This window comes from Thermatribacter velox, from assembly GCF_038396615.1.
GTDB lineage: Bacteria > Atribacterota > Atribacteria > Atribacterales > Thermatribacteraceae > Thermatribacter > Thermatribacter velox.
Genome location: NZ_CP121689.1, coordinates 1785190 through 1842262, shown reverse-complemented (window position 1 = coordinate 1842262; position 57073 = coordinate 1785190). Strand labels below are relative to the sequence as shown.

Genomic DNA, 57073 nt, shown 5'->3' with positions numbered 1-57073 from the left:
CAATGAAATCCTGGGCACAGCTTTGCACTTTATCCGCAATCGTGGGGAAGGAGTTCAGGGTTTGATACATCTTGTTTCTTTCGAGTGTGGTCCGGATTCGCTGGTTGGGGAGGTAATTGAACGTGTCCTGAAAAGAGAAAGAGAAGAGTTGCCCTATTTGCGCCTGGAAATTGACGAACATACTGGAGAAGCAGGCGTGGTAACTCGTTTGGAAGCTTTTGTAGACATGATTCGATGGAGGCGAAGAGAGGTTGAAAGCAACTTTTCCTCACCTTTTGCATCTTGATGTGGCGCTGGGTTTTCTGTATTCTTCGCTGGGTATCGATGTAGTGTATCCACCACCCATCACAAAAAAGACGATTGATATCGGTGTTAAGCTGGCTCCGCAAAATGCCTGTTTTCCTCTGAAAGTCACTCTGGGTAATTTTATAGAAAGCATTGAAAAGGGAGCAGATACCCTTTTTATGGCAGGGGGGGTAGGTCCTTGCCGTTTCGGCTACTATGCCCAGATTCAAAGAATAATCCTTGAAGACCTGGGTTATCAAGTGCGCTTTGTGCTTCTGGACCACCCTCGTTATGGCTGGATACCCTTTCTGCAAGCTCTGAGAGCGATGAGTGGCAGAGTACTCTCGCCCCTGAGGCTTAAACGAACTGTGTCGCTGGCCTGGAAGATACTCCGTTTCACAGAAGATCTTGAAGCTCAGCGTAGGGCTCTCCGTTGCCGGGTGGTCGATAAAGACCTTCTGGATAATGTTATTGATGGCGCCATTGACCGCCTGCGTTCTGTGAGCAGCGAAGCTGAATTTGAACGCATCAAAAGGGAAGCTGAGGAGGCAATCAATGCCCTGGAATTACATGAAGCACAAAAACTTCTCCGAGTAGGCATTGTAGGGGAAGTGTATGTAGCTCAGGAAAAAAGAATTAATTTCAACGTTGAAAAGTTGCTGGGAGATCTGGGCGTTTATGTTCACAATTCGGTTTCCACGGTGGAATACGTTCTGCATACGTTGCCCTTTACCAAATCTAAAGAGAAGCTTGAAGCCTGGCAGATGGCCAAACCTTATCTGCGACGATTTGTGGGAGGAGAGGGCATAGATAGTGTGGGAAGTACCATTCGATATGCAAAACAGGGTTTTGACGGAGTGGTGCATCTCTACCCTTTTACCTGCATGCCAGAGATTGTTGCCAAAAGCGTTCTTACCAGAGTGAAAGAAGATTTTAATCTCCCTATTCTGCACCTGGCTATAGATGAGCATTCTGGAGAAGCAGGTTTGATTACCCGTGTAGAAGCCTTTGTAGATGTTCTGGAACGAAGGAAAATGAATAGCAAGGAAAAAGTGGAGGTCTGGTGAAAGTGGAACTTTATCTGGGTGTGGATGTTGGTTCGGTAACCACTAAGTTTGTACTTATGGATGCCAGAAAAAATATTGTAGCCAGCTGTTATTTGAAGACCAGTGGTGACCCCATTGCGGCGCTTAAAGAGGGTTTGAAGTACATTAAAGCGCATTTTCCTCCTCAGGGAGAGATAAAAGCGGTAGGTACGACGGGCAGTGCTCGTCACCTGGCTGGTGTGGTGGTGGGAGCGGATATCATCAAAAATGAAATAACGGCTCATGCAGTTGCCGCTTTGACCAGGGTTCCTGAAGTTAGAACTGTTTTTGAAATTGGGGGTCAGGATTCCAAGCTGATCATTATCAGAGATGGCGTGGTGGAAGACTTTGCAATGAACACCATATGTGCAGCGGGCACTGGGTCTTTCCTGGAGCACCAGGCAGTACGTCTGAATATACCAATTGAAGAGTTTGGGAAGCTTGCCTTACAGGCCAAGCAGGCGGTAAGAATTGCGGGAAGGTGTACAGTGTTTGCTGAATCGGACATGATTCATAAGCAGCAGTTAGGATTTGGAAAGGCAGAGATTATCAAAGGTTTGTGTGAGGCTCTGGTGCGCAACTTTATGAACAACTTAGCTACCGGTAAACGAATTGAAGACCCCATTGTCTTTCAGGGTGGTGTGGCTGCAAACCAGGGCATTGTGCAGGCATTTCGAGATTTCTTTGGAGGAAAGAAAAAAATCATCGTTCCTCCTGAACACGGAGTAATGGGGGCTTGGGGCGCGGCAATATTGGCTATGGAATATGCTCCAGCGCGGACTGCCTTTCAGGGGTTTGAGGTTATCGAAAAAAGCTTTAAGAACTTCAGCTTTAACTGTCTGGATTGTCCTAATTCCTGCGAAGTTGTGGTGCTGGAAGAAGAGGGTGAAGTTAAAGCCCTTTGGGGTTCACGGTGTGGTAAATGGACACCTCGGTCGGTGACTCAAAAATTTAAAGAAGACCTTTCTTTTGTCCTGGAGCGAGAAGTTGCCTTCTCAGATGAGACCCAAAGTTCTGGTCGTTGACGATTCGCAATCCATTCGCTGGATGATTAAGGACTTTCTGGAAGAGCGGGGCTTTGAAGTGCATACCCTGGAGCAGGGGGAGGATGTATTCAACGTTGAGGATCTTGCTTCGTATCACGTCTTAATCCTGGATATCGTTCTTCCCGGCATCGACGGGTTAACGGTGTGTCGGAAGTTGCGAGAAAAAAAAGAGTTTGCCAATCTTCCTATACTGTTCATTACCTCGCTGGATAACAAAGAAGAGCGCATCAGATTTTTCGAGGTTGGGGGCAATGATTACTTGCTCAAGCCACTTGATATGAGAGAATTACTTGCCCGAGTTGAGGTTCATGCTAAAGTAGCGCTTTATACCAGGGAGCTGGAAGAGAAAAACAAGGCGCTTGAGGAGCTCAACCAGAGGTTACAGAGAATTGCCCTGTTTGATACCTTGACTGGCCTTCCCAATCGTCGTTTTTTTGATCAAGAACTGGAAAAGTGGGAGAACAACTACCTTCGCTACGGTGTCTATTATGCGATTTTAATGGCAGATCTTGACCGCTTCAAGCAATATAATGATTCTTTTGGGCATCCAGAAGGAGACCGCTTGCTGCATCGGTTGGGGCAGGTATTAAGTGAGAAAGTGCGCAAGGGGGATTTTGTGGCTCGGTTTGGCGGAGAGGAATTTGTAGCTTTGTGTGCTTTTACCCAACATGAGGAAGTAGTGCTGGTAGCCGAAAGATTGCGTCAAGCAGTGGAAGAGCTACAAATCGAGCATCCCGGTAATTCCCCTTATGGGGTGGTTACAGTTTCCTGTGGGGTGTGTGGTAGGGAACGAGCCAAAAACCGTTTTGATGCTTTGCGTAAGGCAGACATGGCTCTTTACCGGGCTAAAGAAGCGGGTCGCAATCGGGTGATTTGCTGGCTGGATGAAGATTAGTCCAAAATACTCTATAATGGTGTATATTCTGTAAGCCTTTAATAAGGAGGGAAGAAGGATGGCTCTTTCTCAGTTTATGGAGGAAGATCGGGTAAGTACTGCCATGGCGATTCTTGCTGTTTTGTTTGTTATCCTTGCGGTGATTTTTGCTTTGAGTGCTGCAGCTTATGCGGTTTCTGGGGGAATAGGTGGGGCTTTCGCGTCAATGGGCATGGTGGCGTTATTCGGTATTCTGGGGGCAATATTCCAGTTAATAGTTCTCTACCAATGGTCAAAAGCCATCAACACCAACGTCAAGAATTCTCAGCAGTTTCTCTCCAACATCAAAGAACATGCTGAAGACCCGCTGCGGGGAGAGGTTGGTTTCATTCTGGGCAGGCTGGAAGAGCTCATGGTGCCTGTTTGGCCTTTCTGGGTATATATCGTTTTGTATCTGGTGGCTCTGTTTGTAGGATGGTTTGCGTTCCTTTTGAATTTAATCGGGTTCATTTTTCTGGCTGTATATCTTTCTCATATTTTCAAAACCACCAATCGCCTTTCCGACATCAAGGATAAATTCTACAACTACCTCCGTGGTAGGGGAAAAATTACTGCTCAGATAGAGATTTACCGTATTCCTCGACGCAACATTGTTTTGTTCATCGTGCTTAGTGTTATCACTTTCGCTGTCTACTGGCTCTACCTTCTGGTCAAGCTGAGCTTTGAAATCAACCATTATCTTGATAGCGATGCCCAGGCCAGGAAACAACTGGAGGAGGTTTTAGCGGCTTCGGGAAGCAATGGTTAATTACCTGATTCTCTTTAATTTTATCTTTTTTCTGGCCACGATTTTAAGTGGTGGTTTTACAGTTTCCAATCTTTTGCGATTGGGGGCCAAATACGGCCCCCTTATCGCTTATGGAGAATGGCAGCGGCTGGTTATTTGCATATTTTTGCATGGGAATTTGTGGCATTTGCTTTTCAATTCTTATGCCCTTTATCAATTGGGACACCTGGTGGAGGGAATTTTTGGGCAAAGGAAATTTTTGGGGATTTATTTTCTCTGTGGCTTGAGTGGAAGTGTTTTTTCTTATTTTCTGAATTATCAGCAAGTGGGTGTTGGTGCAAGTGGAGCGATATTTGGTCTGGCAGGTGCTCTTTTTGCAGGGGGGATGAAACACCGCAACACTCCTTTAAACCGCCTGGCCCTGAACATCTTGCCGTTCATAATTATTAACCTGGTGATTGGTTTGGCGGTGCCCACCATAGACAATGCTGCACACATAGGTGGCCTTCTGTGTGGCATGTTGCTTGGCTGGCTGCTTCCAGTAGGTGTTTCCTGGCGAAGGTGGCAGAAAACTGTAGAAGAGATTGCATACTGGTTGACTATCCTTTTTGTGGGCTTCAGCTTTCTTTCCTTTTTTACACCCTTTTTTGGTTGGCGGACTACTGCTTCTCTTGACGATGTGGTAGTTTTTCACAATGCTTTTCAGGGTTTTCTTTTGAGAATCGAAAACGGTCAGCAAGTCAGACCAGAGGAAGTTTCCCGTCTGGTTGCTCCGGATGGGAGGGCTCGCTCTTTGCAAGAGAAGCTACTCCGTTTCCTTTCAGGAAGTGGTGGTATTGCCCTGTGGCAGGAGATAAGGTCTGAATTTCTTGAATGGCGGGAGGATGTTCTAAAAAGATACCGGGGACTGATTTATGAGCGCTAAAACTTTTCTGTTGGTTTGAGGTTGCTGCACACTTCATCAAGTAAGGGGTGGCGGAAAGCCACCCCCTGAATGGTTAGCGTTCCACCCTTCGAAGCCTGGAGAGGGTAACCACTGCACCAATCACCAGAGGGAAAACAGCGATGGGATAAAGGTATACGTGATTTTCTTTTTTAAGCATGCGAATGGTTCTTTCGCTTTTGGGTAGTGGTTCTCCTTTTTCGGCATCAACCATTTGAATCGTGTAGTCGGTTTTGGCTAAATTTTCCGAAAGCGATATTTTGTAACCTTCGAAGGTGGGCTGGTAACCTTGTTTTTTGAGTTCTTCATCATAAGGGAGTATTTCATAACCGAGCTCGGGTCCAGGTACCTGCTTTACAAAGTAAGGCGCCCTTTCCACTTTTTGTATAATTTCTTCCCCTTTTCCGAATAGAAGATAGGCGTTTTTCACTTCTTCGGTGTGGACCCACTTGAAGCGTTCTATTCTACCAATGTTTTGTGGGTCCTGAAGTTTGTTGTGATAAAGCTCGTTGTATTCTTCCTGGTAAAAGGGCTTAAAGTAGAGGTTGTTTTTCCCTACCGCATGAATAATCCAGGAAGGATCATCACAATTTTCCTCTTTGGTCCAGCGATTACCAGGTATTATCTCGTAACCGATGCCTCCTTTACGCCGGCTTTCAAAGACTACCACTTTCTTTTCGCTGCCCTCAAAGATGGTTCCATCTTCGAGCACCAGGCGGATTTGGTAATGGCCTGGAGGAAGCTTGATTATGAAAGCTTCTTGGGGTTCTGTGGCGTAGAACTTAACAAATTCGGGAGGTTGAGGTTCTTTGGGAATGGGGATATCGAGTGGCCCAGTTTCGCCCTGTTCTCTTCTGCGACGCACTTCTTCGAAAAATTCGTTTAGCTTTTTGCGGTATTCAGTCATTTTCTGGTAATACTCTTTTAGCTTCTGATTGAATTCTTCTACGGCATCCTTGTATTTCTGGTAGTAGGTGTCCGCTTCGTCGTCGAGGCAAATAATCGTTTTTTCGGACCAGTATCCTTCAGGATAGTAGAAAGAGTACTTGCGCTTTTCCAAAGTTTGGATGACTTTGCCGTCTTTCAGAATTTCTATTTTTCCCGGCACATCTTCGTTCAAGGTACTGAAGCCCGCCATGTATCTGCGGGTTATCGGCCAATAATAGACAATGGTTTTTCGAGGATTTACGACGTTTTCCTGGTTGGCAATGAAGTAGAGTGTATCCTCACTCTGGGGGCAAAAGCTTTTGCTAAAGGTTGCACCGTTGAAAGAAGCAAGAGAGTAAACCAATTGCTCGCGGAAAGCCGGGGGCTGAGCAAAAGCGCTGCCTCCTAAGGCGATTGCCAGCAGTAAAACGAATGGGATCAGTTTTTGCCAGTTCATTAAGCTTTAACCCCCCTTTTCTTCATGGAGTAGATAGAGAGTATCAGGAAAATTATGGAGTAGATAACACAATAGATAATGTTCTGAAGGTACAGAGCCGTGCTTTCCAGAACAATGGAATCCAAACCCCGGCTCAAGAAAGCAAATGGCGATATCCAGTTAATGGCTCTAAAGACAAAGTGCAGTGTTTGTCGGAGGTAAAGCATGGGGACAGAGAGTGCTTCTTTCTCAAAACCAAGCAGTGTGTTATAGGCAAGCTGTACGGCCAGAAAGGCTCCCAAAATGGCAACCAGCGCCAGCACCGAGCTTCTGATACGGCCGGTGAGGGAGGAGATAAACAGGCCAAAACTTACTACACAGGCAATGAGAAATATGCCCATAATCAGGGCTTTAATGAGCCCTGTGGTAAAACCCAGGTTGGTGAAAGCACTGACCAGATAGAAGTAACAGGCGGTAAAACCCAGTGAAATGATTCCCAGGAACAGGTCTTTCAGAAATTTACTGGCCAGAAAGCTTCCTGCAGTAACCGGTCCGTAAAAAAGCACCTCAAGTGTTCCCTGTTCTCTTTCTCTGGAAATGGAAATAGCCGATACGATGACCAGGTACAGAGAAATAATGATTATGGTGATGTAGAGAGGATAGTTAAGAGGGTAAGCAGAAACCAGTATGTCTTCTTCGTTGATGCTGGTCAAGAAATTTTTGAGAATGAACGAAGAAGCAAAGAAGGAGACAAAGAGCATTGCATAGTAGCCGAAGCTATAGAGAGTATACAAAAGGTCTCTTTTGAAAAGGACTCTTACCACTTTTCCCCTTCGAGACATTATTTATTCCTCCTCCCTAAAGAGCTGCACGTCTTCGATGACGTCTTCAAAATCTCCCTGGGGTGTATGAAGAACCAGCTCCATGATGCCGTATTTTTCCTTTTCAGGGTCGATGGATAGTTTGTCCCAGGGGATAATACCTTTGTTTTTAGCCAAATATGCTTTAGAATCCCAGAAAAGCTCAACTGGGCCTTCGTAAATAAGTCTTCCCCGGCTGTAGTTATCTTCATCGCCTTCTCGCACATACAGCTTAACCTCAAGATTTATGGGCATACCAGGGAATTCGGATATGCCTATCCCCTTGGAATCTTTGTAACGCACTTCAATTTGAACACCTCGTTCCACCGGGTCTGAGAAACAAATAATTCCAGCCAGGTCGGGGATTTCTTTGCCCTTCATGACCAGGTCCAGCCGATTTTTACCCCGCTTAATCACTACTTCCTGAGAAATGGGGAAGTAGTACGGTGATTCAGCTTTTAGCACGTGTTTTCCGGGAGGAAGTTTGGTGAAGCTGTAATAGGTGTCTCGGAAGATGAGATTGGTTTTTCCGGCGATGGTGATTCGTAATCGGGGCACGTAATCTTTGGAGTACTCATCGATAACTGTACCTTCCAGTATGCCGTAGTTGACTCGGAGCGAGAAGTAGGAAGCAATCAGCAGGACAGCGACCAAGCCTCCAATGGTGGCTAAAAGAACAAGTCTTCTTTTTTTCCCTTTCATTGCTGTGCCTCCCCTCGGGTAAGGAGTGATATGTTGTGCTGAGTTATGGTGATGAAGGCTTCTTCGAGACTCATTTCTTTAAGAGTCATGGATAGGATGAAAAATCCTTTCTCAAAAATAGTTTTGGAAAGCTCAAGTCGGTAATCGCGGTCTGTGCTAAGCGCAATTTCTAAGCGATTGTTTTCTATGGATACCGAGCGTACCCAAGGGAAAGACTGAAGAACTGGTTGCAATTCGGTAGCTTCCCTGTCGAGTTCTACTTGAAGGTGCATGGCGTCAGAAAGTTTTCTTTTTATATTGTCCATGGTGTCTTCGGCAAGGAGTTTCCCCTTGTTGATGATAGCCACCTTTTTGCAGAGCTTCTCCACTTCAGAAAGAAGATGGGAAGAGATGAAAACAGTCCTTCCCGCCCGATTTTCTTCCTCAATAAGGTCTCGAATTTGCTTGATACTGGTGGGGTCCAGGTTGGCTACCGGTTCATCAAGGATTAAAAGTTCTGGATCGTGGAGCAGGGCTCTGACAAAGGCAAGCTTTTGCTGCATACCTTTGGAATACGCTCCCAGCTTTTTGTTTTTGTCACCCTGCAATCCCACCGCTTCCATGAGGGTGTCTATTCTTTTCTGGGCGTTGGGTACTTCGTAAAGCTCTGCAAAAAACTCAAGGTATTCCTGGGCAGTCATTTCCTTGTAAAAGTACTGGTTTTCAGAAACCACGCCGATGCGTCTTTTAACATCGATGTTGCCCTCTTTTAATTCTTCACCAAGAAGGTAAATTTTGCCGCTTGTGGGTGGAATAATGCCCAAAAGCATCATGATGGTGGTAGTCTTACCTGCTCCGTTGGGTCCTAAAAAACCATAGATGTCGCCTTTTTCTACCTGTAAGTTAAGATTATCCACCGCTTTGAAGCCGTCATATTCTTTACAGAGGTCAATGGTCTGGATCATGTGGTTTCACCCTTACCCCCCTTCTTTAAGATAGCCAAATAGAGAGAGACAGCAATACTCGAAGAATATTATTGCGGATTTTCTGAAAAAGTTCCAGAAGTAGCTGAAAAAGGGGTTTTTTCTTTTGAGGTAGGGGTACTTGATTTTTGGAAGGTTTCGTGTTATTTTTCCTTGAGTTTTACTCACCCGGGGAGCTCCCCAGGTGAAGAGAAAAATTTAGCGAGCTCCCCAGGCCCCCTCCTCAGGAGCTTGAAAAATTAAATTGACATCTATATTATAAGGTTTTTTTCAAGGATTGGACAAGCTTTGAAGGACTTTTTGATTTCCGTTTTTTGAAGAAAATTGGCAAGGGAACTGTCACACTGGTAAAGAAGTGGCGCGATGTGTTGCTTTTTTGAAGGGATTGTCTATGCCTGAGCTTCCTGAGGTTGAAGTTGTACGCAGAGAGCTTTTGCAATGGGTCAAAGGCAGGGAAATACTGGGTGTTGAGAGCCTGGATCCTAAGTTTGTTTTACCCTCGGAAAGAGTTGAAAAGAAAGTGATCCAGGATGTTTTGCGCAAGGGAAAATTTCTCTTTTTTCAGCTTGACGATGGTAACTGGATTCTTTCTCACCTGGGAATGACTGGTCGCTTTGTATTTTCTCAGCAAAAGATTACCTCACCCTATCTTAGGTTTGTTTTTTGCTTTCACGGGAACTGGCTTTTCTACCTGGATACCAGAAGATTTGGTCGCCTGCAATACTTGACTTCTCAGGAACAGAAAGTTTTCTGGGAAAAGATAGGTATAGACCCTCTTTCTTCCGAATTTACTCTGGAGAACTTCTTGAAGCTCTTTGAAGGCAAGAAGACTCAGGTCAAAAGTTTTCTTATGGACCAGCATTATGTGGCGGGTCTGGGCAATATATATGTGAACGAGATTCTTTTTCGGTCCGGGATTCACCCTCGAACTCCGGTGTCGACGCTTTCTACAAGTCAAAAAGAAAGACTTTTTGTAACCATCCTTGAGGTTCTAAAAAAGGCTATAGCACTTCAGGGTACCACCATTCGGGATTTCAGCCATGGTGAGGGTGAAGAGGGTGGATTTCAGGAGTTTCTACTGGTTTACGGGAAGGCCAACTGTCCTGTTTGTGGTCGGGAAATAAAACGGGAGAAAATCCAATCCCGAAGCACTTTTTTCTGTTCTTTTTGCCAGAGAACTCAGTGTGACTGACCGTTTTGGAGGAGTCAAACATAAAGCGCATTGATTTTGTAACCTGGAGACACCGAAAAAGCTCTCTTTGGGAAGGTTTGCTCGATTTTCTGTTTCCACAGCACTGCGTGGTCTGCGGGCATTATGTTCCCGAAGGAGGATTCCCACTCTGTAATTCCTGTTTAGAGAGAGTTAAGTTGCTTGGGGATTCCATATGCAGTGTTTGCGGGCGACCCCTGGATAGCACCCAGAGTCGAATATGCCGGTACTGCCGCCATAAAAGTTTTTCTTTTGCCTGCGCCCGTTCGGTGGCCCTATACGAAACTCCTCTCAAAGAGTGCATTCACGCTTTTAAGTATCGAGGCATTACCACCCTGCTTCCTTTTCTGGGAAACCTTATGCTGGAATATCTCGAGCGCAACCCTTTTTTACGGAAAGTAGATGGAATCGTGGCTGTTCCACTGCACAGAAGCCGTTTACGAGAGCGAGGCTTTAATCAGTCTCTGTTGCTTGCTCGCTACGTGGCAGAGGGGTTTAACCTACCAGTTCTCTCTGGCGTGCGGCGAGTGAAATCTACCCTGCCTCAGGTTGGCCTTTCCCACAAAGAGCGGGAGAAAAATCTCAAGAACGCCTTTTGCGTGGTGCGTCCCCACGACCTGGTTGATAAGGAGATTTTGATTGTCGATGATGTGTTTACATCAGGAGCCACGGTGGAGAGCCTGGCGAGAACTCTTTTGAAAGCGGGAAGCAAAAGAGTGATGGTTTTAACCTGTGCTACTTCTTCGCTCACCTGAAAGTTATCAACGTGACCCAACTTTTTATACTGCCTGGGTAGTCAACGCTACTTTTTGAGGGAGTTCGAATTGCCTCTGCCTGAGTTCGGGTTATTGGAATACTAATTCAGGCTATAAATAATTTGTCATTAGGAGAACCTGGACGAATTCTCTTAACGTGGTATAATTGAATTAAAATTCATTTTTTGAATATTCATTCCAATGAAAATCAGCGAGCTTTCTTTGGAAGAAGTGGAATTGATTACCCGAGTGGCCTGGTTGCATTATATGGAAGGCCTTACTCAACGTGAGATTGCTCAACAGCTAAGCCTTTCCCAGCCCAAGGTTGCTCGCTTGCTCGACAAAGCCCAGAAGATAGGCATTGTGCGCTTTGCCATCGAATCTCCTTTTGGGAATTGTTTGCGTGTGGAAAGGGAAATATGCAAGCGCTTCTCTTTGCAGGATGCAATGGTGGTTCCCTGTCTTCCTCAAAATGACGTCTTTGAAGTTCTGGGTAAGGCGGGAGCTTGGTACTTGGAGCGGGTGCTCCGTGATGGTGACCTGGTGGGCATTGCCTGGGGAAGAACCTTAAAGCAGGTTGCTCTTTCTGTGAAAAATGCCAAAGTGAAGAACCTTAAGTTTGTCACCCTGGTAGGTGGACTTACGGCTTCTGCTTCCCTCAATCCCTACACCATTGGTGAACGTCTGGCTTCCATTTTTGATGGAGAATGCTATTACCTCTATGCACCGGCAGTGGTGGAAAACAAGGAGATACGGGACTTTTACCTCAACGAGCGCATCAACCAAAAAACCCTGGAGCTTGCTCGAAAAGCGAAATGGTCTTTAGTAGGCATTGGGGCAGTGGATGCCCGCCATTCTATTTACGCCCTTACCGGGTTTATTGAGTATCAGGAATTGGAGCTTCTGCGTCAGCGAGGTGCAGTGGGCGATATCGTGGGTCAGTTCTACGACCGGAATGGCCAAATTCTGGACACTCCCTTGCATGATCGTACTGTAGCTTTGCCTCTTTCTGACCTCCGTTCCATGCAGAATGTGATTGGGATAGCTGGAGGACTGAACAAAGTGCCCGCCATTCTGGGGGCTTTAAGGGGGGGTTTCGTGAAAATATTGATTACTGATGAGCGCACTGCTTGGGAGATTTTGAACGCTTCCTGAAAGGGGGTATAGATGTGGCTCGAGTACTCTGTGTGGGAATTCTGGTTGCTGATTTGATTGGAAGACCTATTGAAAATTTTCCTGAAAAAGGAAAGCTCCTGCTTGTGGATGAAATGTCTCTCCATGTTGGAGGTTGCGCCCATAACACAGGGGTAGATCTTCATAAGCTGGGAGAGGAAGTCCAGATTATAGGTAAAGTAGGTCGGGATGGGTTAGGGGAATTCATCATCAATTCTCTGCGCAGGAGGGGTATGGATACTTCTGGGATACTTTTTACTGACCAGGCAAACACTTCGGCTACCATGGTGTTGCTTGATTCCTCAGGTGAGCGAACTTTTTTGCATTATCCTGGAGCTAATCGAACCCTGCGTTCTCAGGACATAAGTGACGAAATGCTTGCCGCTTCCCAATTGGTGCATGTTGCAGGGAGCTTTTTAATGCCCGGTTTTGATGGCGAAGAAACAGCTTTGCTTCTTAAAAGAGCAAAAGCTTTAGGAAAAACAACTTCGCTGGATACCGCCTGGGATGACACCGGTTCCTGGTTCTCTCTTCTGGAGCCGGTTGTGCCCCATTTAGATATCCTGATTTCCAATTATGATGAAGCATCCAGAATCTCTGGGAAAGAAGAGCTTCCTGACATTGGGGCTTTTTTCTTGAAGTTTGGGATTCAAGTGGTGGCTATAAAAATGGGCCCTCAGGGGAGTTTTATCATGACCCCTCAAGACAAGGTGCTGGTTCCACCTTTTACTGTAAGAGCTGTTGATGGCACCGGTGCTGGTGATGCCTTTGCAGCAGGATTTATCTTTGGATACCTCAGGGGCTGGGACTGGTATCAGGTGGGTCGCTTTGCCAATGCCTGTGGGGCTATGTGTGTTCAGATGATGGGTGCTACTGAAGGTGTGGGTAGCTTTGAAGAGGTTGCCGAGTTTATCAGGTCAAACGGTGCCTATTTAGGAGGGGAAGTCAATTGATTGGCGTACAGTTTGGGGCAGGCAACATTGGTCGGGGCTTTATGGCCCACCTTTTCCGGGAATCAGGCCTGGAAACGGTGTTTGTGGAAGCAAGAGAGGAACTGGTCAGAGCATTGAACAGTCGGGGATGGTATCCACTCAGGTTGCTAAAAAAAGACGGAAGCAGTGTCGATTTGAAGATAGATAAAGTCAGAGCTTTTTTGCCTTCTGAGAAAGAAAAAATTTCTCAGGCGATAAGTGCGGCAAAAATTATTGCTACTGCGGTAGGGGCTCACAATCTTCCTGCCATTGCGCCTTTTTTAGCTGCAGGCTTTGCCCAGCGATGTCGAGAAAGCGGAGAAGCGATTAACGTTCTTTGCTGTGAAAACCTGAAAGACGCACCTCAAGTGCTGCAAAATCTGGTGCTGGAGCATCTGGAAGGCGAAGAAGAGAGGAAGTTTGTTGCCGAGAAAGTTGGTTTTGTGGGTACGGTTATAGCACGTATGGTTCCTGTTGTGGATGCTCGCTTTGGTGTGGATGACCCTCTTTTTCTGGTTGCCGAGCACTATTACCGTTTACCCTATGATGCAAAGGCAGTGAGAGGTGAGATGCCTCGCATTGTGGGATTGGTTCCGGTTAAAAATTTTGTGGCAGAGATGGACCGCAAATTGTTTATTCATAACCTGGGCCACGCCGTTTTAGCTTATTGGGGTTATTTAAAAGGGTATCGCTATATTCATGAAGCAATTAATGATGAAGAAATTGCAAGCATCCTGGACGGTGCCTGGCAGGAAGTAAGCAAGGCCTTGCTCCAGAAATATCCAGATCTTGATCCTAAGGAGCACACAGAGCTGGTTAAAGACTTGAGAGAGCGTTTTGCCAATCCGCTTTTGATGGATACGGTGCAGAGGGTTGCCAGAGACCCTCTGCGCAAGCTAAAGCCTCAGGACAGGATAGTGGGGGCTGCCATGCTTTGTATGTCCCAGGGGATTTTTCCCAACTTTGTGGCACTTTGTCTTGCCGCTGCGTTGCTTTATGACTGGCCTGAGGACCAGGAAGCACAGAAATTGCAGGAGCTTATCGTAGCTAAGGGGGTAAAAGCTGTGTTGAAGGAGGTTTGTGAACTAGACCCTGAAAGCGATTTTGCTCGCAGGGTGCTCGAGGAATACCAGAAATTATGTGTGCGCAAAAAGGAGTGGAGAAAATGAAAGCAGCGGTTTTTTACGGTATAAAAGATATGCGGATTGAGGAACAACCAATTCCTCGGTTTGCAGATGATGAAATTCTCCTGAAGGTCGAAGCCTGCGCCATTTGCGGTACCGATGTGCGCATTTTCCACCATGGTCACCACAACGTGCATCCACCCCAGATTATTGGCCATGAGATAGCAGGAGTGGTTGCTGATAAAGGAAGTAGAGTAACTGGTTACCAGGTAGGCGATCGAGTGGCAGTTGCTCCTATCGTGCATTGTGGAGTTTGTTTTTTCTGCCGCAGGGGGCAGACCAACCTTTGCCAGAATTTCAAAGCTCTGGGGTACCACTATCCAGGAGGTTTTGCAGAGTATATGGTTATCCCGCGCCGGGTAGTGGAGGGTGGGAATTTGAACCGGATTCCTGACAACCTGAGCTTTGAAGAGGCAGCCATTGCCGAACCCCTGGCCTGCGCTTTGAACGGTCAGCTCCTTTCTCAGGTAGGAGTTGGTGATTATGTGCTGATTGTGGGAGCCGGTCCGGTGGGCTGTATGCACATCGCTTTAGCCAGGTCTTTGGGGGCTTCACGGGTTATCGTTTCTGAAATTAAGGAAGACCGTCTGGAGCTTGCTCGCCACTTTGGGGCTGATTATTACCTGAATCCTCAGAAGGAAGACCTTGGCAAGGTGCTTCAGGAAATCACAGAAGGCATAGGCCCCACCGTAATTATTATTGCTGCCCCTGCAAAGAAAGCTCAGGAAGAGGCACTGCTTTATGCTGCACCTCGGGCCAGAATCAATCTCTTTGGAGGACTGCCCGGGGATGACCGCCTGGTGCAACTGGATGCCAACCTGATCCATTACCGAGAGATTTTTGTGCATGGTACCTCAGGTTCTACACCTTTACATAACGCTCTGGCTCTTTCTTTGATGGCTTCGGGAAGAGTTGATGGAAAGCGTTTCATCAGCAAGGTAGTTTCCCTTGAAGAGTTGCCTGAAGCTTTGGAAGAAGCAAGTACAGGAAAATTCCTCAAAATCGTGGTTAAGCCTTAAGAAGGAGGTTTTCTCATGGAATCCAAAGAAAAGCTTCTCAAAATGTACCGGGATATGTTGCGTATTAGGCGTTTTGAGGAGACAGTGAGCGACCTTTTTGCGCAAGATCGGATAAGAGGGACAACCCATCTTTACATTGGTGAAGAAGCAGTAGCTGTGGGTGCCTGCAACGCCATTAACCCTGATGATTACATAACTTCCACTCATCGGGGTCACGGACACTGTATTGCTAAAGGAGCTACTCTGGACCGGATGATGGCCGAGCTCTATGGTAAGATAACCGGCTATTGTAAGGGTAAGGGTGGTTCACTGCATATTGCAGACCTGGATGCTGGCAATCTGGGTGCCAATGGCATTGTAGGCGGAGGCATCCCCATTGCAGTTGGCTCGGGGCTCACTGCTCGGTATAAAAATACGGGTAAGGTAACGGTTTGTTTCTTTGGTGATGGAGCAGCGAACACCGGGGCCTTTCACGAAGCAGTGAACCTGGCTTCGGTATGGAAACTACCAGTGGTTTTTGTCTGTGAGAACAACCTCTATGCTATGTCTACTCCTGTGGCTGAAGCTTTCCCAATTCAGGATATTGCCGAACGCGCTCAGGCTTACGGTATTCCTGGGGTGGTAGTGGATGGCATGGATGTTTTGGCTGTAAAAGAAGCTGTTGAGCAGGCTGCAGAACGTGCCCGGCGTGGTGAGGGGCCAACACTTATTGAGTGCAAGACGTATCGGTATCTGGGGCATTCTAAAAGTGACCCCCGTGCCTATCGTACCCGGGAAGAAGAAAAACAGTGGAAAGAGAGAGATCCTATAAAGAACTTTCGCAAGTACCTGCTTGAAAACGGCATTGCTACTGAGGAAGAAATTAAAGGTATCGATGCTGAAGTAGAGAAAGAAGTTGAAGAAGCAATTGAGTTTGCGGAAAAAAGCCCCTATCCACCTCTTGAGGAGATTACTCGGGATGTTTATGTTGAAGAGGACTTTGCAGAGATTGAGCGCAAGAAAGGTACCAAAGTGGTGCGTTCCATTTCAGAGTATGCTCCTCAGGAAAAGATGAGAGAATTGACCTATCGGGAAGCACTTAATGAGGCTTTGCGAGAGGAACTTCGTCGAGATGAAAACGTGGTGTTACTTGGTGAAGATATTGCGCTCTATGGGGGAGCTTATGGGGTTACTCGTGGGCTCTGGCAGGAGTTCGGAGGGGAACGAGTCCGCAACACTCCGATTTCTGAAGCGGCGATTGTGGGGTGCTGTGTTGGCGCTGCAGTAACTGGCTTGCGTCCAGTGGGTGAAATCATGTATGTGGACTTTATGACCCTGTGCATGGACCAGCTGGTCAATCAGGGAGCGAAAATTCGCTATATGTTTGGCGGTAAGGCTCGCGTTCCCATGGTTATTCGTACTGAAGGTGGATGTGGTCGCTCTTCAGGTGCCCAGCATGCCCAGAGCCTTGAATCCTGGTTTGTACATGTTCCCGGTCTTAAAGTGGTGATGCCAGCTACTCCCTTTGATGCCAAAGGCTTGCTCAAGGCAGCCATACGAGAAGACAATCCAGTGCTTTTTATCGAGCACAAGATGCTTTACAATACTAAAGGGCTGGTTCCTGAAGAGGAATACATCATTCCTCTGGGTCTTGCAGACGTAAAAAGAGAGGGTAAGGATGTTACTGTGGTCGCTTACTCCAGAATGGTTCTCAGGGCGCTTGAGGCAGCCGAGATTCTTGCTAAAGAGGGTATTGAAATTGAAGTTGTTGACCCGCGTACTTTACTGCCCCTGGACATAGAAACCATCTGTAATTCTATTCGCAAGACTGGTAGAGTGATTATTGTGCATGAGGGTTGTAAAACAGGTGGCGCTGGTGCTGAAATTGGCATGCAGATTGTGGAAAATGCCTTTGATTATCTGGATGCTCCCGTGGTCCGCTTGGGGGCCAAGGATGCGCCTGTGCCCTGTAGCCGGTACCTTGAGGATAATTCTATTCCCCTCACTGAAGACATTGTGGAGGCAGCGCGAAAACTTGTAAAGGGAGAGATATAGATGGCTGAAATACAGCTGGGCATCAACAATTGTTTCGCTATTGGCAGGTTCCCGGAGCCCGAAGAGTGGCTCCGGGTGGTTAAGGATGAACTGGGTCTTGAGCATGTGCAGTTTTCGGTAGATTTACTGGATCCAGTAATCATTGATGACGAGATAATAAAAGAGAAGTGTGCCTACATCCGGGAGTTAGCTCAGGCAAAGGGAGTCTCCATCGACACTGTTTCTACTGGAGAGGCTGCTCATAAATTTAATCTTCTTTTACAGCCAGACCCGGGCATGCGCAGGTGTTACCTTCGCTGGTACGAAAAGCTGGTACGCATGGGTACGCTCCTTGGTGCCGAGGCTTCCGGCATTTACGTGGGTAGTCTCAGTCAGCTTGATGAGCGCGACCCTCAGCGCAAGGGTTTCTTGATTGAAGTTTTGCTTGAGGAAATTGTCTATTTGACCTTTGTGGCCCGCCAGAGCGGTCAAAAATATTTTCTCTGGGAACCCATGTCTTTACCTCGAGAGCTTCCTTGCACTATTGATGAAACCAAGCGGATGCTGGACCTTGTGAACAAGAAGTCGTATCTTCCGGTTTTGCTTTGCTTGGATGTAGGACATGGCTATCTACGTTCTTCAGACCCTCGGGATCTGGACGCCTATGCTTGGTTGCGAGAGCTGGCACATCTTTCTCCTTCCATTCATATTCAGCAGACGGACCGCAAGGGTAGTCGTCACTGGCCTTTTACTGAAGAATATAATGCACAGGGAGTCATTGTTCCCGAGAAAGTCCTGGAAGCCATTGAAAAATCTGGTGCCAAAAAGACCATCCTGGTTTTCGAGTTTTTCTACTCGGCTCATGCACTCAGCGAGGAAAGCGTCATTCCCAGTATGAAGCAAAGTGTTGAGTATTGGAAGGAGGCTATAGCAAACTTTTATGGAAAGTAAGACCAAGCTCTTTGTTCTGGCAGGGGTTTCCTTTTTATTCCTGGCCATATCGATGATTATGCATGGTGCTGTTTTACCGGTCTGGCTTCAAGAGTTTAAGCTATCAGCCACTCTTGGGGGAAGGCTGTTTTTCATGTATTATCTGAGCTATGTAATTTTAACCTTCCTGAGTGGTTGGTCGGCTCAGTTTTTCGGTGGAGGGTGGGTGCTTTTTGTTTGCTATCTCTTCCTGATTGCTGGTTTTGCCATGTTGGGAGTGGCTGTCTCCTTTCTCTATCTTGCGTTGGGAATGCTTTTGCTTGGCGCTGGAGGGGGTTTGCTTGAGGCTCCTTTGACTACAGTGATTTCGCGCTTCTTTCCGGGTGACGAGGGGTATGCACTCAACCTGAGCCAGGTTTTCTTTGGAGTAGGCGCAAGCGCAGGGCCCTTTCTCACCGGTTTTCTGCTTTCGCGCGGAGTCCCCTGGCGTCTTCTCTATATTTTGCTTTTAGTTGTGGCAATGTTTCTGGCTACTCTGATTTTCAGATCCAGGGACCTTTTTGGGGTATCTGTGTCACAGAGAGAAAAAATCAGTAGGGAATTTCTTTCCAGGTGGAAAGGGTTTTTGGGTATTTTAGCCCTGGCAATGCTTTTATATGTGGGAGCAGAAATTGGTTCTTCTTCCTGGATGAGCACTTATCTGGTGCGGGAGTTGCAGGGCACGGTCTTCTGGGGAGGAGCAGCTATTGCAGTTTTCTGGGCAATGATTACCATGGGTCGTTTTCTGTTTGCTTTCCTTTCCCGGTTTTTGGATTATTCTCTTCTTTTACGAATAGGAAGCGGGATTAACATAATTTCGCTTTTGTTTTTGCTCTTTACAAGTCGTGTGGAACTTGCTCTGGTGGCTTTTGGCGGTTTAGGTCTGGGATGTTCGGGAATCTGGCCGTTAATTATCGCTCATTTGACCTCCCGCATTGAAGAGAACCACTTTGCCTGTGTGGGTTTTGTTGTGGGCTTTGGAGGTTTGGGGGCCTTGATTTTCCCTTACCTCTTTGGTTTTCTTGGTGACCATCTGGGTCTGCGCTCTATTTTCTTTTTTGTTCTTGTGCTCAGTGGGCTGTTGTTGGCAACCTTTAGTTCTCGATTTTTCCTGAAAAAGGAGGCATAGACCGTGGCAATAGGAGGCATCGATGTTGGGACCAGTGGTTGCAAAGTGGTCATTTTTAACCTCAAAGGTGAAATACTTGCTCAGGCCTATCGGGAATACCCTTTTGTTGTTCCCCAGCCGGGATGGTTGGAGATAAATCCTGAACTTATCTGGAAAGCAGTCGTTGAGGCCCTTAAAGAGGCAGTTGCTTCCTTGAGAGAACCGCTGGAAGCGATAGGTGTTACCTCGCACGGAGAATCGCTTTTGCCCCTCTCTAAGGAAGGAAAGGCACTGACCAATGTGATTTGTAACTTTGACACCCGCTCTCACCATTATGTCGAGTTCTGGAAGGAAAAACTGGGAAACTGGCCAATTTACCAAATAACTGGTATGCCACTTCACGGCATGTATTCGGCGAACAAAATCCTCTGGTTAAAAGATAACGCGCCCCGGGTATTTGAGGAAGCCTGGAAATTTGTATGCGTGGAAGATTATGTGCTCTTCAGATTAACTGGCGAGGGTCCTTTTATCGATTATTCACTGGCTGGGCGCACCATGATGTTTGATGTGCGGCGCAAGGAGTGGTCTCCAGAGATTCTCAAACTGATAGGAATTGATAAAAGTCGTCTTTCTGAGCCAGTCCCTTCAGGAAAAGTGGTGGGGAGGCTTTCCAAAAGTGTTGCCGAGGAAATTGGACTGGACAGGAGTCCTCTGGTGGCCAGCGGGGGCCATGACCAACCCTGCGGTGTACTGGGATGTGCGGCGAGCAAGGCTGGTGAAGCCATGTATGGGATTGGTACTTCAGAATGTGTGGCTCTTAATCTGGGGGAAAATCCCCCTTTTGATGAAGCTATGATGCGTAATAGTTTTTGCTGTTACCCCCATGTTGTGGAAGGTCACTATCTTACTCTGGCCTATATTGCTTCTGGTGGTTCTTTGCTGCGCTGGTTCCGGGATGAATTTGGGCAGGAGGAAAAACAAATTGCTCAAAAAGAGGGGAAAGACGTCTATCAGGTGCTTATCGAACGTATTCCTGCTCGGCCTTCTTCGCTCCTTATTTTGCCTCATTTTGCAGGTTCAGGAACGCCTTATCTTGATGAGCATTCCCGGGGGGCTATTCTGGGTCTTACTCTGGGAAGCTCCCGCTTTGAGATTTTGCGCGCTATCCTGGAGAGCCTTTCCTTTGAGATGCGCTTCAACGTGGAACTCCTCGAGCAGTTTGGGATGGCGGTTTCTGATTTCAGAGCTACAGGAGGCGGAGCTCGTTCAGCGGTATGGCTGCAGATGAAAGCCGACATTCTGAGAAAACCGGTTTTCACCCTGGAAACCGGTGAAGCGGTGGCACTGGGTACTGCTATACTTGCTGGTCTGGGAAGTGGTTTATTTAAGAGTTGTGAAGAAGGAGCGGCGAATATGGTCCGCATAAAAGAAAAAATCTTGCCCTGTCCAGAAGATGTTTATGAGAAGCGTTATCGTATTTACCAGAAAATATATGGTCAGTTGAAAGGAATTAATTGGGAACTTAGCACTCTTGAACATTTTTAAAACCAGGGAGGCGATTGGCATGAAATTTAAAGGATTTGCTACTGGAGTTTGGGTTTTTGGGTCCTGTCCAGATCGTTTTTGCACCGGGGGGTATAAGAAGGATTCTACTCTCGAAGAAGCTCTGGACCGCATCGCTGGAGTTGAGGATCTTACTGGAGTTATGATTCATTACCCTGCTCCCCTCAATTTTCAAAATGCAGACCATGTTCGCAAAGAACTCGAAAAGCGTGGTCTCAAGGTTGCTTCCTGTGAGGTGGACTTGTTTGGGAGTCCCTTCTTTGCTAAGGGAAGCCTGATTTCGGAAAACAAGGAGGTAAGAACAAAGGCCATCCAGCTTGCCAAAGATACCATGGATATAGCTGAGCAGATGGGGAGCGAAGTTATGAATCTCTGGCCGGGTCAAGATGGCTTCGACTACCCCTTTCAAATCGATTATCGAGCCCAGTGGGATTTACTGGTTGATGCTTTGCAGGAGATTGCTTCACATAACCCCCGAGTCAAGTTAAGCCTTGAATACAAGCTTCGCGAACCCCGGACTCACTCTACTATTTCCACTTCAGGCGTTGCTCTTGTTCTCTCTCTGGCAGTTGGCGCTCCTAACATTGGAGTGACCATAGACTTTGGGCATGCTCTGAACTGCAAGGAATCACCGGGTAATGTGGTAGCTATGCTTGATAAATACGGGAAGCTCTTTGCTCTACATTTAAACGACAATTTTCGCGATTGGGATGACGACATGGCCGTTGGTACGGTACACCTTATAGAAACGCTGGAATTTTTCTATTACCTGAACAAATCTCAGTATACGGGCTGGTTGGGCCTCGATATTTTTCCTTATCGAGAAGATCCGGCTTTAGCCTGTCAGGTGAGCATTGAAAACATAAAGTACCTGTTGCAGATTGTGGAGAAGATAGAAGTTGCCAAACTGAGAGAATGGCAAAAAGAGGCCAATGCTCTGGAGATCCTTCGCTATATAAGAGAACTCCTTTAAACAGGTGAGTTGGATGGTTTATCTTGGCTTGGATGTGGGAACAACGGGTTGCAAAGCGATTGCTTTTGGTGAAAACGGGGAGATTCTCGCACAGGCCTATCGGGAGTATCCTCTTTATGCTCCCCAAACAGGATGGTTAGAGCTGGATGCTGAGGAAGTTTTTTCGGCGATTGAGGAGTCCTTAAGGGAGGTGACTGCGAAACTTGGTGGCAGGTCGCCAGTGAGCATTGCTATTTCTTCCCAGGGCGAAGCAGTGGTACCAGTTGATGAACAGGGCAGGGCACTTGCAAGGAGCATCGTGACTTTTGATGCTCGGGGAGATGCTTTTGTGCCTTTTTTTCGGGAAAAAGTTGGAGAGAAGCGCTTTTTCGAGATTACTGGCATGCCGCTTTCAGGGATTGGGACTGCAAACAAAATACTCTGGTGGAGAGAAAACCTTCCGCAAATCTTTGAGCAAAGCCGTTATTTCCTGTGTTTTGAGGATTTCGTGCTCTTCAGAATGGGAGTAGAGCCGGCAATCAGCTATTCACTGGCTGGGCGCACCATGATGTTTGATGTGCGAAAGGAGAACTGGTCTTCAGAAATACTGGGTCTGATTGGCGTTGATCCCTCTCGCCTGGCTCGTCCCCTTCCTTCTGGGGAAATGGCTGGGGAAGTAAGCGCATCTTTCCGAGAGCGCATGGGATGGAAGGAGAAGGTGATAGCAGGGGTTGGCGCTCATGACCAGCCCTGCGGTGCCTTGGGGTCAGGAGTAGTAAAAGCAGCACTGGCCATGGATGCAACTGGAACTGTAGAATGCATAGCACCCGCCATGAACAGGCTTTTGCTTTCTGAGGAAATGCGAAGCAACAACCTGTGTTGCTATCATCATGCTCTGCCTGGTCTTTACACTACGCTGGTTTATAATTTCACTGGGGGTTCCATCCTACGCTGGTACCGAGATAACTTTGCCCGCTGGGAGAAAGAAGAAGCACAACGCAGGGGACAAGATGTATATGAGTTGATTCTTTCCGATTTGCCTGAACAGCCGACTTCGCTTTTGGTGCTTCCTCACTTTACAACTACTGGCACTCCTTACTTTGACAGTCACTCCTGTGGGGTGGTGGTGGGGCTCAAGCTGGAGACTTCTCAGAAAGAGTTTGTGAAAGCGTTGCTTGAGGGAGTTAGTCTGGAGATGAAGTTTAATTTGAAACTGTTACAGGATGCAGGAGTTGTTGTTGAACGCTTAAGGGCTATTGGTGGAGGTGCCAAAAGCAGAGCATGGTTGCAGCTTAAAGCTGATGTGTATGGTATGCCGGTTGAATCACTCAACGTTTCTGAGGCTGCCTGTTTGGGAGCAGCTCTTCTGGGGCGCAAGGCCAGAGAGAATATTCAAGGCTTAAGGGAGTTGGTCAACCGGCTGGTCCGGGTGAAGGAAACCTTTGTGCCCCGGCGGGAATTTCAGGAGCGTTACCAGGAAAAATTTGAAGTGTACCAGCGGATTTATCCTGCACTAAAGAATGTTATCTTGAAAGGAGAGGATAAACTATGAAGGCGGCGTTTTTCATGGGGCCGGGCAACATAGAAGTACGAGAGGTGGAGACGCCTCGACCTGGCCCTGGAGAAGTCTTGATTAAGGTGGCTGCCTGTGCTATTTGCGGTACTGATGTACGTATTTTTCAGCATGGACATCATCATGTAAAGCCTCCTCAGATAACCGGTCACGAAATAGCTGGTGAAATCGTAGAGCTGGGAGAGGGAGTCAGTGGCTATCAGATGGGAGATAAGGTAGTAGTGATTACCGTTATCTCCTGTGGCAGATGCCATTACTGTCGTCGAGGGCTTCAAAATCTCTGTCCGGAGCAGAAATATATTGGATATCACTATGCTGGTGGTTTTGCCGAGTACATGATCATGCCCCGGGAGGGGGTAGAGCGGGGCAATTTGCTGGTCCTTCCTGAAGATGCGGACTTACTGGAATTCAGCCTTGTGGAACCCCTTTCCTGCGTGATCAACGGCCAGTCCTATTTAAACATTGGCCTTGGGGAAAAGGTCCTGGTGGTTGGTGCCGGACCTATTGGCTGCATGCACGTTGTTATGGCTAAAAATCATGGAGCAGGGATGATCATTCTGGCCGATATCTCTGAAAGTCGCCTGGAACTTGCCCGGAGGGTTGAAGCCGACCTCTATGTTAACTCCAGCAAGGAAAATCTTAAGGATAAGGTGCTGGAGGTCACGTCGGGTCTTGGTGTGGATGTGGCTATTGTTGCTGCTTCTTCAAACCAGGCCCAGGAAGAAGTCCTGGAAATGGTCGCCCCCCGAGGTCGTATCAGCCTTTTCGGCGGTTTACCCAAAGACCGCCCCACTATTACCTTTAACAGCAACATTGTGCACTACAAGGAAATTGGTGTTTTTGGAGTTTTTGCATCGCATGCCTCTCAGTACGAAGAGGCTGCAGAGCTGATTTACCGCAAGCGGGTTAATGCTCGTAGTCTCATTACCCACGTGGTGAGTCTTGACGAAGTTGTTGAGGGTATCCAGCTGGTTCGCTCAGGCGAAGCCCTCAAGGCCGTGGTGGCCATGGATAGATAAAAAGTTTCGGGAGGTGAACGGAAAAATGGATCCTCTACCTCTGAAAGATAAGGTGGCCATTGTTACCGGCTCTGCTTCTGGTATAGGGAAAGGCATTGCTTTGCGCTTTGCTGACGAAGGAGCTCACGTTTCGTGTTTTGACCTTAACGAAGAGGGAGCCAAAAATACTGCTCAGGAAATTAAAGGTAAGAATCGCGAAGCGTTGTACTTTAAAGTCGACGTCACCAACAGCCAGGAAGTTGCGGAAGCGGTCAAAAAAACTTTTGAGCATTTCGGACATATAGATATACTCGTCAATTCTGCGGGCATTATTCGTGCTCATTTTATTACCGACGTTCCTGAAGAAATATGGGATGCTATAATAAACGTGAATCTAAAAGGAACTTTTCTCTGTATTCGGGAAGTGGCCAAATACATGATTCAGCAAAAAAGCGGCAAAATCATCAGCATAAGTTCTAAATCTGGAAAAACGGGAGGCTTGTGGCTGGGTGCCTACTGTGCTTCCAAGTTTGGTATCATTGGGCTTACCCAAAGCGTATCCAGAGACCTCGCCCCTTACAAAATCAACGTGAACGCGATATGTCCGGGAAATGTTTTTTCGACCCCCATGTGGGACCTCCTTGATAAGGAATATTCCCGTAAATTGGGAGTTCCTCCGGAGCAGGTTCGCAAACTGTATGTAGAGAAAGTGCCTTTGGGCCGGGAATGCACGGTTGAGGATGTTGCCAACGTAGCCGTTTTTTTGGCCTCTTCCTATTCTGATTACATGACTGGACAGGCGATAAACGTCACTGGAGGGCAAGAGGTCCATTGAAGCTGCAGAGCATCGGCCTGGTAGCCAATCCCCAGGCTGGTAAGGATATTCGCAGGTTGGTAGCCTATGGAAATGTGGTGGGCAATCGGGAAAAAACTACCCTGATTGCCCGTTTTCTTCTGGGTTTGCAAGCGACCGTACAAAAGGAAGTGAAAGTTGTGTTTATGCCTGATCCCTATCGCCTGGTGCAGTCTGCTCTTGATAGCCTGCCGAGGCGCGTGCCTTTGCTTTCTTTTGAAGAAGCTCCAATGCCCATTTTTGGCGATGCCACTGACACCGTTGCCTTTACCGATTTTGCAGTAAACGAAGCCCGAGTTGACGCACTGGTCACTTTTGGCGGGGATGGAACCAACCGATTGGTTGCCAAAAAGAGTGCGCTGGTACCTATTTTCCCCGTAGCGGTGGGCACCAACAACGTTTTCCCGGAAAATCTGGACCCTACTCTGATGGGCATGGCCCTGGGATTTTTTCTGGCAGGGAAAGTTGCTCCTGATCGGGTTCTTGAGCGTAGCAAGGTGCTCAGGATCAGGCGTAAAAATTGTTCAGATGTTTCCGATTTGGCTCTGGTAGATGTAGCTCTGGCCAGCGGGAATTTCATTGGGGCCAGAGCAGTGTGGGATCCTCGCTCTTTAAAAATGGTTGCTGTAACTCAGGCTGATCCTACCAGATTGGGTTTGAGTTCCATCATTGCTCGCCTATTGAGCATTTCCCCTCAAGAGAAAAGGGGTGCTTACGCTTTTCTGAGCTCCTGTGGCGAGAAGGTGCAAGCTGTTTTGGCTCCCGGCCTGGTAAGGGAAGTGGGCATTGAAAAATTTGGTATTATGGAACCGGGAGAGGCGCTGGTCATTGCTGGAGAAAGCGGTGTTTTGGCTCTGGATGGGGAGCGGGAAATTCTCGTTCGACCCTCTGAGGAGCTGGCGTTGGTGCTTGAGGATACAGGTCCCATGAAGGCAAACGCGCGCTTGATTCTGAATTTTGCACAGGAAGGGAGTGTAACACATGGCCAAGAAGGTAATCATGCCCAAACTGGGTCTTACCATGGAAGAGGGTGTAATTAATAAGTGGCTGGTCAAGGAAGGTGACCGGGTAGAGAAAGGAGACCCGCTTTTTGAAGTGGCAACTGATAAGGTAAATATGGAAGTGGAAGCCCCGGCTTCGGGAGTGGTGCTTAAAATTCTTTATCCAGAAGGTTCTACGGTACCTATAACCCAGACTGTGGCCTACATAGGTGAAGAAGGAGAAGTAATACCTTCTGAAGAAGAGGCTGTTCCAGAGGCTGTGGCGGAAGCACCGGAGAAAGAAAGCCAGGAAGAAGTTCGGGAAGAAGCCCCTGCTGAGCCAAAAGGTGCTTTTACCGTGGAGACAAAAAGTGGAGAAAGAATAAAGGTTTCTCCTCTTGCCAAACGCTTAGCTATGGAGCATGGTATTGATTTGACTATGGTTGTGGGTACTGGTCCGGGAGGACGGATTATAAAGCGAGATATAGAGAAATTTATTGCAGAGCAGAAATTAAAACCAAGGGAAGCTGCCAGCGGACCTGGGGTTTCAAAAACTGTGCCCCTTACCAGGATGCGGAAGATTATTGCGCAACGAATGCTTCAGAGTGTGCAGAGTAAGCCCCACTTTTTCCTTACCCGGGAAGTACGGGCCGATGAACTGGTTGCTCTTCGTGAGCGATTACTCCCCTTGGTGGAAAAACGCACCGGGTACCGGGTTTCCTATACCGACATCCTCATCAAGATAGTGGCCCGAGTTCTGGAAGAGTTCCCGGAGGTTAATGCCTATTTTCTGGATGAGGAAATACAATTCAATGAACAGATAAACATTGGCATAGCAGTAGCTCTGGATGAGGGTCTGGTGGTTCCTGTTTTGCGTGATGCCAACCGAAAAAGCATTGCTTCCATAGTGGAAGAAACCAATAGGCTGGTCCAGAAAGCACGGGAAGGAAAGCTGCTTCCTGAAGACCTGGAAGGTGGTACCTTTACCATATCCAACCTGGGCATGTTTGGGGTGGATTCTTTTACGGCGATTATCAACCCGCCTCAATCGGCAATTTTGGCCTGTGGAGCTATTCGGAAAAAACCCTATTTTGATGGCAAAGAGATTATTGCGGCTCATCTCTGGAATCTCACCCTTTCCTGCGACCATCGTATCATTGATGGTGCCACAGCCGCAAAGTTCATGAGTGCCCTGGTGAGCTTTATAGAAGATCCGCTCAATCTAATTCTTTAGAAAAAATGGGAGGGGTAGCTATGGAGTATTTTCTGGGTATCGATGTAGGCACCACTGGCTGTAAGGTAGTGCTTATTGATGAGGAGGGGCAGTTCATTGCTCGTTCCGTGGAGGAATACCCTTTGTTTACTCCCCGTCCCAACTGGGCAGAACAAAATCCACATGACTGGTGGCAAGCAACCCTTCAAGCTATGGAAAAAGTGGTCCGGGTTGGGGGCATTGATCCTGCACAGATTGCTGGTGTGGGTCTTACTGGTCAAATGCACGGTTCGGTATTTCTGGATACTCAGGGAGAAGTTCTGCGACCAGCCATTCTCTGGTGTGATCAGCGGACTGCCGAGGAATGCCGTGAAATTACGGAAATAGTGGGTTTGGAAAAAATAATGCAAATTAACTGTAACCCGGTATTGCCTGGTTTTACCGCTCCCAAAATTTACTGGCTTAAGAAACACGAGCCCGAGGTGTATCAAAAAGTATCCAAAGTGCTTCTGCCCAAAGATTACATCCGGTATTGTCTCACCGGTGGTTTCGCTACTGATGTTTCCGACGCTTCTGGTACTTCTCTTTTCGATGTTCCCAGACGCAAGTGGTCTTCGGAACTGATTGAGGCGCTGGGTTTTCGGATGGACTGGTTCCCTCCCAGCTTTGAGTCGCCAGAAGTTACCGGTTATCTCAAGTCGGAGATTGTGCGACGTTTTGGCTTTCGAGAGAAAGTCCCGGTGGTTGCTGGTGGTGGCGATAATGCTGCTGGTGCAGTGGGAACAGGGATAGTGGAAACGGGCCTGGTTTCGGCCAGCTTGGGGACCTCTGGCGTGGTATTTGCTTTCAGCGAAACCGTGAAGGTGGACGAGAAAGGTAGGGTACATACTTTCTGTCATGCCGTTCCAGGTAAATGGCATGTGATGGGTGTTATGCTTTCTGCTGGTGGTTCGTTGCGTTGGTTCCGGGATCGTTTGGGCTTTGAAGAGCAGGCTGTTTCGCAACTGCTCGGGAAAGACCCCTATGAAGTGCTTTCCGAAGAAGCAGCTCTGGCACCTCCTGGAGGCGAAGGACTTCTCTTTTTGCCCTATCTTACTGGAGAACGGACTCCCCATGCTGATCCTTTTGCAAGAGGCGTCTTTTTTGGTTTAACTCTTAAGCATCGCAAGAATGAGATGGTGCGGGCAGTTATGGAAGGAGTCACCTTTGGCATGAGAGACTCTTTTGAAATCATCAGGGAGATGGGTATACCCGTTCAGGAAGTACGTGCTATTGGAGGTGGTGCTCGCTCCGTGCTGTGGAGGAAGATTCAGGCCGCAGTTTATGGAGTTCCTCTTTATGGAGTGGAAGTTGACGAAGGACCTGCCTTTGGTGCAGCGCTACTTGCTTCCGTGGGTACCGGAAAGTTTGCTTCAGTCGAGGAAGCTTGCAAAAAAGCTGTGCGCACCACACATTGTGAAGAGCCAGATCCAGAATTGAGCAGAGTTTATGAAAAGCTGTACGCTATTTACAGGGATCTGTATCCCGCCTTACGTGATTTTTATCGTCGGATTGCTCAGGTTTAAATAGCTGAAAGGGTGGTTTCGTTGGACAAGAAAGCGATTTGTCTGGGAGAATTGCTAATTGACTTTGTTTCTACGGTAAACGGGGTGTCGCTTAAGGAGGCTCCTGCTTTCGAAAAGGCTCCTGGTGGGGCACCGGCAAATGTTGCAGTAGCTCTTTCCAGATTGGGGATTGAAACTTTTTTCGTAGGCAAAGTTGGTCAGGATGCTTTTGGAGAGTTTTTGAGAGACGTTTTGCAAAGTAACCAGGTGAATACCCGATTTTTGAAAATGACCGATAGGGCGAAGACCACCCTTGCTTTTGTTTCCCTAACCAGAGAAGGAGAAAGAGATTTTGTTTTCTATCGAGAACCAGGTGCAGACACTCTTTTAGACCAGCAAGACATTGAGGAGGAATGTTTCCAGGGCAAGGGAGTTTTCCATTTTGGTTCGCTTACCATGACACATGAGCCAGCTTACAGTGCTACCCTGAAAGCACTTTCTCTGGCTAAAAAACATGGCTATTTGATTTCTTTCGACCCCAACTTGCGACCTGCTCTCTGGAAAAACCTTGATACAGCGAGAGACAGAATGCGCCAGGCTATGAGTCGCAGTGATGTTGTGAAAGTGAACGAGGAGGAAGCCATGTTTGTGGCTTCCTGTAAGGATCTTCAAAAGGCAATAGAATTTATCCAGTTTCATTGTAAGCCTTCTTTACTCGCGGTCACTCTGGGTAAAGAAGGGTGTCTGCTTTGTCAGAATGAAAGACAAATCCGGGTACCTGGTTTCCAGGTTACTTCAGTGGATACCACTGGTGCCGGTGATGGGTTTGTAGCTGGACTTTTGAGTTCGCTCTACATGTTCTGGGAGGAGCTGAAGCAGGGACATGCTCTTCCGGAAGAGGCACTGCTACATGCTGGAAAAAGAGCGAATGCAGTGGGGGCGTTGACCACGCTTAAAAAAGGAGCGATTCCTGCTTTGCCAACTCAGGATGAGGTGGAGACTTTCCTCGAGGAGAACGTTTGATGATTTATGTTCTCTGTGCCAACCCTGCCTGGGACCGAATGCTGTTTTTTGAGGGCCAGCTTCTTCTCAATGCGGTAAACCGGGTGCAAAGGGTCATGGAGGTTGCAGGTGGAAAGGGAGTTAACGTTGCCCGGGCTATTAAGACAATTGGTGGTACTTCGGAGCTCCTGCTTTTTCTGGGGGGTTGGCAGGGCGAGCGGTTTGCTTCTTTTTTGAAGCAAGAAGGTTTGGCTTTTTGCTTTTTCCCCGTTGCAGGAGAAACCCGTGTTACTACTGTGTTGCACGAAGAGGGTTCAGGCAGACACACGGTAATTAATGAACCAGGACCCCTGGTCCCCCTGAGGTCGACTTTACAGGTTGAGCGGTATCTGGAGGAAAAACTATGTAGTGGAGATTATCTGGTGCTTTCGGGTTCGCTACCACGTGGAGTACAACGTTCCTGGTATGCAAAGTTACTGGCCCTGGCCCAACGCAAGAGTGCTTATGGTGTACTGGATACCTCAGGTGTTTCCTTGCGGAGCGCTTTTCAAAATCCTCCTTTTATGGTAAAACCTAATGTAGAAGAAGCTACAGAGCTTCTTGGTTGGACGATCGATTCGCAGGAAGATAAGCTGAAAGCGGTTTCGGAACTTAAGAAGCGGGGCGTGGAGATTGTAGTTCTTTCTGACGGCTCGCGGGGATTGACGGTTGCTTGGGGATTGAAGCGCTTCCTGGTAAGCGTAGAGGGCAGCCGTGTTGGAGCGTATGGCATAGGTTCTGGAGATACCCTGGTAGGCGCTATGGTTTTTGGTCTGGAGAGAAGGTGGCCTGTGGAAAGGATTTTACGTTTCGCTACTGCCTGCGGGCTTGCCAATACTTTGTGTCCCGGAGCTGGCTATTTCGATCTTCATCTTGCCCGGGTGTTGCAGGAAAAGGTCGTGGTTAGAGAGCTTGGAGAAAAGGGGTGAACAGTATGGAGGTTGTGGTAAGAGGCAAGAATCTGGAAGTTACTGACTTAGTACGGGATTATGTAACTCGCAAGCTCGCCAAGTTGGAGCGGTTTTTCCATAACATTCTTGATACAGTAGTTCATTTCTACTTGGAGCGAGGATTGGTCAAAGTTGAAGTGACTATGTCGGCAAGCGGCATCGTAATTCGGGGGGAAAGCAATGGCCCGGACTGGAGAACAGCTTTTGATGCAGTAATTGACAAGCTGGAACGCCAGATTAAAAGACATAAGGAAAAGCTGCAAAAGAAAGGCGCTTTGCGGAAGGAAGAAGTTGAAAACGTGGAAACCGGTGAGTTTGTTCTTGCGGAGCCTGGAAAAGAAACGAGTGAACCTGGTCCGGGAGAGATTGTTAAAACCAAAGAGTTTGTCCTGCGTCCCATGAGCCTTGAGGATGCCATTTTGCAGATGGAATTTCTGGGACATAATTTTTTTGTTTTCAAAGACCTTGATGAACAGCGGGTCAAAGTGGTATATAAAAGGAAAGACGGGAACTACGGTCTTATTGATCTTGTTTACTGAGTGACCATGGAAGAGCAAAAAGTTCCTTTGAGCGAAGTCGAGCGTGCCATTCAATGTATTGATGGGGTTTTAAAAGCCCGGGTTGTGGGGGATGAACGTTCGGTTGCTGAAGTCCATGTCCTTGCCAGACCTTCCAAGCCTCCCAAGCTTCTGGTCAGAGATATTGAAACGCTGCTTAAGGCAAAGTTTGGTCTTGAAGTAGACCATAAAAAAATCAGTGTTGTAGCTTTCGATGTGGGTGAAAATGACCGGGCAGAGTCTTCATACGCGGTACAGAGACCAGTTTTGTGGAGTGTAAGCTGGCGGAAGAGCATGAACCGAGCGCAATCCGAGGTAGAAATCCGGTTTATGGGTAAGATTTATCGCGCGAGTGCTGAAGAAGAGGGCTGGAGCGGTCGGGGGTGGAATCACCTCATAGCTGAGGCCACTCTGGATTGCCTGAACCAGATTGTGGGCGTTCCCTCTTTCTTTGCCCTGAGGGGGGTAGCGGTTCGGGATTTTGGCGATGTGGAAGTAGCGCTTTCCTTTGTGGATTGTCGCCCCGATAAAGGTCCAGGTAGCATGCTGGTGGGCACTGCGCTGGTAGGTGATGAAGTAGCTGAGGCAGTAGCCAGAGCTACCTTGGATGCTGTGAACCGTCGTTTGATCCTGTACGTTGAGAACCAACCTTGATCCGGAACGGGCCACCTTTGGAAGTAAGCGGAGCGGCCATTTCCCGTCTCTTAGCTTCAGCGGAGGGAGACGGAGAACGGGAAAAGGAGGCTGAAAAAAGTGGCCAGATTGGTAAGCATTCTTTTGGGCCTTTTGGCAATCGTCCTGGCAAGTGGCGCTGGCTTCTCTTGGAGGTAGCAACGAACATCGAAGAAGCTGGAATTAAGTTTCTGGTGGCTCGTTCCGGATGTGGGAAGTGAACGTGAGAAAAGAAGCATTCCTCAATTTGTATATAGTAGCAGTAGCGCTTGCTGGAATTTTGATTTGTGGTTGGGCACTTTGGAATTTCAAACTTTCCTCTGCCAATTTCTTCTTTTTGTTCTTTTTTTTGGCACTCACTTTGATTGCCGAGCTTTTGCCCGTGCCTCTTCCCAACCGGGCTGCAATATCGGTGAGCTTTGCCATTGTGTATGGAGTTATGCTGCTTTCTTCCCCTTTTGTGGCTGCTTTGGTTGCTTTTGGCGGCATGTTTTTGGGTACTGCAAAGTTTGGATTGCGCAAGGCGCTCTTTAACGGCTCCCAATATGCGCTCTCTGCTTATTTTTCGGGCCGAGTCTTTGAGCTTTTGGGAGGGTATGCTTTTGCTTGGACCAGCGTTCAGCTTTATATAGCGATAGTACTTTCCGTTTTGACCTTTTTTGCAGTCAACGCCTTTTTGGTGATGGGGGTTATCTCTTTGAGCGAAGGGGTGCCCCTGCGTTCTTTATGGAAGCAAGACATAAACGGAATTCTGGTTCAGTACTTTGCTTTGTTTCCACTTTCAGTGCTTCTCTATCTTATTCACTCCACAGTGGGGTATGCAGGAATTCTCCTTTTCTTTTTTCCACTTCTTGTGGCCCGTTACTCTTTCAAGCTCTATGTGGAAACCAAGAAGACGCATCTTGAGCTTTTGCGAGCGCTTACTGCAGCTCTGGATGCCAAAGACCCCTATACCCAGGGTCATTCTCTGCGGGTAGCTCAGGTTGCGCTTAAAATTGCCAGTAGGTTCAAATTACCCGACCGGCGTTTGGAGATGCTGGAGTACGCTGCACTTCTTCATGATGTGGGAAAGATTGGTATCAAAGATGCTATTTTGCTGAAGCCTCAAAAGCTTACCACTTCAGAGTATGAGGTTATTAAGACCCACCCCCTGGTAGGGTATGAAATTGTGGCCAACGTGGATTTTTTGCGGGAGGTTGCTGAAATCATACGCTCTCACCATGAGCGCTGCGATGGAAGCGGTTATCCTGATGGCAAACGGGCTGACCAACTTTCTCTTGAGGCAAGAATTCTTGCTGTGGCCGATGCCTTTGATGCTCTTACTTCGGACCGCCCTTATCGTCGGGCTTTTGCAGTTCAGGAAGCGTTGCAAATTATGAAAAATGATGAGCGGGGGCGTTATGACCAGGTGATTCTGGAAGTTCTCGAGGCCATTGTGAGGGGAGAAGGGAAGGACCAACGATGATGCTTGCCGATTTTCTTCTGCTGGGTATTCTGGTGGGCTGGTTGAGGAGAGGGAGTCTCTGGAGGCTTGCCGAGGCTCGGATTCCTGCTTTCTGGGTTATAGTTGGCGGCTTTCTGATCCGTTTTTCAAGCTTCTGGGTTCCTTTTACCTGGTCGCGGTGGTTGGGAATGATTGGAATGTTTTTGGTTTTTGGGGCTTCTCTTTCAGGTTTCAGAGTGCGGGGATTTAAGCTTATCTCGCTGGGTGCCCTTTTGAATTGTTTGGTAATGCTTTTTAATCAAGGAAGGATGCCCGTCTGGACGGATATGGCCCTGCGACTGGGGCTTTTTTCTCTGGTGGAGCGCTTGCGGCAGGGAGCATTTGCTGAATATGTTGCCCTGAGCAGTTCAGGAAGGCTTTTTTTTCTGGGTGATGTCCTGCCTTATTTCTCGCTTCTTTTTAGAAAGTTTTTTGTGGTAAGTGTGGGTGATTATCTTCTGGGGGTGGGTGTTCTGATCTTTATGGTGCATTTTATGAAATATGGAGGGACCACTTTTGCCACAAGGAATAACCAAGCGGTCCATTAAAAAAGCTGTGATTCCAGTTGCTGGCCTGGGAACCCGCTTGCTTCCAGCTACCAAAGCGCAACCCAAGGAGATGCTCCCCATAGTGGATAAGCCAGCAGTGCACTACGTGGTGGAAGAGGCTCTGCGTTCGGGGATTGAGAGCTTGCTCTTTGTAACTGGACGAGGGAAAAGAGCGCTTGAGGATTATTTTGACTATGCAGTCGAACTTGAACAGAAGCTGGCTGAGAGGGGAGATTGGGAGTCTCTGGAGCTGGTGCGGGAAGTGGCTGAATATGCACGGATCTTTTACGTCCGTCAGAAATTGCCTCGGGGGTTAGGCGATGCAGTGCTTTGTGCAGAGCACTTTGTAGGAGATGAGCCTTTTGCAGTTTTGCTTGCTGATGACTTAATCAGTGCAGAAACGCCTTGTTTGGCCCAACTCATGGAGGTTTATAGAGAGCGAGGGGGTGCAGTGATTGCGGTGCGGGAAGTAGCAACGGAAGAAGTTTCTTCCTGGGGCATAGTTGAGGCGGAGGAAGTAACTGCTGAGGTTTTTAGAGTGCGGGGTCTGGTTGAAAAGCCTGACCCGAAATGCGCTCCTTCCAATCTGGCCATTGTGGGAAGATATCTTCTTCCACCTTCAATTTTTGCGATTTTGAAAGATACGCCTCCCGGCAAAGGAGGCGAAGTCCAATTGACGGATGCTCTTGAAAGGCTTCTTGAGGAGGAAGAAATTTGGGCTTTGCGCTTTCGGGGGGAGCATTTTGAAGTGGGGAGTAAACTCGGGTATCTTAAAGCCAATATTGCTCTTGCCTTAAAAAGGCAGGAACTGGCACCAGATTTGTTCAAATTTTTAAAGGCATTTTTGAGTGATTTGCAAGAAGGAGGTTGATAGGGTATGGCTTTTGAAAAGGTAAGCTATGCTGGATGGGAACAGTGTGTGCGGTTGAGTAATCAGCATATAGAGCTTGTGGCAACCCAGGAGGTTGGTCCCCGCATCATCCGTTTTGGATTTCGAGGAGAAAAAAATGTTTTTGGAGAGATAGCGGCTGATTTGGGCAAAAAAGGGGGTGAAGAGTGGCGGCTTTATGGAGGACATCGCCTCTGGCATGCCCCGGAAGCCAAGCCTCGCACCTATTATCCTGATAATCAACCAGTAAATGTTTCAGGAGAAGAGAATTTGCTGGTTCTGGCGCAACCCGAGGAAAAGACTACTCACCTTGAAAAGAGAATAATCCTGGAGATGGATGAAGAGGAAAACCATGTTAAGGTAACTCACCAAATCTTTAACCGTGGTTTATGGGAAATTGAATTTGCAGCCTGGGCGCTCAGTGTAATGTGCCCTGGTGGATTTGCTATTGTGCCCCAAGAACCTTTTATCTCTCACCAGGAATTGCTTACCCCGGTAAGGCCGGTGGTCCTCTGGGGTTACACTGATATGAGTGATTCCCGCTTCAGGTGGGGGCAAAAGTACGTCACTCTCAAGCAGGATCCGCAGATTGCTTCACCTAACAAAGCTGGATTTGGCAATACTCAGGGATGGGCAGCGTACTGGGTGGAGAATTTTGTTTTTTTAAAGCTTTTTTCTTACCAGGAGGGGATGAAGTATCCTGATTTCGGTTCCACGGTAGAGGTGTTTACCAATGGTGACTTTCTGGAACTGGAGACCCTGAGCCCGCTCTGCAGAGTTTCCCCTGGAGAGGCGGTAGAACATATAGAACATTGGTTTCTTTTTAAGGTAGAAGAACCTTTCCAGGACGACGATTCTTTTATCGATGCGACTTTGCTTCCACTTGTAAACCGAGCCCGGAAAAAAATTAAAGCCTGAAATACAGGGAGGTGTTCTCTTTGCAGATTTCTTTTTGGGGAGCGGCTCGGGAGGTTACTGGTTCCTGTTATTTTCTGGAGGGTGAGAAGCAACGTTTTCTGGTGGACTGTGGTATGTTTCAGGGCCGAGGTGAACACCGTAATGAGCAACCCCTGCCTTTTCCGGCCCAGAGTCTGGATTTCGTCATTTTAACCCATGCTCACCTGGATCATTCAGGAAGGATACCGCTTCTTGTCAAGGAAGGTTTTCGGGGAAAAATCTATGCTACTGCTCCCACCATAGAGCTCTGTGAGATTTTATGGTTGGACACGGTAAAACTGATGCAGGAAGAAGCTGACCGCTTAAACCGCAAAAGGAAACGCGCTGGTCAGGAGCTGGTGGAGCCTCTTTTTGGGGAACAGGAGGTGCGAGAAGCCCTTTCCCTGTGCGAGCCGGTGGGTTATGACCAGCTGATGCGCCATGGAGAAACGGAGTTTGTTTTAAGGAACGCGGCTCATATCCTGGGTGCAGCGCTGGTAGAATTGTGGTGTTCTGGAATTAAGCTGGTTTTTTCTGGTGATCTGGGACCCTTTGATAACGTTATGGAGGGTTCCCCTCCGGTGATTGAAGAAGCCGATTATGTGATTGTGGAGTCTACTTACGGAAATCGCAGGCATCGTTCTTTGGAAGATACCCGATCTGAGTTCAAGGAGGCTGTCTTGAGTGCCCAGAGTGGAGGAGGGAAGGTTCTCATTCCCTCTTTTGTGGTGGACAGAGCACAGCGCATTGTTTATGAGTTGTCTCTCCTGAAAGACCAGGGCCTTTTGGACCTTCCCTGTTATTTTGATAGTCCCATGGGTGAGAAAGCGACGCGATTGTATGAGAAGTACCTCTCTTTGCTCTCCGGGGAGATTGAACGCTATGTTTTGCAGGGTCGTAACCCTTTTCATCTTTCTGGCTTAAAATATGTGAGTACGCCTGAAGACTCGAAAAGCATAAACGATATTGACCGGGCTCTGGTGATTGCGGGAAGTGGTATGTGCAATGGGGGACGTATTGTGCACCATCTCAAACATGCTCTGTGGAGAGAAAACACCAGTTTGATTTTTGTTGGATACCAGGCTCAGGGTACTCTGGGAAGAAGGATTGTGGACGGTGCCAGGCTGGTCAGAATCCTGGGTGAGGAGGTTGCGGTTCGAGCAAAGGTTTACACCATCAATGGTTTCTCAGCGCATGCTGACCAAAAGGACCTTTTGCGTTGGACAGACTATTTTAAAAATCAGCCTCTCTTTGTAGTGGTCCATGGTGAAGAGAGTGTTGCTGAACAATTTGCCCTTTTGCTGCGCGAAAAGGGTAGAGAAACCCTGGTGCCTCATTTTGGTGAACGTTTCGACCTGGTAGCCAGAGAAACAGTGGCTGTACCTTCTGAAAAAACCGTTTCTGTTTCTCAGCGCTTTCTTGAAGGAATAATGGAAGAGGTTACCAAGCTCCAAGAAGAAATTGCTGACCTGGATCAGGATACGGAAGCCCTGGTGCGCTCTGCCTATCTTCTCTTGCGGGAAGCCACACGTCGAAAAAACAAAGCTCTTTAACCAATGAATTCCCGCAATATGGAATTGGAAGGAACCAGTGAGGGGCTAAGGGGTATAAAGTGATTAAGAAAGCTATATAGCCGGTAGGCTTCGATGTATTCTTCCTCTTCAGGAGTAATACCTCGCAGCAGGCGTTCTGCAAAGGTTCGCAGGATGCTCAGCTCGTATATAAGCGAGGAGTTAAACATCAAATCGGCATCTTCCTGAAAAGGAAAGATGAATTCTTCTTCGCCCCTGCGGACCGCAGGCCACATTTTGAATACTTCCTGAGCGCTACTGTTTCTAAACTGATTGTCACGGACCAGCCTTCGTACCAGGCGACAGTCGGTGGTGGAGATGCGGTTGTGGTCGTCAAGGTTAATCTGGGTTATGGCACTTACGTATATTTTGAATTTCTGCTCTTCAGGTATTTCCTGACTGAGCAGGGGATTTAGAGCGTGCAGGCCTTCCACCACAATTATGCCTTCGGGCTCCAGCTTGGTTTTCTGGCCGGTTCGTTCTCGGCTTCCAGTTATGAAATTGTAGCGAGGTATTTCCACTTCCTGACCTTCAATTAGAGCTGCAATCTGGTTTTTAAAGAGTTCAAGGTCCAGGGCTTCGGGGCGTTCCCAGTCTGCAAGTTTTTTGTGTTTGAACTCTTGGTGAGAACGAAAATAGTCATCGAGAGAGATGGTAATAGGATTCCAGCCGTTGACCCTGAGCTGAGTGTATAGTCTGCGGGCAAAAGTTGTTTTTCCAGAAGAGGAAGGCCCAGCTATGAGTACCAGCTTGAGAGCCCCCCGGCGCTGAGTTATAAAATCTGCAATTTGGGCTATTTTTTTCTCATGGAGTGCTTCCGAGATGGAAACAATTTCTTTACCTTTGCCCTGGACTATGGCCTGATTTAACTCACCCACGTTTTCTATCTGGACAATCTCCGCCCATTGCGCTGATTCTTGAAAGATCTGGAAAAGTTTGGGTCGAAAAAGGTAAGGAGGCAAGGTATCCAGGTTGGAAGATGTGGGCAACTGAATAATAAAGCCGGGTGGTATCAACACGAAACCAAAGCTTTTCAGGTATCCTGTGGAAGGGCACAGGGGTCCATAATAGTAGTCCCGATAATTTTCAAGGCAATAGGTAGGTACGGTTTCTATGCGCCAGTATTTGAAAAGCAGAGTAAGGTCTTCTCGTTTCTGGGCACTGTAGGTTTGGAAGGCCTGTTCCCAGCTCATTATTTCCTTTTTGAAGGGGCGGTTCTCAGAGATTTTTTGCCGCATTTTTTGCTCGATGAGTGCCATTTCCTGCGCAGTCAGGGTCTTGCTTTCTCTCTCTATCTTACAGAAAAGCCCATCTCCGATGGAATGGAGGACCTTTAGACGGGCATCCGGAAAAACTTCTTTGGTAGCCCAGCCCAGAAGAAAGAGCAGACTTCGGGTGTAGGTTCTTTTTCCTTCAGGATGTGCAAAAGAAAAAAACTCTACCTTACACTCTTCTTTGTCGATTGTGGTGTGTAAATCAACCAGCTGTCCATCGAGCTGGGCTGACATTATCTGGTAAAATGTTTCAGGATAAAGATTCTGAGTAATCTTGAGAAGCGTTGTTCCAGTGGGAAACGTGAAATACTGGTTTTCGTTGACAACCAGAACCCGGGATTTTAAAGTTTCGTTGACCATTTGGTATTCCTCTTTTTTCGTGTTGGCATTATTTTAAAACAAAAACGGTAGAGGGTGAAGTCTTTTGGAAAAAAGAGTGTATCACCTTGCTCTGAAAAAAAATGACCTGGCAGGGGCCAGGATAGCTCTTATTCCTGGGGATCCCTGGCGCTGTGGTGTTCTGGCATCTGTGTTCCGGGTGCAGAAAGAGCTGGCCTTTCATCGTGAATTCAGGAGTTTCTGGGTTCAGGATGAGGGAGAGCCAGCACTAATTGTCTCTTCGGGCATAGGAGGTTCTTCTCTTTCCATAGCCGTTGAGGAACTGGCCCAGTTGGGGGTGCAGTTTTTTTTACGGTTGGGAACCTGTGGGGCTATTCAGGAGCATATTGCTCCTGGAGAACTGATTATTAGCGAAGGTGCGGTGCGTATGGACGGCGCTTCCCTGCATTACGCACCTCTTGCTTATCCTGCCTGTGCGAATTGGGGGATGGTTAAGCTACTTCGTGAGGCCTGCCTGAAGCTGGGTTATCGTTTTCATACCGGCATTACCTGTTCTTCAGCAACTTTTTATCCGGGTCAGGAACGTTATGATACTTATTCTGGTTATGTTATTCGTGCTCTTCAAGGTAGCCTTGAGGAATGGAAGCGTCTGGGTGTTTTGAATTATGAAATGGAAACCGCTACCCTTTTTACCATGTGTAGAGTTCTGGGTCTTCAAGCAGGAGCGGTATGTGGGGTCCTGGTGAATAGGAATAGCACTGAAGAAGTTGATTCCTCTTTGGTGGAGAAAGTGGAATTAAAGTTGGCCCTGGTAGGTAAGGAAGTAGTCAACGCACTTTCCGGCTGGCCCGATTGAGAGGGAAGGGACATGCCTGTACATTCTCTGGTTGTTTTTTTGTACGAGCGGAATATGTTTTTGTTTCTTCTGGTTTTTAGTCTGGTGCTGGGTGTTTTGCTGGGATTTTGTTTTGGAAGAATACGACGGTTGCTTTTTGCAGTAAGTACTTTTCTGGTGGTTTTCTTTTTGATAGGGTATGTGTGGAGCCGTTTTGTAGGGAGAACTATTACTCTGCAGGAGATGCTGTCTACATGGTATACTCTACGGCTTTTTCCCTGGCCAGTTCTGGTTTTCCAGTTTCTGGTAGCCGTTGCTTTGGGTCTTCTGGTGGTCTTGCGACGTGGTTTTTATCCCTTAGGACGATTTTGTACGGTGCTTTTTCTCTCTTTGCAACTTGTGTATCTTCTTGTCTGGTTGGGGCGTTGGGTGGATGTTTTGAGGCCTCTGGAAAGAGCTCCTTTGGAGTTCTTTTTGTGGGGTATTTTGTTGCTGAGCGTGTTGAGCTTGGCCTGGAAAAGAATGGTGGTTCTTGTAAGCAGTTTTCTGGCGAGCGCTCTTTTTATGGTTGCCTATTTACTGGTTTTGGAGTGGGGAAACTGGCTTAACCTTTTTTGGGGGAGTACACCTTTTCTGGCTTTTCTTTTTCTGGGACTGGCTGTGGTTATGTTCAGCGCCGAAGAAAGGGCGTGAATAGGGTATGGAAAATAGAGATTATGCAGTTCGCCTGATGGTTGAGGATACAGCGGTGGTGGGATATGTTGCTCGCACCACTTTTCTGGTGGATAAAGCGCGGAAACTGCATGCTACCTTCCCGATTGCCACTGCTGCTTTAGGTAGAGCGTTAACTTTGGCTTCCCTGATGGGAATAGGGCTTAAAGAGAATCAGCGGGTTACCCTTCAAATTCGCTGTCGGGGGCCTTTAGGTGGCCTTCTGGTGCAGGCTAACTGGAAAGGAGAAGTTAGGGGGTATGTGAGCAATCCTCAAATTATTCTGCCTCCTCGCGAGGAAGGGAAGCTCAACGTTGAGGATGCAGTCGGCGTGGGTTCACAACTTCTGGTGGTTAAAGACTTGGGATTGAGAGAACCATATGTGGGCAGTGTTGAAGTTCAGAAGGGAGGCATAGCCTATGACCTCGCCTATTACTTTGCACTCTCTGAGCAGCTTCCTTCAGCTTGCAGTGCAGGAGTGTACGTTGGAAAAAACGGCGAAGTTTTGGGAGCAGGAGGGTTTATCATTCATACTCCTCGGGGGACAGCTCAGGAAGTGATTTCGGTTCTTGAGAAAAATATTGCTTCTTTGGGTGAAGTAAGCAAAAGATTGTATCGAGGTGCAGAACCCGAAGAGCTGGCAGAAGAACTTTTTCGAGGTCTTCCTTATCGCTTGACGGGAAAGGAGAACCTCCGTTATCATTGCCACTGTTCCAGGTGGCGGGCAGAGCGAGCTTTGCTCCTTCTGGGTAAAGAGGAACTCGAAGATTTGCTTCGTAAAGAAGGATGGGGAGAAGTGAGCTGTCCCTTTTGTGGGAAAGTGTACACTTTTAGTGGAGAAAAACTGAAAGCAATGATTACTTACCTTAAAAACAGGGGCGGAAATCATGAAAGCAACCAGGATTGACTACGAACAGGAGTTGAATGAAGAACAGCGTAAAGTGGTTTTCGCGGGCGATGGCCCAACGCTGGTCATAGCTGGGGCGGGTTCGGGGAAAACCCGCACCATAACTTATCGAGTTGCCTACCTTGTAGAGCAGGGTGTCGATTTTCGCAAGATTCTGCTGGTTACCTTTACCAACAAGGCTGCTCGGGAGATGCTGCATCGGGTAGAAGGGCTTTTGGGCATTTCTCTGGAGGGTATCTGGGGTGGTACCTTCCACCATGTTGCCAATATTATTCTGCACCGGGAAGCCAGGAAAGTTGGGTATCAACCCGGATACACCATTCTGGACCGCGAGGACCAGAAGGTTTTACTTGAGGGATGTATTGCTGAGGCGGGGATTGATGTTCGGGCTCGACGTTTTCCAAAAGCAGACCTTCTGGGAAATGTTATTTCCTTGCACCGCAATACTTTTTTGAGCATTGAGGACATTCTGGAAAAGTATTACCCTCAATTTCTGGAGTTTGCGAATGCCATAGCTGGTATTTTCGCACTTTATCAGGAACGCAAACGAGAGATGAACATCATGGATTACGATGACTTACTCTGGTATCTATGGACTCTGCTCAAGGAAGATGAGAAGTTGCGTAGAAAGTACGGTGCACTTTTTGAGTACGTGCTGGTTGATGAGTATCAGGATACCAACCTCATTCAGGCTGAAATCGTTGACTTGCTTTCTGAGGAGCACCGCAACCTGCTGGTGGTGGGAGACGATTCTCAGAGCATTTACTCTTTCCGAGGAGCTAATTTTGCCAATATTCTGGATTTTCCGCGCAAATATCCTGATGCTGCGGTTTACAAACTGGAGACCAATTACCGGAGCACTCCCGAAATTCTCAACCTTGCCAATAAAATTATTCTCCACAACAGCCAGCAGTTTTACAAGACTCTGCGTCCGGTACGAAGAAGTGGTGAAAAGCCTCAGGTGGTAACTGCAAAAGATGTACTGGATCAGGCTCGTTTTGTGGCTACCCGGATTCTGGAGCTGCGTCAGGCAGGTTATCGCTTGAACGACATGGCAGTTCTCTACCGAGCTCATTATCAGAGCATGGAACTTCAGATGGAACTGACCCGTCGAGGTATTCCCTTTGAAGTGCGCTCTGGATTGAGATTCTTCGAGCAGGCTCACATCAAAGATGTGGTAGCTTATCTCAAGATTGTTTCCAATCCGCTGGATGAGATTGCCTGGAAAAGAGTACTCAAGATTTACCCGGGCATTGGTAAAGTTACTGCTTCTCGTATCTTTGAGCGGGTGAAGGAATCTCCCGATCCCTTCTCGGCCCTGGAACGCTTGGTTGAGGAAAAGGAGCTCCCAGCCAACGCTCAAAAGAGCATACAGAGCCTTGCTGCGCTTCTTTTGCGCTTGGAAGAGCTTGAAGCTTCTCCTTCTACTATGATTAAAGAGGTTGTTAGCTCTGGGTATCAGGAATATCTGGTAACCCGATATCCCGACCACCGGGAACGGTTGCTGGATCTTGAAGAACTGGCTAACTTTGCTTTCCAGTATCGTTCTTTGGATGCGTTTTTGAATGAACTGGCTCTCTTGGGGGAAATGGAGGCAGAAACCATAGTGCTGGGTGGTATTCCTGACGAGAAACTCACTCTCTCCAGTATTCACCAAGCTAAAGGCTTGGAGTGGGATGTGGTTTTTGTTATTTGGTTATGTGAGGGTGGGTTCCCTTCTTCGTACAGCTTGAAAAATAAAGAAGACGTTGAAGAAGAGCGAAGACTTTTTTATGTGGCCTGCACCCGGGCACGGGACCACCTCTTTCTATGTTATCCTCTCCTTGGTGAAAGCTCTTTTCGGGATGGCAAATTTATCCGCAAACCCTCTCGCTTTTTGAGAGAGCTGGACCCTGGATGTTATGAGAAAGTAAACCTTACCAAAGAACAACTGCTGTGAACCAGAGGTAAACGCTGCATGCTTTCTCGAAGGGATTATATCCGTAACTTTGTGGTTGACTCCCTGGATTATAGTTTTTTTGCTCTGGCCCTGACTTTGGGCTCCATTACCACCTTTCTACCCCTTTTTGCACGTAGACTTGGAGCAAGCAATTTTCAGGTTGGTCTGATACCTGCCATTGCCTATCTGGGCTGGTCGGTGCCGGCTCTATGGGGTGGACGTTACTCGAGTAAGCGGGATTTAAAATTACCCTTTGTATTGAAGTTTACTTTTCTGGAAAGACTCCCTTTTCTGGGTCTTTCCCTGGTGGCGTTCTGGTTGGTTCCTGGCTCCAATTCCCTGGCTCTTCTTTTAACCTACCTTCTTTTGGGTGTGGCTTGTTTTGCGATGGGCTTTCTGGGGCCTATCTGGATAGAAATGATTGGCAAAGTGATTCATCCCCGACGTCGAGGTCTTTACTTTGCGCTGGGTAACGGCATAGGGGCTCTGATGGGGATATGGGGTTCAAGGATAGCAGAAGACTTTTTAAAGCGATACCCTTTTGCTACCAATTTCGGATACTGCTTCGGTCTGGCTTTTCTGGCTCTGCTGGTTTCTTATCTCTTCCTGGCATTGACCAGAGAAGAAAAAGAGGTAATCCATCGTCCGGATGCCAGCATCTGGTCATCCATTCCGCGTATTCTTAAGGTGGACCGCAATTTTACGAACTTTTTGATTGCTCGCATCTTCCTGGCCCTGGGAATGATGGGAAGTTCTTTTTACACTGTATTCACGCTTTCCGCTTTTCAGGTTTCCGATGCGACCGTTGCGCGCTACAACGCCTTTTTGATGGGTGCTCAGGCTCTGAGCAACTTTCTGTGGGGACCCCTTGGTGACCGGATGGGGCATAAACTGGTGCTCATTTTGGGGGCGGTACTGGTGGTATTGAGTAATTTCATAGCCTTTGTTTCTTCAAACTATGCCGATTTCTTCCTGGCTTTTGCGCTTTTCGGTGCCTACTATAGTGCTCTGTCTGTTGCGGGGGTGGCTATATTGCTTGACTTTGCACCCCCACAGGGCAGAGGGGATTACTTGGGGATAGGAAGCTTTGTGGCAGGCTTTCCTTCTTTTCTGGCTCCGCTGCTCGGGGGCAAAATGGCTGACCTGGTTGGCTACAGAGCTCTATTTTTATGTTCCTTCCTGGTGAATCTGGTGGGATTTTTATGGTTATTTTTTGGAGTGAAGGAGCCCCGAGCTTTCAGGGAAGGAGAGTGAAGCGATGGCGAGATTTTTGATGTTTCAGGGTACAGCTTCTTCTGCTGGAAAAAGTGTAATCGCAGCAGGTATGATTCGCCTGCTGCGAAATAAGGGATTCAAGGTAGCTCCTTTTAAAGCTCAGAATATGTCTTTGAATTCAGGGGTAACCCCGAGGGGGGAAGAAATGGGTAGGGCTCAGATACTCCAGGCTCAAGCTGCGGGTGTTGAGCCCGATGCTCGCATGAACCCGATTTTGCTTAAACCTCAAGGTGGAAATGCCATCCAGGTGATTGTCAAGGGAAAGGTGTGGAAAACCTGTTCTTCTTTTGAGTATTATCAGTACGTTGAGGACCTCTGGCAAGTGGTCAAAGAGAGTCTGGATTCGCTGGCTCGAGAGTTCGACTTCGTAGTAATGGAGGGTGCGGGTAGCCCAGCAGAAATTAACCTGCGTCGTAAGGACCTCGTGAACATGCGGGTGGCAAAATATTGCAATGCTCCGGTTATCTTGATAGGCGACATTGACCGGGGAGGGGTTTTTGCATCGCTTTACGGTACCTGGGCACTTTTTGAGGAGGAGGAAAGAAAACTTTTACAGGGTTTTTTGATCAATAAATTTCGGGGTGAACGTAGAATTCTGGAACCCGCTTTGCAGGAGATAGAAAGATTGACCGGCGTTCCGGTGCTGGGAGTTCTTCCTTATCTCAAACTCCACCTTGACGAAGAAGACAGCCTTTCTGAGCACTTAAAGGGTAGCAAGCATCAGGTTGTTGGGGATGTTTTTCGAGTGGGAGTTATTCGACTGCCGCATATTGCAAACTATACCGATTTTCAGCCTCTGGAGAGAGAACTTTATGTAAAGCTTGGCTACATAAATTCGGCTAAGGAACTGGCGGGTCTGGACCTTCTGATTATTCCTGGTACCAAAAACACCTTTTCTGACCTTGCCTGGCTGGTGGAACAGGGGTTTGGCGAAGCTATAGAGGGCTTTCTGAAGGTGGGTGGGTTGGTAATGGGCATTTGCGGGGGGTTTCAGATGCTTGGGGAACGCCTGGTTGATCCCTGGGGTCTTGAGTCTCCAAAAGCTACAGTTCCTGGCTTGGGAGTGCTTGCCATGGAAACCTACTTTGCACAGGAAAAGGTTTTACGCCAGGTCGAAGGTTATCTTGCTGATGACCAGAGTGCAAGGTTTGCAGGTTATGAAATCCATATGGGCAGGACGCGTTTTAAGAAGGCGTATTCCCCCTTTTTAGTGATTGATAAGCTTCTGGGTCAGGGCGTGCAGCGTTTTGAGGGTGTGTGTGTGGATAAGCGGATTTTTGGAACTTATGTGCATGGCATTTTTGACCGTGCAAGCTTTAGAAAACGCTTTTTCGATTGTCTGAAGCAACAAAAAGGACTACCAGTTTTAGACATAGATATAAAAGCCACTGCTTCCTGGGAAGATATCCGGGAACAAGAGCTTGATAGACTGAGTGCAGTTCTGGAAGCAAATCTGGACCTAAATTTTCTGAGTCGTTTACTGGCTGGCCAGTAGCTCTTCCTGATTTCTCTGATCTGGTATTTCCTTTTTCACTAAAACCTTGTTTTCCCAGCGTCCGCTCCGATAGTAAGCGAGGGCTACTAAGAAACCAGCCACGGGACCCGTGGCCATGCCAATCCAGATGCCCCGGGCTCCGAGTCCAAAGTATATAGCCAGAAGCCAGGAAAGAGGCAACCTGATAAGCCACAGGGAAATCAGGGTGTTAATCATAGTTTGCAGGGTGTCTCCGGCTCCTCTCAAAAACCCGTTGACAGCAAACATTAGGGAAAAGGGAATGTAAGAAAACGACACAATCTGCAGGTATTCTTTGCCAATGGCGATGACCCCTTCTTCGGTGATGAATATGCGAATCAGGTTTTCAGCTCCAAAGAAAACCAGGGCTGCAATGGGCAGTGCGAAGCAGAAAGCAATGATTGTTCCCCAGCGGAACACCTCACGGGAACGTTGATAATCTCCAAAGCCCAGATTTTGCCCAGCTACCGAAGAAATGGCCACACTTATGGTCATGGCGGGAAGAAAAGAAAACTGGTCAATTCGGGTGGCTGCTCCGTAGGCGGCTACCACCTTTTCTCCGAAAAGATTGACCAGGGAAGTCATAGCCAGAATACCCAATGATACAATGCTTTGCTGTACCCCGGCTGGCATACCCAGTCGGAACATGGTGGTTATGGTCGGCCAGTCCCGCCAGCCACTTTTTCTTGAGAAAGAGACAATGTTGAGTTTGAAAAGGATAAAGAGCCCAATGAGTCCTGATACTCCCTGAGCGATGGTTGTGGCTAAGGCTGCCCCAGCTACCCCCAGAGGGGGAAAAGGCCCAATGCCCAGAATCATCAGGGGGTCAAGAACGATATTGATAATGGTAGCATAGATGAGAAGGTAAAGAGGGGTTTTAGCATCTCCCATACCTCGCAAAATGCTACTTATCGCATTGTAAAGGAAAAGGAAAGGCAAGCCCCAAAAGATTATGGTCAGGTACTGAGAGGCCAATTGTTTGATGGTTTCTGGGGTACGAATTGCATTCAGAATGGCCAGGTGTAAATTAATACCCACAAAGGCCAGGACTATTCCCAACAAGGTAAGTAAGACCAGGGCGTTGATGACTGTTTTCTGGACTTCGTCGTCTCTTCGGGCTCCCAGGTACTGGGCTACCATGATGTTAGCGCCCATTCCCAGTCCAAACACAAAGGAAATGAGTATGAAAAGCACAGGAAAACCTACTGATACCGCTCCCAGTGCTTCAGCACCCAGAAATCGCCCTACCCAGATGCTATCTACCGTGTTGTAGAAAGTTTGCAGGAGATTCCCCGCCAGCATGGGCAGTGAAAAAAGTATCAGATGTCGGGGGATGCTACCTTGTGTAAAATCCGTTATGTTTTTGGGTCGCATACACTCCCAGCCTTTCCGAATATTTCGGCAAAACGAACAAAATATTCTCTCACAAAGCTTTGGATTTTTCAATTTGAAGGTGCTGGCTGAATACTCATTTATTTCTCGGGTCTAACACACCACTTGATAGCTTTTCAACTTGTCGGTTGTGGGTATTGCCTGAGTGGTTATAATTAGATAGGGTTTTGTTTCAGGTTCAAGGTTTTGTGGAAAGGTTGATTCAGGTTTTCTACCTGGAGAATAGAGGTGACGTGTAAAATTGGAAGAACTTATTTTTTATGAACGACCTAAACTGGAAAATGCTTCCATGGTGATCGGTTTTACGGGGTGGATGGATGGTGGAGGAGTTTCTTCGGGGACCATTTCTCTTTTGCGGGATTCGATAAAAACCAGTCCTCTGGCTGAGATTGATTCGCGTAACTTTTATATTTTGAATTTTCCGGGTACCATGGAAGAGGTGGCCCAGTTTCGCCCCTATGTGGTCTTGAAAGACGGTTTGGTAAAGAGTTTTGAATACCCGGTTAATGAATTCTTGTATTCCCAGGAACACAATCTGGTACTCTTTTTCGGTAAAGAACCCAATTTCAGGTGGGAAGAATTTTGCAACCATCTTCTAACTGTAGCTGAAGAAGTGGGAGTGAAGCGCATTTTTTTTGTAGGCAGCTTTAGCGGCCTCACACCACACACCCGGGAACCAAGGTTATATTGCAGTCTTTCCCATGAACGGCTGAAGACAGAGCTTGCTCCTTACAGTGTGCGCTTTTCAGATTATGAAGGTCCGGCCAGTATTGCCACTCTTTTACTTCTCCGTTCTCGGGAAAGAGGTCTGGAAATGTTCAGCGTTGCAGTGGAAATACCCATGTATGTCAGGGCCACCAATCCCAAAGGCATTCGAGCAGCTTTGCGATTTATAGTGCCTTTTTTGGGAATTGAAGTTGACTGGGCTGAGCTTGACAAACTCTGTGAAGACTTTGAGCGTCATGTAGATGAGTTGGTAAAACAGTATCCCGATTTGGAACAGCAAATCAGAAAACTGGAGGAAAACTACGACCAGGAAATACTTGGTGATGACCAGAGTTTCAAGGATTGGCTACGCAGGCATGGCATTGACACTATTTAGTCAACAAAAAGGATGAAATTCATTGACAGCTAATGAATAACCATTTATAATTGCCCAGTAAATTTGTTGAACCTTACTGCGAATTTTTAATCGCTTTTACCTTTACGAAAAGGATGGGTGAAAGGATTTGTTCAGGTGGTTTCGTTCCTTAAGAAATTATTTCCGGGATGCTTGGGGAGAAATACGTAAAGTAAGCTGGCCAGGTCGTAAGGAACTGCTGGCAAGCACCATTACCGTACTGGCAGTTATTGCCATAATGGGTATTTTTCTTGGTGTCGTAGACCTGGTGCTCACTTCTTTAATGAGCCTTTATCTTAAGTAACTCTTATACGTTTTGGAGGTTAGGCGGAAAGAAATGGAGAAACGGTGGTATGTAGTGCATACCCTGGCGGGTAGTGAGCACAAAGTTAAAGCTAATCTGGAGCGTCGAATTGCTTCAATGGGCATGCAGGACCAGATTTTCAGAGTAGTAGTGCCCATGGAGGAAACCATCGAGGTGAAAAGGGGAAAGAAACGCTTCACCAAAAAGAAGGTGTTCCCGGGTTATGTGATGGTGGAAATGATCATGAACGATCGCTCCTGGTACGTGGTTCGCAATACCCCTGGGGTTACTGGCTTTGTAGGTTCAGGAATGAAGCCAGAGCCGCTTAATGAAGAAGAAGTAAAGGTTATTTTGCGCCAAACTGGAGTGGAGAAGGGTAAACCCCGTTTGGACATCGAAAAGGGAGAGGCAGTTAAAGTCATTGCCGGACCCTTCCTCAACTATACCGGCGTGGTGGAAAGTGTGGACCACGAAAAGGGTAAAGTAGTAGTCCTGTTGTCAGTTTTTGGGCGTGAGACGCCTGTGGAGCTCGACTTCTCGGATATAGAGAAACTTTAGCGAGGTGGATTTTTATGGCAAAAAAGGTTGTTGCAGTGGTTAAGCTGCAGATACCCGGTGGTATGGCAACACCGGCTCCACCGGTAGGTCCTGCTTTGGGTCAGCACGGTGTGAACATAATGGAATTCTGTAAAGCTTTTAATGCCCAGACTGAGAAAGATAGAGGAGTACTAACTCCAGTTGAAATAACCATTTATCAGGACCGTTCTTTCACCTTTGTGTGCAAAACGCCTCCTGCTTCTTTCCTCATTAAGCAGGCTTTGGGCATCGAAAAGGGCTCGGGTGAGCCCAACCGGGTGAAGGTTGGTAAAATTTCTCGCTCTAAAATCAGAGAGATTGCTGAAAAGAAAATGGCAGACCTTAACGCTAACGACATAGAAGCGGCAATGCGCATTATCGAAGGGACTGCCCGGAGCATGGGTGTTGAGGTCGTTGAGGGTTAAGTGTAAAAGGAGTGAATAGCATGGCAAAAGTGGGTAAAAGATATCTTGCTCTTAAAGAAAAGGTTGAACCGGGAAAACTTTACAGTCCTGAAGAAGCTGTACAGCTTGTGAAAAGCATGGCTACTGCCAGATTTGATGAAACGGTGGAAATGGCGGTTAACCTGGGCATTGACCCCAAACAGTCCGATCAGCAAGTTCGTGGTACAGTGAGTCTTCCTCATGGAACTGGGAAAACTATGCGGGTTCTGGTTTTTGCTCAAGGCGAGAAGGCAAAAGAAGCCGAAGAAGCTGGAGCAGACTATGTTGGTGGAGAAGAACTGGTTCAGAAAATTCAGGAAGGCTGGTTTGATTTTGATGCTGCAATTGCTACTCCAGATATGATGCGGATTGTGGGAAGATTGGGAAAACTACTGGGTCCTCGCGGTCTTATGCCTAATGCTAAAACCGGAACAGTTACCAACGACGTTGCTCAGGCAGTCCGGGAGATTAAAGCTGGAAGAGTGGAAATACGCAACGACCGCTACGGCAATGTGCATGTTCCCATAGGAAAAGCTTCTTTTTCTGAAGAGCAGCTCCTGGATAACTTTTATGCAGTTCTGGAAGCGCTGAACCGCATGAAGCCGGCAGCAGCCAGAGGAAGGTATATCAAAAAAATTGCTCTTGCCACCACCATGAGTCCATCAGTGAAGGTGGATCCACAGTTGGCGCTGACCAGAATGGAAAAGAGGGTGGCCTGAGTTTAAGACTATTTTTGTACGAAATAAATACCGGCTGATTGCCGGAGAACCGGGGGCCAAGGGCTTAAAAATCCCGGGGAGGCAAAGATACAGAGCTCCCGCGGGGAGCTTTTTTGTTGTTTACTTCTTTTAAAGAAAGGGGGTTAAAAATTGGAAAAGAGGGAAAAAGCCACCATAATAGAAGAAGTATACCGCAAGCTCCAGGAGAGCCAGGCGGTTTACGTTTTCAGCTATCATGGTTTGAACGTCCAGAGTGCAGAGGAACTGCGCAGAAGCTTGCGTGAAGCAAGCGGAGAAATGAAAGTAATTAAGAACACCCTGGCCAGAATCGCTCTTCAGAAAGCAAATATTCCCTTTGACGACCAGCTTTTGAAAGGGCAAAATGCTTTTGCTTTTGCGTACCAGGACGCAGTGCAGGTGGCTAAGAAGTTGAACGAGTTTTCCAAAAAGCTTCCCGAGATAGTGATAATCAAAGGTGGCTGGTTGGAGAAAAAGCAAATTGGCGTTGACGACGTGAAGAACCTGGCCAGTTTACCTTCCCGGGAAGAGCTGGTTGCCAGAGTGGTGGGTGGTATTGCCGCTCCGCTCAGTGGCCTGGTTGGCGTGCTTCAGGGTGTTTTGCGGAGTTTGGTGTGGGTCTTAAAGGCCATTGAAGAGAAAAAGCAATAGAAGAAGGGAGGAACTTTTACCATGACCAAGGAAGAAATTATTGAAGCTATTGAAAAGATGACGGTTCTTGAGCTCGCTGAGCTGGTTAAAGCGCTCGAAGAGAAATTTGGTGTTTCAGCAGCGATGCCCGTTGCTCAGGTGGCAGCAGCACCTGCTGCAGGAGAAGGCGCAGCAAAAGAGGAAGAGAAGACCGAGTTTGATGTCATTTTGAAGAGTGCAGGCTCTCAGAAGCTGCAGGTTGTTAAGGAAGTTCGTGCTATCACCGGTTTGGGCCTCAAGGAGGCTAAGGAGCTGGTCGATAGTGCTCCTAAACCCATTAAAGAGGGTGTGAGCAAAAACGAGGCAGAGGAAATCAAAGCCAAACTGGAAGCAGTTGGTGCTGAGGTAGAGATTAAGTAAAAGAAAAGGGAAGCGCTACGCTTCCCTTTTCTTTGCCAAAGAAAAAAATGGAATCTACCCTCGAAAAATACAATCCCCATTTTCTCCTCTTCGTTGTCTCTGTAATTTGGGGTTTTAACTTTAGTGTTGTGAAGTGGGGGGTTATGCTCTTTGGCCCCCTTTCTTTTGCACTTTTGCGTTTTCTGGTAGGCGCTCCACTTCTCTTTTTAACACTCTCTCGCTATGAGAATGATCCCTGGATTCGGCGTGAAGATGTATTCTATTTTCTGCTTTTGGGTTTGATAGGGTTTGGCATCTATCAGCCACTCTGGAGTATGGGGTTACAGTTGAGTCTGGCTTCACATTCGGTTCTCATTCTTTCTTTGAGCCCGGTGGTGGTAACGCTCACTGCTTTTTTGCGACGGGAAGAACTGGTGAGTTGGGTAAATCTTTTGGGAGTGGGACTGGGTTTTGGGGGAGTTATTTTCCTGGTTCAGCAGGGAGAAACCGGAGCCTATCTGAAAGGAGATGTCCTGAAAGGAGATCTACTCACCCTTATTGCAGCAATGTGTTGGGGTTTTTACTCCTACTTGAGCAAAAAAATGCTGACCAGCTATTCTCCTCTCAAGGTGAGCACCTGGAGTGTAATTTTTGGCGTTCTGTGGATGCTTCCCACTTCGTTACTCTCACTGGTGAGAGCTCCCTGGAACCAGATTGACCTGAGTGTTTTAGGTTCACTCTTTTATGGAACGGTTCCCGCTATGGTCCTTGCTTACGTATTCTGGCACAATGGAGTCAGGGTTCTTGGTGCTTCCCGTACGGTTTCCTACCAGTTTTTGATTCAGGTTTTCGGAGTCCTGGCTGCCTGGATGTTTTACCGGGAAACTTTGAACCTGAATGCACTGATAGGCATACTGTTGATAGCCATAGGTCTTTTGCTTTCCCAGCGCAAAGGTGGGTTACCTTTTTGGCTCCGCTAAAAGCGCAGTCGGAGCCAGTAGGGGAGATAGCCCAGTTCTTCGTGGAAAATCTGGGCAATGGCTACGAAGGCCTTCAGAGAGGGAAGGAAATCTTCGAAAGAGAGCGGGTCTCTATCATAGGCAGGGTGTGCACTCACAGGATAAATGCTTACTTCGGGTAAGAAGTGCCCGAAGGCAAGCAACGCTCTTTTCAGGTGTACCCCAGAAGTTACCAGGTAAAGGCTCTTTATGCCAAGTTCTCTAACCTTTTGGGCCACTTCCCGAGCGTTTTCCCAGGTGGTTCTCGAGTGTTCTTCCAGGAGCATTTTTTCTTCAGGTACCCCCCATGCCCTGAGTACTGCTTGCATCGCTCTGGCTTCGCTTGGCACTTTCTCTCCCCATGGACTGCCACCGCTTAGGATAAGCAGGGGCTTTCCTTCTTTCCACAGAGTGAACGCTTTGTTGAGGCGTAGCATCGAATAAGGACCGGGTAAATGGGCATTGTTTCCACGGAGACTACCACCACCCAGAACCACAATTGCCTGAGGAGGAGAAGGTGGTTTCCTGGTTTCCGGGTATTCAGGCTCTAAAATTTTTGCTACCCATCCACTTGATAAAAGATAGGTGAAAATAGCCAGAAAAAGCAGGAAATGCCGGCATGAGCTTTTCTTTTTCCAGGTGAAAAAGAGCAGGACCAGAATGACAGTTATCAAAATGCCAGGCACATCGAGCATGGCTCCCAATGCTTTCTGGAAGTAGAACCCCATCACTGTTACTCCTGAGTGCTCAGCTGGGAAAAAGATGACAAGCCACCTGGTGGTCTGGTTTGGTTTCCCAGAGAAGCGGTTCTTCTTCAGAGCAGATGGGCATTTTTTCTGGACAACGGGTATGGAAACGACAACCCCGAGGAGGTTTGGTAGGACTGGGTGGGTCGCCCTGAAGCAGGATTTTTTTGCGTCTTTTCCGTGGATTGGGTATGGGTATGGAAGCAAGCAGTGCCCGGGTATAGGGATGCAGGGGGTTTTCAAAGAGTTCTTTTTTGGGTGCCACTTCGACGATTTTACCCAGATACATAACTGCCACTCGATTGCTGATGTGTTTCACCACGGAAAGGTCGTGAGAAATGAAGAGGTAGGTCAACTGCATTTCCTTCTGTAGAGTGGAAAGGAGGTTGAGTATCTGGGCTTGAATGGAAACGTCCAGTGCAGATACTGGTTCATCGCACACAATGAAGTCGGGTTGTAAAATCAGTGCTCGGGCTATGCCCACTCTCTGCCTCTGGCCTCCCGAAAACTCGTGGGGAAAACGGTCTAAATCACCAGGGCTTAAACCCACTTTTTCAGCTATCATCAACACCTTTTCCTGCCGTTCCTTGCGGTTTTTTATCCCGTGAATGAGGAGAGGTTCTTCCAGGATAAATCGAATGGATTTGCGGGGGTTCAGCGAAGCAAAGGGGTCTTGAAAAATGATTTGCATTTTCTGGCGGTAGGTTTTCAACTCTCGAAGAGGAAGAGCTAAGATATTTTGGTTTTTAAAAAACACTTCTCCGGTGTCAGGTTCTTCCAGACGCAGGATACAGCGTCCTAAGGTGCTTTTCCCGCATCCCGATTCTCCAACCAGGGCCATCACTTCGCCCTGGTTAATGGAAAGCGAGACAGCGTTTACTGCGTCAATGGTGAGCGTTTCCGAGAATTGCTCGCTTTTCACAAAAAACTTTTTGGAAAGATTGTTGACCTTCAGGAGTAAAGATGACATGCTACCCAGTGTTTTTCCTCCTTTTCTTTAAGCTGCGGTTCTTCTTTCCGGCAGCGCTCAAAGGCTTGCAGACAACGGGGATGAAAACGACAACCAGAAGGAGGGTTCAAAAGGTCAGGCACACTGCCTGGGATGCTTTCCAGAGCCTCTTTCTCTTCTTCTATGTGAGGTATAGAAGCAAGCAATGCCCGAGTATAAGGATGCAGGGGATTATCAAATAGCTCGAATACCTGGGCTTTTTCAACGATTTTACCCGCATACATCACGGCTACCCTCTGGCAGGTTTCGGCTACCACCCCCAGGTCATGGGTAATCAGGAGCACTGCCGTGTGCAGTTCTTCTTTGAGTTCCTCAATGAGCTCCAGAATCTGGGCTTGAATGGTCACGTCCAGCGCCGTGGTGGGCTCATCGGCAAGAAGCAGTCTGGGACGACAGGCTAAAGCTATGGCAATCATTACCCGCTGTCGCATTCCTCCCGAGAGCTGGTGGGGGTAACTGTGGAATATCCTTTCTGGCTCAGGTATTCTGACCAAGCGAAGCATTTCAATCGCTTTTTCTCTGGCTGTAGCAGGCGACATTGCTTCATGAATACGCAAAACTTCCATGATTTCTTCTCCAACCGGGAATACCGGGTCCAGAGAAGTCATCGGCTCCTGAAAAACCATAGAGATTTTCTTGCCACGTATTTTCCACATTTCTTCCTCTTTGAGTGGCACCAGGTTCTGACCCTCAAAGAAGATTTCTCCTGCCACGATTTTCCCCTGGGGTTGGGGATACAGTTTCAGTATTGACAAAGCGGTCATGCTTTTTCCGCACCCTGATTCCCCTACAAGACCCATGGTTTCTCCAGGAAAGATTTCCAGGCTTACGCCGTCCACTGCTCTGACCGTGCCGCGAGGTGTTTTAAGGTAAGTTTTCAGATTTTTTATTTCCAGTAAAGGAACCAGATTCATCATCACACCCTCAATCTGGGGTCCAGAATATCCCGAAGTCCATCTCCCAGAAGATTGAGTCCCAGCACTGAAATCATAATGGCCAACCCGGGGAAGGTGGCTGCCCACCAGGCCCCAGAAAGCAAAAACTGCCTGCTGTTAGAAAGCATGGCACCCCACTCTGGGGTGGGGGGTAAGGCACCAAGCCCTAAAAAGCCCAAAGCCGCAGCATCCAGGATGGCGTTGGCCACGCTCAGGGTTGAGTAGACAATAACTGGGGCCAGAGAATTGGGTAGAATGTGGTGCCAGATAATCCGCAAATGGGAAGCGCCCAGAGCTTTTTCGGCCTGAATGTAATCCATCTCCCGGATTACCAGCACAGCGCTTCTGGTCACTCTGGCCATTTGTGGAGAGTAAACAATGCCTATGGCAATCATTGCCTTCTCAAGCCCTGGACCAAGTGCAGCCATGATGGTGATGGCAAGGAGGATACTGGGAAAGGCAAACATAATATCCACGATACGCATCAAAAAGGTATCGATTTTTCCACCAAAGTACCCTCCCAGAAGCCCCAGCACCAGGCCTATCAGAGTAGATATACCCACAGCGATAAAGCCTACCGAAAGTGAAGTACGGGTACCCCAGATGATACGGGAAAGGATGCAGCGTCCCAGGTAATCGGTGCCCAAGGGAAACTGCGCGTATTCTTTGCCAGCCCAGAAACCTGGTAACAGGCGATGGGCCAGGCTGCGCTGCAAGGGGTCGTTGGGAGCAAGGTAAGGGGCAAACAGAGCCACAAAGAGGAGAACAATCAAAATAATCAGACCCGCCAGGGCAGATTTGTTTTTCTTTAAAAAGTACCAGTATCCCTGTAGCTTGGCTATGTTGCTCTTCGTCATCTTATTGATACCGTATTCTGGGATTGAGATAGGCATATAAAACGTCGGTTGCCAGGTTGACTACCACAAACACGAAAGCAATAAACAGCACTGCTCCCTGGATGGCTGGATAATCCCGAGCGTAGACGGCATCAACCGTGTAGCGGCCAAGGCCAGGCCAGGAAAAAACGGTTTCAGTGAGAATGGCCCCGCCAAGCAAAAGCCCAAATTCCATGCCAATTACTGTGACGATGGGTATCAGGGCATTTTTTAGCGCATGCTTATAGATGACCATTTTTTCGGGAAGCCCCTTGGCCCGTTCGGTGCGGATAAAATCCTGGCGGATTACCTCAAGCATTGCCGAGCGGGTCATGCGAGCAATGAGTGCCATAGGTATGGTACCCAGAGCAATACTGGGTAAAATGAGATGGGAGAGGGCGCTCAAAAATGCTGTTTTGTTCAGGGTTAACAGAGAATCCAGAAGATAAAGCCCGGTGATGACTTTTAAGTTTACTCCAACATC

General features: G+C 47.7%; 58 protein-coding genes (2 of these 58 running past the window's edge). 47 read left to right on the top strand and 11 right to left on the bottom strand.

What is annotated here, in order from left to right:
- The 6 genes in view from QBE54_RS09110 to QBE54_RS09085 are tightly spaced (at most 58 nt apart) and all read left to right on the top strand, a layout consistent with a single transcriptional unit that may run on beyond the window.
- Positions 1 to 286 carry the 3' portion of an acyl-CoA dehydratase activase-related protein gene (locus QBE54_RS09110; RefSeq protein WP_369017877.1) on the top strand. It extends 716 nt beyond the left edge of the window, so only the last 286 of its 1002 coding nucleotides appear in the window; the start codon falls outside the window, past its left edge; the stop codon is at positions 284 to 286.
- On the top strand, positions 252 to 1352 hold the full coding sequence (locus QBE54_RS09105) for an acyl-CoA dehydratase activase-related protein (RefSeq protein ID WP_369017876.1): 1101 nt from the start codon (positions 252 to 254) through the stop codon (positions 1350 to 1352). Before QBE54_RS09110 ends, QBE54_RS09105 begins: the two co-directional genes overlap by 35 nt.
- Positions 1353 to 1354: 2 nt before the next feature.
- Entirely contained in the window at positions 1355 to 2395 is a 1041-nt protein-coding gene (locus QBE54_RS09100; RefSeq protein WP_369019429.1) for an acyl-CoA dehydratase activase, read from the top strand.
- Positions 2370 to 3311, top strand: coding sequence for a diguanylate cyclase (locus tag QBE54_RS09095; RefSeq protein WP_369017875.1), 942 nt, complete (start codon positions 2370 to 2372; stop codon positions 3309 to 3311). Before QBE54_RS09100 ends, QBE54_RS09095 begins: the two co-directional genes overlap by 26 nt.
- Before the next feature lie 58 nt (positions 3312 to 3369).
- Entirely contained in the window at positions 3370 to 4098 is a 729-nt protein-coding gene (locus QBE54_RS09090) for a hypothetical protein (RefSeq protein ID WP_369017874.1), read from the top strand.
- A complete protein-coding gene (locus QBE54_RS09085) occupies positions 4091 to 5002 on the top strand; it encodes a rhomboid family intramembrane serine protease (protein ID WP_369017873.1) in 912 nt (303 codons plus the stop codon). Before QBE54_RS09090 ends, QBE54_RS09085 begins: the two co-directional genes overlap by 8 nt.
- A gap of 73 nt (positions 5003 to 5075) precedes the next feature.
- Here the strand turns inward: QBE54_RS09085 and QBE54_RS09080 are convergent, their stop codons facing one another.
- From QBE54_RS09080 to QBE54_RS09065, 4 genes are read right to left on the bottom strand one after another with little or no spacing between them, the layout of a single operon-like run.
- A complete protein-coding gene (locus tag QBE54_RS09080) occupies positions 5076 to 6404 on the bottom strand; it encodes a hypothetical protein (protein ID WP_369017872.1) in 1329 nt (442 codons plus the stop codon).
- Positions 6404 to 7225 carry an ABC transporter permease subunit gene (locus QBE54_RS09075; protein WP_369017871.1) on the bottom strand — a complete coding sequence of 274 codons (822 nt, stop codon included), beginning with the start codon at positions 7223 to 7225 and terminating at the stop codon, positions 6404 to 6406. The genes QBE54_RS09080 and QBE54_RS09075 overlap by 1 nt, the downstream gene beginning before the upstream one ends.
- A gap of 3 nt (positions 7226 to 7228) precedes the next feature.
- Entirely contained in the window at positions 7229 to 7945 is a 717-nt protein-coding gene (locus QBE54_RS09070; protein ID WP_369017870.1) for a carboxypeptidase-like regulatory domain-containing protein, read from the bottom strand.
- The gene (locus QBE54_RS09065) at positions 7942 to 8889 is read right to left on the bottom strand and encodes an ABC transporter ATP-binding protein (RefSeq protein WP_369017869.1); all 948 of its coding nucleotides are present in this window, start codon (positions 8887 to 8889) and stop codon (positions 7942 to 7944) included. The genes QBE54_RS09070 and QBE54_RS09065 overlap by 4 nt, the downstream gene beginning before the upstream one ends.
- A 409-nt stretch (positions 8890 to 9298) precedes the next feature.
- Between QBE54_RS09065 and mutM the strand changes: the two genes are divergently transcribed.
- The 27 genes from mutM (at position 9299) to QBE54_RS08930 (ending at position 37614) form a co-directional block, all read left to right on the top strand.
- Positions 9299 to 10099, top strand: coding sequence for a bifunctional DNA-formamidopyrimidine glycosylase/DNA-(apurinic or apyrimidinic site) lyase (gene mutM, locus QBE54_RS09060; RefSeq protein WP_369017868.1), 801 nt, complete (start codon positions 9299 to 9301; stop codon positions 10097 to 10099).
- A gap of 5 nt (positions 10100 to 10104) precedes the next feature.
- A complete protein-coding gene (locus QBE54_RS09055; protein ID WP_369017867.1) occupies positions 10105 to 10872 on the top strand; it encodes a ComF family protein in 768 nt (255 codons plus the stop codon).
- A 201-nt stretch (positions 10873 to 11073) separates the two neighbouring features.
- Positions 11074 to 12027: a sugar-binding transcriptional regulator gene (locus tag QBE54_RS09050; protein WP_369017866.1), complete on the top strand. Its 954-nt coding sequence runs from the start codon at positions 11074 to 11076 to the stop codon at positions 12025 to 12027.
- Positions 12028 to 12041: 14 nt separating this feature from the next.
- Positions 12042 to 12998 (top strand): carbohydrate kinase family protein, encoded by a 957-nt coding sequence (locus tag QBE54_RS09045; protein ID WP_369017865.1) that lies wholly within the window; start codon positions 12042 to 12044, stop codon positions 12996 to 12998.
- A complete protein-coding gene (locus tag QBE54_RS09040) occupies positions 12995 to 14185 on the top strand; it encodes a hypothetical protein (RefSeq protein ID WP_369017864.1) in 1191 nt (396 codons plus the stop codon). The genes QBE54_RS09045 and QBE54_RS09040 overlap by 4 nt, the downstream gene beginning before the upstream one ends.
- Positions 14182 to 15219 (top strand): zinc-dependent dehydrogenase, encoded by a 1038-nt coding sequence (locus tag QBE54_RS09035; RefSeq protein ID WP_369017863.1) that lies wholly within the window; start codon positions 14182 to 14184, stop codon positions 15217 to 15219. The genes QBE54_RS09040 and QBE54_RS09035 overlap by 4 nt, the downstream gene beginning before the upstream one ends.
- Positions 15220 to 15234: 15 nt before the next feature.
- Entirely contained in the window at positions 15235 to 17253 is a 2019-nt protein-coding gene (pdhA, locus tag QBE54_RS09030; RefSeq protein ID WP_369017862.1) for a pyruvate dehydrogenase (acetyl-transferring) E1 component subunit alpha, read from the top strand.
- The gene (locus QBE54_RS09025; RefSeq protein ID WP_369017861.1) at positions 17254 to 18183 is read left to right on the top strand and encodes a sugar phosphate isomerase/epimerase family protein; all 930 of its coding nucleotides are present in this window, start codon (positions 17254 to 17256) and stop codon (positions 18181 to 18183) included.
- Positions 18173 to 19330, top strand: a complete 1158-nt coding sequence (locus QBE54_RS09020) for a sugar MFS transporter (RefSeq protein ID WP_369017860.1) — start codon at positions 18173 to 18175, stop codon at positions 19328 to 19330. Before QBE54_RS09025 ends, QBE54_RS09020 begins: the two co-directional genes overlap by 11 nt.
- Positions 19331 to 19333: 3 nt before the next feature.
- The gene (locus QBE54_RS09015) at positions 19334 to 20854 is read left to right on the top strand and encodes an L-fuculokinase (protein WP_369017859.1); all 1521 of its coding nucleotides are present in this window, start codon (positions 19334 to 19336) and stop codon (positions 20852 to 20854) included.
- Between the two features lie 19 nt (positions 20855 to 20873).
- Positions 20874 to 21845 (top strand): sugar phosphate isomerase/epimerase family protein, encoded by a 972-nt coding sequence (locus tag QBE54_RS09010; protein WP_369017858.1) that lies wholly within the window; start codon positions 20874 to 20876, stop codon positions 21843 to 21845.
- Between the two features lie 13 nt (positions 21846 to 21858).
- Entirely contained in the window at positions 21859 to 23376 is a 1518-nt protein-coding gene (locus QBE54_RS09005; protein ID WP_369019428.1) for an L-fuculokinase, read from the top strand.
- Entirely contained in the window at positions 23373 to 24416 is a 1044-nt protein-coding gene (locus tag QBE54_RS09000; RefSeq protein WP_369017857.1) for a zinc-dependent dehydrogenase, read from the top strand. The genes QBE54_RS09005 and QBE54_RS09000 overlap by 4 nt, the downstream gene beginning before the upstream one ends.
- A 25-nt stretch (positions 24417 to 24441) precedes the next feature.
- Complete coding sequence (locus QBE54_RS08995; RefSeq protein ID WP_369017856.1) at positions 24442 to 25230, top strand: glucose 1-dehydrogenase; 789 nt, start codon at positions 24442 to 24444, stop codon at positions 25228 to 25230.
- Complete coding sequence (locus tag QBE54_RS08990) at positions 25227 to 26288, top strand: NAD(+)/NADH kinase (RefSeq protein WP_369017855.1); 1062 nt, start codon at positions 25227 to 25229, stop codon at positions 26286 to 26288. Before QBE54_RS08995 ends, QBE54_RS08990 begins: the two co-directional genes overlap by 4 nt.
- Positions 26230 to 27462, top strand: a complete 1233-nt coding sequence (locus QBE54_RS08985; protein ID WP_369017854.1) for a dihydrolipoamide acetyltransferase family protein — start codon at positions 26230 to 26232, stop codon at positions 27460 to 27462. The genes QBE54_RS08990 and QBE54_RS08985 overlap by 59 nt, the downstream gene beginning before the upstream one ends.
- A gap of 20 nt (positions 27463 to 27482) precedes the next feature.
- The gene (xylB, locus tag QBE54_RS08980; RefSeq protein ID WP_369017853.1) at positions 27483 to 29006 is read left to right on the top strand and encodes a xylulokinase; all 1524 of its coding nucleotides are present in this window, start codon (positions 27483 to 27485) and stop codon (positions 29004 to 29006) included.
- Between the two features lie 12 nt (positions 29007 to 29018).
- Positions 29019 to 30008: a PfkB family carbohydrate kinase gene (locus tag QBE54_RS08975; protein WP_369017852.1), complete on the top strand. Its 990-nt coding sequence runs from the start codon at positions 29019 to 29021 to the stop codon at positions 30006 to 30008.
- Positions 30008 to 30955 carry a 1-phosphofructokinase family hexose kinase gene (locus QBE54_RS08970; RefSeq protein WP_369017851.1) on the top strand — a complete coding sequence of 316 codons (948 nt, stop codon included), beginning with the start codon at positions 30008 to 30010 and terminating at the stop codon, positions 30953 to 30955. The genes QBE54_RS08975 and QBE54_RS08970 overlap by 1 nt, the downstream gene beginning before the upstream one ends.
- Before the next feature lie 5 nt (positions 30956 to 30960).
- Positions 30961 to 31515 carry a ribosome-associated translation inhibitor RaiA gene (gene raiA / locus QBE54_RS08965; protein WP_369017850.1) on the top strand — a complete coding sequence of 185 codons (555 nt, stop codon included), beginning with the start codon at positions 30961 to 30963 and terminating at the stop codon, positions 31513 to 31515.
- A 6-nt stretch (positions 31516 to 31521) separates the two neighbouring features.
- Positions 31522 to 32187 (top strand): hypothetical protein, encoded by a 666-nt coding sequence (locus QBE54_RS08960; protein WP_369019427.1) that lies wholly within the window; start codon positions 31522 to 31524, stop codon positions 32185 to 32187.
- The gene (locus tag QBE54_RS08955) at positions 32184 to 32426 is read left to right on the top strand and encodes a hypothetical protein (RefSeq protein WP_369017849.1); all 243 of its coding nucleotides are present in this window, start codon (positions 32184 to 32186) and stop codon (positions 32424 to 32426) included. Before QBE54_RS08960 ends, QBE54_RS08955 begins: the two co-directional genes overlap by 4 nt.
- Positions 32414 to 33670, top strand: coding sequence for an HD-GYP domain-containing protein (locus QBE54_RS08950; RefSeq protein ID WP_369017848.1), 1257 nt, complete (start codon positions 32414 to 32416; stop codon positions 33668 to 33670). Before QBE54_RS08955 ends, QBE54_RS08950 begins: the two co-directional genes overlap by 13 nt.
- Positions 33667 to 34236: a DUF5317 family protein gene (locus tag QBE54_RS08945; RefSeq protein WP_369017847.1), complete on the top strand. Its 570-nt coding sequence runs from the start codon at positions 33667 to 33669 to the stop codon at positions 34234 to 34236. Before QBE54_RS08950 ends, QBE54_RS08945 begins: the two co-directional genes overlap by 4 nt.
- Positions 34205 to 35107 carry a UTP--glucose-1-phosphate uridylyltransferase GalU gene (galU, locus tag QBE54_RS08940; RefSeq protein ID WP_369017846.1) on the top strand — a complete coding sequence of 301 codons (903 nt, stop codon included), beginning with the start codon at positions 34205 to 34207 and terminating at the stop codon, positions 35105 to 35107. The genes QBE54_RS08945 and galU overlap by 32 nt, the downstream gene beginning before the upstream one ends.
- Before the next feature lie 6 nt (positions 35108 to 35113).
- Entirely contained in the window at positions 35114 to 36043 is a 930-nt protein-coding gene (locus tag QBE54_RS08935) for a hypothetical protein (RefSeq protein WP_369017845.1), read from the top strand.
- A 20-nt stretch (positions 36044 to 36063) separates the two neighbouring features.
- Positions 36064 to 37614: an MBL fold metallo-hydrolase RNA specificity domain-containing protein gene (locus QBE54_RS08930; RefSeq protein ID WP_369017844.1), complete on the top strand. Its 1551-nt coding sequence runs from the start codon at positions 36064 to 36066 to the stop codon at positions 37612 to 37614.
- Here QBE54_RS08930 and QBE54_RS08925 read toward each other — a convergent pair.
- Entirely contained in the window at positions 37611 to 39266 is a 1656-nt protein-coding gene (locus tag QBE54_RS08925; RefSeq protein ID WP_369017843.1) for a hypothetical protein, read from the bottom strand. The two genes, QBE54_RS08930 and QBE54_RS08925, sit on opposite strands and share 4 nt — an antisense overlap.
- 64 nt (positions 39267 to 39330) lie before the next feature.
- Here QBE54_RS08925 and udp point away from each other — a divergent pair, with 64 nt between their 5' ends.
- From udp to QBE54_RS08895, 6 genes are read left to right on the top strand one after another with little or no spacing between them, the layout of a single operon-like run.
- Positions 39331 to 40101 carry a uridine phosphorylase gene (gene udp, locus QBE54_RS08920; protein ID WP_369017842.1) on the top strand — a complete coding sequence of 257 codons (771 nt, stop codon included), beginning with the start codon at positions 39331 to 39333 and terminating at the stop codon, positions 40099 to 40101.
- Between the two features lie 54 nt (positions 40102 to 40155).
- Complete coding sequence (locus tag QBE54_RS08915) at positions 40156 to 40773, top strand: hypothetical protein (RefSeq protein WP_369017841.1); 618 nt, start codon at positions 40156 to 40158, stop codon at positions 40771 to 40773.
- A gap of 7 nt (positions 40774 to 40780) precedes the next feature.
- The gene (hslO, locus tag QBE54_RS08910) at positions 40781 to 41698 is read left to right on the top strand and encodes an Hsp33 family molecular chaperone HslO (RefSeq protein ID WP_369017840.1); all 918 of its coding nucleotides are present in this window, start codon (positions 40781 to 40783) and stop codon (positions 41696 to 41698) included.
- The gene (locus QBE54_RS08905) at positions 41679 to 43637 is read left to right on the top strand and encodes an ATP-dependent helicase (protein ID WP_369017839.1); all 1959 of its coding nucleotides are present in this window, start codon (positions 41679 to 41681) and stop codon (positions 43635 to 43637) included. The genes hslO and QBE54_RS08905 overlap by 20 nt, the downstream gene beginning before the upstream one ends.
- An 18-nt stretch (positions 43638 to 43655) precedes the next feature.
- A complete protein-coding gene (locus QBE54_RS08900; protein ID WP_369017838.1) occupies positions 43656 to 44891 on the top strand; it encodes an MFS transporter in 1236 nt (411 codons plus the stop codon).
- 4 nt (positions 44892 to 44895) lie between these two features.
- Positions 44896 to 46407, top strand: coding sequence for a cobyric acid synthase (locus tag QBE54_RS08895; protein WP_369017837.1), 1512 nt, complete (start codon positions 44896 to 44898; stop codon positions 46405 to 46407).
- On the opposite strand, the gene QBE54_RS08890 is transcribed toward QBE54_RS08895, so the two are convergent.
- Positions 46390 to 47799, bottom strand: coding sequence for an MATE family efflux transporter (locus tag QBE54_RS08890; protein WP_369017836.1), 1410 nt, complete (start codon positions 47797 to 47799; stop codon positions 46390 to 46392). The two genes, QBE54_RS08895 and QBE54_RS08890, sit on opposite strands and share 18 nt — an antisense overlap.
- Positions 47800 to 48058: 259 nt before the next feature.
- Here QBE54_RS08890 and QBE54_RS08885 point away from each other — a divergent pair, with 259 nt between their 5' ends.
- The 8 genes from QBE54_RS08885 to QBE54_RS08850 all read left to right on the top strand — a co-directional run bounded on the left by QBE54_RS08885 (position 48059) and on the right by QBE54_RS08850 (position 53006).
- Positions 48059 to 48919, top strand: a complete 861-nt coding sequence (locus QBE54_RS08885; RefSeq protein ID WP_369017835.1) for a PAC2 family protein — start codon at positions 48059 to 48061, stop codon at positions 48917 to 48919.
- A 127-nt stretch (positions 48920 to 49046) separates the two neighbouring features.
- On the top strand, positions 49047 to 49241 hold the full coding sequence (secE, locus tag QBE54_RS08880; RefSeq protein WP_369017834.1) for a preprotein translocase subunit SecE: 195 nt from the start codon (positions 49047 to 49049) through the stop codon (positions 49239 to 49241).
- Positions 49242 to 49274: 33 nt separating this feature from the next.
- A complete protein-coding gene (gene nusG, locus QBE54_RS08875) occupies positions 49275 to 49799 on the top strand; it encodes a transcription termination/antitermination protein NusG (RefSeq protein WP_369017833.1) in 525 nt (174 codons plus the stop codon).
- A gap of 14 nt (positions 49800 to 49813) precedes the next feature.
- Positions 49814 to 50242 carry a 50S ribosomal protein L11 gene (rplK, locus tag QBE54_RS08870; RefSeq protein WP_369017832.1) on the top strand — a complete coding sequence of 143 codons (429 nt, stop codon included), beginning with the start codon at positions 49814 to 49816 and terminating at the stop codon, positions 50240 to 50242.
- 20 nt (positions 50243 to 50262) lie between these two features.
- Positions 50263 to 50979, top strand: coding sequence for a 50S ribosomal protein L1 (gene rplA / locus QBE54_RS08865; protein ID WP_369017831.1), 717 nt, complete (start codon positions 50263 to 50265; stop codon positions 50977 to 50979).
- A 150-nt stretch (positions 50980 to 51129) separates the two neighbouring features.
- Positions 51130 to 51648, top strand: a complete 519-nt coding sequence (gene rplJ, locus QBE54_RS08860) for a 50S ribosomal protein L10 (protein WP_369017830.1) — start codon at positions 51130 to 51132, stop codon at positions 51646 to 51648.
- A 21-nt stretch (positions 51649 to 51669) separates the two neighbouring features.
- Positions 51670 to 52047 (top strand): 50S ribosomal protein L7/L12, encoded by a 378-nt coding sequence (rplL, locus tag QBE54_RS08855; RefSeq protein ID WP_369017829.1) that lies wholly within the window; start codon positions 51670 to 51672, stop codon positions 52045 to 52047.
- Between the two features lie 47 nt (positions 52048 to 52094).
- Entirely contained in the window at positions 52095 to 53006 is a 912-nt protein-coding gene (locus QBE54_RS08850; protein ID WP_369017828.1) for a DMT family transporter, read from the top strand.
- Here QBE54_RS08850 and QBE54_RS08845 read toward each other — a convergent pair.
- The 5 genes in view from QBE54_RS08845 to QBE54_RS08825 are tightly spaced (at most 19 nt apart) and all read right to left on the bottom strand, a layout consistent with a single transcriptional unit that may run on beyond the window.
- Entirely contained in the window at positions 53003 to 53752 is a 750-nt protein-coding gene (locus tag QBE54_RS08845) for a YdcF family protein (RefSeq protein ID WP_369017827.1), read from the bottom strand. The two genes, QBE54_RS08850 and QBE54_RS08845, sit on opposite strands and share 4 nt — an antisense overlap.
- A gap of 19 nt (positions 53753 to 53771) precedes the next feature.
- Positions 53772 to 54740, bottom strand: a complete 969-nt coding sequence (locus QBE54_RS08840; protein ID WP_369017826.1) for an ABC transporter ATP-binding protein — start codon at positions 54738 to 54740, stop codon at positions 53772 to 53774.
- Complete coding sequence (locus tag QBE54_RS08835) at positions 54722 to 55693, bottom strand: ABC transporter ATP-binding protein (RefSeq protein ID WP_369019426.1); 972 nt, start codon at positions 55691 to 55693, stop codon at positions 54722 to 54724. Before QBE54_RS08835 ends, QBE54_RS08840 begins: the two co-directional genes overlap by 19 nt.
- 2 nt (positions 55694 to 55695) lie before the next feature.
- The gene (locus tag QBE54_RS08830) at positions 55696 to 56571 is read right to left on the bottom strand and encodes an ABC transporter permease (protein WP_369017825.1); all 876 of its coding nucleotides are present in this window, start codon (positions 56569 to 56571) and stop codon (positions 55696 to 55698) included.
- A 1-nt stretch (position 56572) separates the two neighbouring features.
- Positions 56573 to 57073, bottom strand: the final stretch of a protein-coding gene (locus tag QBE54_RS08825; protein ID WP_369017824.1) for an ABC transporter permease. Its footprint extends 504 nt past the window's final position; the window shows 501 of its 1005 coding nt (coding positions 505-1005); the start codon falls outside the window, past its right edge; it ends in the stop codon at positions 56573 to 56575.

Coding starts and splice junctions, on each gene's coding strand:
- QBE54_RS09095 (WP_369017875.1), top strand. CDS start 2,370: ATGAGACCCAAAGTTCTGGTCGTTGACGATTCGCAATCCATTCGCTGG.
- xylB (WP_369017853.1), top strand. CDS start 27,483: ATGGAGTATTTTCTGGGTATCGATGTAGGCACCACTGGCTGTAAGGTA.
- QBE54_RS08995 (WP_369017856.1), top strand. CDS start 24,442: ATGGATCCTCTACCTCTGAAAGATAAGGTGGCCATTGTTACCGGCTCT.
- pdhA (WP_369017862.1), top strand. CDS start 15,235: ATGGAATCCAAAGAAAAGCTTCTCAAAATGTACCGGGATATGTTGCGT.
- QBE54_RS08985 (WP_369017854.1), top strand. CDS start 26,230: ATGGCCAAGAAGGTAATCATGCCCAAACTGGGTCTTACCATGGAAGAG.
- QBE54_RS08890 (WP_369017836.1), bottom strand. CDS start 47,799: ATGCGACCCAAAAACATAACGGATTTTACACAAGGTAGCATCCCCCGA.
- nusG (WP_369017833.1), top strand. CDS start 49,275: ATGGAGAAACGGTGGTATGTAGTGCATACCCTGGCGGGTAGTGAGCAC.
- rplL (WP_369017829.1), top strand. CDS start 51,670: ATGACCAAGGAAGAAATTATTGAAGCTATTGAAAAGATGACGGTTCTT.
- QBE54_RS09010 (WP_369017858.1), top strand. CDS start 20,874: ATGAAATTTAAAGGATTTGCTACTGGAGTTTGGGTTTTTGGGTCCTGT.
- QBE54_RS08895 (WP_369017837.1), top strand. CDS start 44,896: ATGGCGAGATTTTTGATGTTTCAGGGTACAGCTTCTTCTGCTGGAAAA.
- QBE54_RS08925 (WP_369017843.1), bottom strand. CDS start 39,266: ATGGTCAACGAAACTTTAAAATCCCGGGTTCTGGTTGTCAACGAAAAC.
- QBE54_RS08905 (WP_369017839.1), top strand. CDS start 41,679: ATGAAAGCAACCAGGATTGACTACGAACAGGAGTTGAATGAAGAACAG.
- QBE54_RS08845 (WP_369017827.1), bottom strand. CDS start 53,752: ATGGGGTTCTACTTCCAGAAAGCATTGGGAGCCATGCTCGATGTGCCT.
- hslO (WP_369017840.1), top strand. CDS start 40,781: ATGGAAAATAGAGATTATGCAGTTCGCCTGATGGTTGAGGATACAGCG.
- QBE54_RS09080 (WP_369017872.1), bottom strand. CDS start 6,404: ATGAACTGGCAAAAACTGATCCCATTCGTTTTACTGCTGGCAATCGCC.
- QBE54_RS09035 (WP_369017863.1), top strand. CDS start 14,182: ATGAAAGCAGCGGTTTTTTACGGTATAAAAGATATGCGGATTGAGGAA.
- QBE54_RS08900 (WP_369017838.1), top strand. CDS start 43,656: ATGCTTTCTCGAAGGGATTATATCCGTAACTTTGTGGTTGACTCCCTG.
- QBE54_RS08915 (WP_369017841.1), top strand. CDS start 40,156: ATGTTTTTGTTTCTTCTGGTTTTTAGTCTGGTGCTGGGTGTTTTGCTG.
- QBE54_RS09020 (WP_369017860.1), top strand. CDS start 18,173: ATGGAAAGTAAGACCAAGCTCTTTGTTCTGGCAGGGGTTTCCTTTTTA.
- QBE54_RS08830 (WP_369017825.1), bottom strand. CDS start 56,571: ATGACGAAGAGCAACATAGCCAAGCTACAGGGATACTGGTACTTTTTA.
- QBE54_RS09085 (WP_369017873.1), top strand. CDS start 4,091: ATGGTTAATTACCTGATTCTCTTTAATTTTATCTTTTTTCTGGCCACG.
- QBE54_RS09050 (WP_369017866.1), top strand. CDS start 11,074: ATGAAAATCAGCGAGCTTTCTTTGGAAGAAGTGGAATTGATTACCCGA.
- QBE54_RS09005 (WP_369019428.1), top strand. CDS start 21,859: ATGGTTTATCTTGGCTTGGATGTGGGAACAACGGGTTGCAAAGCGATT.
- QBE54_RS09075 (WP_369017871.1), bottom strand. CDS start 7,225: ATGTCTCGAAGGGGAAAAGTGGTAAGAGTCCTTTTCAAAAGAGACCTT.
- QBE54_RS08945 (WP_369017847.1), top strand. CDS start 33,667: ATGATGCTTGCCGATTTTCTTCTGCTGGGTATTCTGGTGGGCTGGTTG.
- QBE54_RS09070 (WP_369017870.1), bottom strand. CDS start 7,945: ATGAAAGGGAAAAAAAGAAGACTTGTTCTTTTAGCCACCATTGGAGGC.
- QBE54_RS08960 (WP_369019427.1), top strand. CDS start 31,522: ATGGAAGAGCAAAAAGTTCCTTTGAGCGAAGTCGAGCGTGCCATTCAA.
- raiA (WP_369017850.1), top strand. CDS start 30,961: ATGGAGGTTGTGGTAAGAGGCAAGAATCTGGAAGTTACTGACTTAGTA.
- QBE54_RS08850 (WP_369017828.1), top strand. CDS start 52,095: ATGGAATCTACCCTCGAAAAATACAATCCCCATTTTCTCCTCTTCGTT.
- QBE54_RS08835 (WP_369019426.1), bottom strand. CDS start 55,693: ATGAATCTGGTTCCTTTACTGGAAATAAAAAATCTGAAAACTTACCTT.
- mutM (WP_369017868.1), top strand. CDS start 9,299: ATGCCTGAGCTTCCTGAGGTTGAAGTTGTACGCAGAGAGCTTTTGCAA.
- QBE54_RS08970 (WP_369017851.1), top strand. CDS start 30,008: ATGATTTATGTTCTCTGTGCCAACCCTGCCTGGGACCGAATGCTGTTT.
- QBE54_RS09025 (WP_369017861.1), top strand. CDS start 17,254: ATGGCTGAAATACAGCTGGGCATCAACAATTGTTTCGCTATTGGCAGG.
- QBE54_RS08935 (WP_369017845.1), top strand. CDS start 35,114: ATGGCTTTTGAAAAGGTAAGCTATGCTGGATGGGAACAGTGTGTGCGG.
- QBE54_RS08950 (WP_369017848.1), top strand. CDS start 32,414: ATGTGGGAAGTGAACGTGAGAAAAGAAGCATTCCTCAATTTGTATATA.
- QBE54_RS09090 (WP_369017874.1), top strand. CDS start 3,370: ATGGCTCTTTCTCAGTTTATGGAGGAAGATCGGGTAAGTACTGCCATG.
- QBE54_RS08840 (WP_369017826.1), bottom strand. CDS start 54,740: ATGTCATCTTTACTCCTGAAGGTCAACAATCTTTCCAAAAAGTTTTTT.
- rplK (WP_369017832.1), top strand. CDS start 49,814: ATGGCAAAAAAGGTTGTTGCAGTGGTTAAGCTGCAGATACCCGGTGGT.
- QBE54_RS09065 (WP_369017869.1), bottom strand. CDS start 8,889: ATGATCCAGACCATTGACCTCTGTAAAGAATATGACGGCTTCAAAGCG.
- rplA (WP_369017831.1), top strand. CDS start 50,263: ATGGCAAAAGTGGGTAAAAGATATCTTGCTCTTAAAGAAAAGGTTGAA.
- QBE54_RS09000 (WP_369017857.1), top strand. CDS start 23,373: ATGAAGGCGGCGTTTTTCATGGGGCCGGGCAACATAGAAGTACGAGAG.